Source organism: Burkholderia sp. ABCPW 111, assembly GCF_000773065.1.
In the GTDB taxonomy this organism is placed as follows: Bacteria; Pseudomonadota; Gammaproteobacteria; order Burkholderiales; family Burkholderiaceae; genus Burkholderia; species Burkholderia savannae.
The window spans coordinates 1-55,473 of the sequence record NZ_JPWT01000121.1; the positions used below are offsets into that span (position 1 = coordinate 1).

Here is a 55,473-nt window from a genome sequence, read left to right on the forward strand (position 1 = left end):
GGTGCGGCGGTGCGGCGGTGCGGCGGTGCGGCGGTGCGGCGGTGCGGCGGTGCGGCGGTGCGGCGGTGCGGCGGTGCGGCGGTGCGGCGGTGCGGGCAAATATGATGCGACGATCCACAGCCGATGCAACGGCCTACAGCCGTTGAACGGCGCGATCGCGAGCCGCGTTCCGAAACGCCGCGCCGTCAGCCGGCTCGCGCGACGCAGCTTCGCCCCGCGAACGCTCGATGCATCAAACGAAAACGCCCCATCCGGGGCGTTTTTTCGTCATCGCCGCGTGCGGCGACGCGTCACTGCGGAACCGTGTCGACGAACGTCTGGCGCTGCGCGAGCTTCGCGAAATGCTTGTCGAGATTCGAATGGCGCTCGCGCCAGTTGATCTCCGGCATCCGGAATTCGAGGTAGCCGAGCGCGCAGCCGAGCGCGATGTCGGCGAGCGTGTAGTGATTGCCGACGCACCACGTCTTGCCGGCGAGGCCCTGCGACATCGCGACGAGGCCGTCGTCGATCTTGCGCTGCTGGCGCGCGATCCACGCGTCGCTGCGCTGATGCGGCTCGCGCTGCACGTGCTCGATGCGGATCGCGACCGCCGCGTCGAGCACGCCGTCGCCGAGCGCCTCCCAGCACCGCACCTCGACGCGCTCGCGTCCGGACGGCGGAATCAGCTTGCCGACGGGCGAAAGCGTGTCGACGTATTCGCAGATCACGCGCGAATCGAACACGGCGGCGCCGTCTTCCATCACGAGGCACGGCACCTTGCCGAGCGGGTTCGACGCATGGATGTCGGTGTCCGGCGCCCAGACGTTTTCGAGCTCCAGCTTGTAGTCGATCTTCTTTTCAGCGAGCACGATTCGCGCCTTGCGGACGAACGGGCTGCTGAGCGAACCGATTAATTTCATCATCTGTCTTCTGTCGGGAATACCGCCCGAGAGTATACGTTGTCGCCGATCATAACCGGCCGTTGCGTCTGCGTTGATAATCGGCCGTCCGGCCTGTGGATGGTTTGCAACAATGACGCCCGCCGCGCGGGCCGGCAAGGCGGCGGCCGGCCTTGCTTCGGCCGCGGCCGCGCGGGCCGGGTCGCGGATTCGCGCCGACGTCCCGCGCCGACACGCCGGCCGCGCGCGACGCTCGACGGGCAGCGCGGCTTCGCGTCGCGCGCGGCGCGCTTTGTGTGTGCTTTCGCGTGCGCTGTTGCGCGCGCGGTTTCATGCGCGCACGGGCGCGGCGGGGCGAGCCGCCCCGCGGCGTCCGCACGGCCGCCTCGCCCCCGTCGCGCGCGCGACCCGCGCGACGGCGCTACAATCGCGTGATGAATCAGCCGACCGAACCCGCCATCGCCCTCGACGTCCACCGCCAGCGCCGCGACCGCGTGCTGGCCAAGCTGCGCGCGCAAGGCGGCGGCGTCGCCATCGTGCCGACCGCGCCGGAAGTGCCCCGCAATCGCGACAGCGATTATCCGTACCGGCACGACAGCTACTTCCACTACCTGACGGGCTTCTCCGAGCCCGACGCGCTGCTCGTCCTCGACGCGTCGGCGGCAGGCGACGCGCCCCGCGCGATCCTCTTCTGCCGCGCGAAGAATCCCGAGCGCGAGATCTGGGAAGGGTTCCATTTCGGCCCCGAAGCCGCGCGCGACGCGTTCGGCTTCGACGCCGCGTTCCCGTACGACGCGCTCGACGCCGAGATGCCGCGCCTTCTCGCCGATGCGCACGCGCTCCACTACCGCTTCGGCGCGTCGGCCGAATTCGACGGCCGCCTGAACGGCTGGCTCGACGCGGTGCGCGCGCGCGCCCGCGCTGGCGTCGCCGCGCCCGGCGCCGCATTCGATCTCGAGCCGCTCCTCGACGACATGCGCCTCGTGAAAGATCCGCACGAGCAGGCGATCATGCGCCGCGCGGCCGAGATTTCCGCGCTCGCGCACCGCCGCGCGATGGCCGCGTGCCGTCCCGGGGTGCGCGAATACGAACTCGAGGCCGAGCTGCTCTACACGTTTCGCCGCCACGGCGCGCAATCGCCCGCCTACGGCTCGATCGTCGCGACGGGCGCGAACGCGTGCGTGCTCCACTATCCGGCCGGCAACACGATCGTCAAGGACGGCGACCTGATCCTGATCGACGCCGCCTGCGAGCTCGACGGCTACGCATCCGACATCACCCGCACGTTCCCGGCGAACGGCCGCTTCTCGGGCCCGCAGCGTGCGCTCTACGACATCGTGCTCGCCGCGCAGGAAGCGGCGATCGCGGCGACGCGCGCGGGCACGTCGTTCGACGCGCCGCACGACGCCGCGGTGCGCGTGCTCGCGCAGGGCATGCTCGACACCGGGCTCGTGCCGAAGGCGCGCTTCGCGAGCGTCGACGACGTGATCGCCGAGCGTGCGTACACGCGCTTCTACATGCACCGCACGGGCCATTGGCTCGGGATGGACGTGCACGACTGCGGCGACTACCGCGAGCGCGGCGCGCCGCGCGACGACGACGGCGCGCTGCCGTCGCGCGTGCTGCACGCGGGCATGGCGCTCACGATCGAGCCGGGCCTCTACGTGCGCCCGGCCGACGACGTGCCGCAGGCGTTCTGGGACATCGGCATCCGGATCGAGGACGACGCGTTCGTCACGCCGACGGGGTGCGAGCTGATCACGCGCGACGTGCCGGTGGCCGCCGACGAGATCGAGGCGCTGATGCGCGACGCGCAGACGCAAAGCGCCCGCCCGCAGCCATGACCCGCCCGCGCGCTTTCCTATCGAGACCCACGATTCAAGAACGATGACGACCGCCGCCCCCTCGCCCGCTTTCGACTTCGATATCGCGATCGTCGGCGCCGGGCCGGTCGGGCTTGCGCTCGCCGGCTGGCTCGCGCGGCGCAGCGCAACCCGCGCGCTGTCGGTCGCGCTCGTCGACGCGCGCGATCCCGACGCGAGCGCGAACGATCCGCGCGCGATCGCCGTGTCGCAAGGCAGCCGGATGCTGCTCGATACGCTCGGCTGGCCGGGCGACGCGACGCCGATCGAGCACATCCACGTCTCGCAGCGCGGCCATTTCGGCCGCACGCTGATCGATCGCGACGAGCACGATCTCGCCGCGCTCGGCTACGTCGTGCGCTACGGCTCGATCGTGCAGGCGCTCGCGCGCGCGGTGCGCGGCACGCCCGCGCACTGGTTCACGTCGACATCCGCGCATTCGCCGGCGCAGGACGCCGACGGCGTGACCGTCACGCTCGACACGCCGCAAGGCGCGCGCGCGCTGCGCGCGCGCGTGCTCGTGAACGCGGAAGGCGGCCTCTTCGACGACGGCAAGCGCAAGCTGACCGAGAGCGCGAAAAATCGCGACTATGGACAGACGGCGCTCGTCGGCACCGTCACGGTGTCGGCGCCGCGGCCGCGCGTCGCCTGGGAGCGCTTCACCGGCGAAGGCCCGCTCGCGCTGCTGCCGCTCGGCGGCCCGCAACAGGCGGATTACGCGCTCGTCTGGTGCTGCGCGCCCGACGTCGCGCGGCGGCGCAGCGAATTGCCCGACGACGCGTTCCTGCAGGAACTCGGCGCGACGTTCGGCACGCGGATGGGACACTTCACGCGGATCGCCGGACGCGCGGCGTTCCCGCTCGGGCTCGCCGCGGCCGATACGCTCGTCGACGGCCGGGTCGCGATCGTCGGCAACGCCGCGCAGACGCTGCACCCGGTCGCGGGCCAAGGGCTGAACCTCGGGCTGCGCGACGCGCACACGCTCGCCGAGACACTGTCCGAGCACGGCGCGACGCCGCTCGCGCTCGCGACGTTCAACGCGCGCCGCGCGCTCGACAGACGCTTCACGATCGGCGCGACCGATACGCTCGCCCGCCTGTTCACCATCGAGTCGCGCCCGCTCGCGGTGCTGCGCGGCGCGGCGCTCACCGCGCTCGAATTCGTGCCGCCGCTCAAGACGGCGATCGCGCGGCAGATGATGTTCGGACAGCGGCGCTGACGCGCACGGGCGCGGCCGTCGGCACGCGACCGTCGGTCATCGCCGGCGCGCGGCGTTCGGTCGCCGAAGGCTGAATGTCGGCAGCCGGCGGCCCGGCCGATTGAATCGAAATCGAAAAGCAGGCCGCGCGCCGTTGCGGCCATGTTCGCTCGAGTCATCTCGAGCGATGCCCGCGAGCCGCGCGTCGTGCGATCCGGGAAACGGTTTCTTCGCCGAGCGATTCGGTCAAGCCGCGACCGGCGTTTTTCCGACGCAATCGCGCGACGGGGCCGGCATCGAGCCTCTCATGCCGCACGCACGCTTTCCGCGTCGACGCCCATCCCGGCCGCCTCTCGCCGCGCCGCCGCCTTGCGCATCGAGACGCACGAGAAACGCGAGCGCGCGAGCGCCGTCACCGAAGCCGACGCCAACCGGCTTCGCGAGCTCGCGGCCCATTTCCCGCCGCATCGCAGCTACACCGCTTCGCAGGCGCGCACGATGCGTCATCCCACCTTCACGCAAGATTCATCGACGATTTAACGATTGCCGACAGTTGCCTAATTCGGCGGCACCGGCGGTTACGGTAAAATGCGCGTTTTCCCTTTTCCCGACGCCCCGCCCGCGCCCCGCGCGGGCGCTCCCATTGCGATGCCCGTCCTAGGCTCTCACGTTCTGCGCAACAACCTGTTCGTCGCCCCGATGGCGGGCGTCACGGACCGGCCGTTCCGCCAGCTGTGCAAGCGGCTCGGCGCGGGCTACGCCGTGTCCGAGATGGTCGCGTCGAACGCGCAGCTCTGGAAGAGCGAGAAGACGATGCGCCGCGCGAACCACGCGGGCGAAGTCGAGCCGATCGCGGTGCAGATCGCGGGCGCCGATCCGGCGATGATGGCCGAGGCCGCGCGTCACAACGTCGCGAACGGCGCGCAGATCATCGACATCAACATGGGCTGCCCGGCGAAGAAGGTCTGCAACGTCGCCGCCGGCTCGGCGCTCCTGCAGAACGAGCCGCTCGTGCAGCGGATCGTCGAGGCCGTCGTCGGCGCGGTCGGCGCGGGGCCCGACGCCGTGCCCGTCACGCTGAAGATCCGCACCGGCTGGGACCGCGAGCACAAGAACGCCATCACGATCGCGAAGCTCGCCGAGGCGGCCGGCATCTCGATGCTGACCGTGCACGGCAGAACCCGCGCCGACCTGTACCGCGGCGACGCCGAATACGACACGATCGCGGCCGTGAAGGCCGCCGTACGCATTCCGGTCGTCGCGAACGGCGACATTACGTCGCCGCAAAAAGCGAAGGCGGTGCTCGACGCGACGGGCGCCGACGCGCTGATGATCGGCCGCGCCGCGCAAGGAAGGCCATGGCTCTTCCGCGAAATCGATCATTTCCTGCAAAGCGGCGAGCTCCTGCCGCCGCCGCGCATCGACGAAATCCGCCAGGTGATGAACGAGCACCTCGAGGATCACTACACGTTTTACGGCGAATTCACGGGAGTCCGTACTGCACGCAAGCACATCGGCTGGTACACTCGCGGCCTTTCCGGCGCCAACGGGTTCCGGCACCGGATGAACACGCTCGAAACCACCCGCGAGCAGCTTGCCGCCGTCAACGAATTCTTCGACGCGCAACAGGCGCTGTCCGACCGCCTCGTCTATGTCGACGACGAAGACGGCGGCTGCGGCGAGCCGGGCGATTCTAACCAGTTAGCAGCATGAGCAAGCACAACATCGAACAATGCGTCCGCGACAGCCTGGATGGCTACTTCCGGGATCTCGACGGCTCCAATCCGCACGACGTCTATGAAATGGTGATGTCGTGCGTCGAAAAGCCTATGCTCGAAGTCGTGCTCGAACAGGCGGGCGGCAACCAGTCGCTCGCCGCGGAGTACCTCGGCATCAATCGCAACACGCTGCGCAAGAAGCTGCAGCAGCACGGCCTGCTGTAGGCGGCCGAACCGTCCCCGTTTTCCTGGCTATTGGTGGTTCCATCATGATCAAGCAAGCGCTCATTTCCGTTTCCGACAAGACCGGCATCGTCGACTTCGCGAAAGCGCTGTCCGAGCTCGGCGTCAAGCTGCTGTCGACGGGCGGCACCGCGAAACTGCTCGCCGAAGCGGGCCTGCCCGTCACCGAAGTGGCCGACTACACCGGCTTCCCGGAAATGCTCGATGGGCGCGTGAAGACGCTGCACCCGAAGGTGCACGGCGGCATCCTCGCCCGCCGCGACCTGCCCGAGCACATGCAGGCGCTCGAGCAGCACGGCATTCCGACGATCGACCTGCTCGTCGTGAACCTGTATCCGTTCGTCGCGACGATCGCGAAGGACGACTGCACGCTCGCCGACGCGATCGAGAACATCGACATCGGCGGCCCGACGATGCTGCGCTCCGCGGCGAAGAACCACCGCGACGTGACGGTCGTAGTCGACCCGGCCGACTACGCGGTCGTGCTCGACGAAATGAAGGCGAACGGCAACACGGTCGGCTACCCGACCAACTTCCGCCTCGCGACGAAGGTGTTCGCGCATACCGCGCAATACGACGGCGCGATCACGAACTACCTGACGAGCCTGACCGACGAGCTGAAGCATGCGTCGCGCAACGCGTACCCGGCGACGCTGAACCTCGCGTTCGACAAGGTGCAGGACCTGCGCTACGGCGAGAATCCGCACCAGAGCGCGGCGTTCTACCGCGACGTCGCGACGCCGGCCGGCGCGCTCGCGAACTACCGCCAGCTGCAGGGCAAGGAACTGTCGTACAACAACATCGCCGATTCGGACGCCGCGTGGGAATGCGTGAAGACGTTCAACGCGCCGGCGTGCGTGATCATCAAGCACGCGAACCCGTGCGGCGTCGCGGTCGGCAACGATTCGGCCGACGCGTACGCGAAGGCGTTCCAGACCGATCCGACGTCGGCGTTCGGCGGCATCATCGCGTTCAACCGGGAAGTCGACGAAGCCGCCGCGCAGGCGGTGGCGAAGCAGTTCGTCGAAGTGCTGATCGCGCCGTCGTTCTCGGATGCGGCCAAGCAGGTGTTCGCGGCGAAGCAGAACGTGCGTCTCCTCGAGATCGCGCTGGGCGACGGCCATAACGCGTTCGACCTGAAGCGCGTCGGCGGCGGCCTGCTCGTGCAGTCGCTCGATTCGAAGAACGTGCAGCCGCGCGAGCTGCGCGTCGTCACGAAGCGCCATCCGACGCCGAAGGAAATGGACGACCTCCTCTTCGCATGGCGCGTCGCGAAGTACGTGAAATCGAACGCGATCGTGTTCTGCGGCAACGGGATGACGCTCGGCGTCGGCGCGGGCCAGATGAGCCGCGTCGATTCGGCGCGCATCGCGAGCATCAAGGCGCAGAACGCGGGCCTCTCGCTGGCCGGCTCGGCGGTTGCGTCGGATGCGTTCTTCCCGTTCCGCGACGGCCTCGACGTCGTCGTCGCGGCGGGCGCGACCTGCGTGATCCAGCCGGGCGGCTCGGTGCGCGACGACGAGGTGATCGCCGCCGCCGACGAGCACAACATCGCGATGGTGGTGACGGGCGTGCGCCACTTCCGCCACTGATTCATACGACGCAGCGTTTCCGGCGAAACCCGGCGGTGGATCACCGCCGGGTTTTTTATCGGTCGCGCGGAACCGATGCGTGGCGAGTGACGGGTCGGGACGGCGGCTCTTTGGCATGGCGGTCGTTGGCGGCGGCGGCTCGCTGTGGCCGTACGCGGCGGGCATCGTTGGCGGCGGCGGCTCGCTGCAGTCAGCGTAGGGCGGCAGCGGCTCGCTGCAGTCGTACGCTGCGGCCGTCGTTGGGTGGCGACGGCTCGCTGCGCGGCCGTTCCTTGCGGCGGTTTCCGTTGCAATGGCGCAGTGGTTCGTCGCGGCGCTTCTTCGAAGCGGCAAGCTCGGCGGCCCGGCCATTTGAAGCGATCGCTCGCGCGAAGCCGAATTCCGTCGGAAGCAACGCCGTGTTCGGCGCTCGGTATCTCGGTATCTCGGTATCTCGGCATCTCGGCATCTCGGCATCTCGGCATCTCGGCATCTCGGCATCTCGGCATCTCGGCATCTCGGCATCTCGGCATCTCGACATCTCGACATCTCGACATCTCGACAGAGCGACAGCGCGACATCTCGGCATCGATTCAACCGACGGCTTCGCGCCGCTCGCACCCCGTTCCGGCGCTTGCCTCCCGACCGCACGCAACGAGCGTCCGGCGCCGGCCGCCGCGATCGCGCAGCGCTCGCATAATCCACGTTCGCCGCCCCGCTCGCGCGGCGCTGCGCCGTCCGCTTTCGCCGGGCTCCGGCGTCATTCGTGTAGTATCGGTCGCACATAGCTTTTCCGTTTCTCCATGCGAATCCTCGGCATCGACCCCGGCTTGCGCGTCACCGGCTTCGGCGTGATCGACGTCAGCGGCCATCGGCTCGCGTACGTCGCGAGCGGCGTGATCAAGACGCCCACCGCCGACCTGCCCACGCGGCTCGGCACGATCTACGACGGCGTCTCGACGCTGATCCGCGAGCACACGCCCGATCAGGCGTCGATCGAAAAAGTGTTCGTCAACGTCAATCCGCAATCGACGCTGCTCCTCGGCCAGGCGCGCGGCGCCGCCATTTGCGGGCTCGTGTCGGGCGGCCTGCCCGTCGCCGAGTACACCGCGCTGCAGCTCAAGCAGGCGGTGGTCGGCTACGGACGCGCGACGAAGGAGCAGATGCAGGAAATGGTCGCGCGCCTGCTGAGCCTGTCCGGACTGCCCGGCACCGACGCGGCCGACGCGCTCGGGATGGCGATCTGTCACGCGCACGGCGGCAACACGCTCAACACGCTCGGCGGCATCGCGCCCGCGCTCGCGAAGAAGGGGCTGCGCGTTCGGCGCGGGCGGCTCATCGGATAAGGCGGCCGGCTCGACGTGTGCCGCCCGCGCGGGTGGAAACCGTGTTTGCCCGGATCGATCCCGATCAACGAGACGGCTTTCGCGACGGCGCCCCAATGAAGAATCCCCGCCCGGCATCGTCCGCCAAGCCGGGATCGGGCTGACCATCCCATGGCGCCCGGCGACGCCAAGCGGATGCCGCCCGCTCCACCGCCCGCATCGGGCTTCGCGCGCGTTCGCGCCGCTGCCGCTCGCGCCCCGCGGTGCGCTACACTCGCGCTTTCCGTTCCGTCCCGCACTCGCCATGATCGGTCGCATCGCCGGCACCCTGCTTGAAAAGAACCCTCCGCACATCCTCGTCGACTGCAACGGCGTCGGCTATGAAGTCGACGTGCCGATGAGCACGTTCTACAACCTGCCGCACACGGGCGAGAAGGTCGTGCTGCTGACCCAGTTGATCGTCCGCGAGGACGCGCACCTGCTGTACGGCTTCCTCACGCCGCAGGAGCGCTCGACGTTCCGGGAACTGCTCAAGATCACGGGCGTCGGCGCGCGGATGGCGCTCGCCGTGCTGTCCGGGATGAGCGTCGCGGAGCTGTCGCAAGCGGTCACGCTGCAAGACGCCGCGCGCCTGACGCGCGTGCCGGGCATCGGCAAGAAGACAGCCGAGCGCCTGCTCCTCGAGCTCAAGGGCAAGCTCGGCGCAGATCTCGGCCCGCTCGCCGGCGCGGCCTCGCCTTCCGACCACGCGACCGACATCCTCAACGCACTTCTCGCGCTCGGCTATTCGGAAAAGGAAGCGCTCGCCGCGATCAAGAACGTGCCGGCCGGCACCGGCGTGTCCGAAGGCATCAAGCTGTCGCTCAAGGCGCTGTCGAAGGCGTAGCGGCTCGAACGGCGCGTCGTCGAAGACAGCTTCGCATGCCGTGCGCCGCCAGGCGACTCGGCCGTTCGGCCAGGTTGGCCGGAGCACGCCGCGCGGTACAATGGCCGCATGATCGAAACCGACAAACTCGCCGCCGAGCGGATCATTGCCGCCACGCCCGCGTCTTCGCACGAAGAGGCGTTCGAACGCGCGCTGCGCCCGCGCCAGCTCGACGAATACGTCGGCCAGGAAAAGGTGCGCGGCCAGCTCGAAATCTTCATCGAGGCCGCGAAGCGTCGCGCCGAAGCGCTCGACCACGTGCTGCTGTTCGGACCGCCCGGCCTCGGCAAGACGACGCTCGCGCACATCATTGCGCGCGAAATGGGCGTGAATCTGCGCCAGACGTCCGGCCCCGTGCTCGAGCGGGCGGGCGACCTCGCCGCGCTCCTCACGAACCTCGAAGCGAACGACGTTCTCTTCATCGACGAGATCCATCGCCTGTCGCCCGTCGTCGAGGAAATCCTGTATCCGGCGCTCGAGGATTACCAGATCGACATCATGATCGGCGAAGGGCCCGCCGCGCGCAGCGTGAAGCTCGACCTGCAGCCGTTCACGCTCGTCGGCGCGACCACCCGCGCCGGGATGCTGACGAACCCGCTGCGCGACCGTTTCGGCATCGTCGCGCGGCTCGAATTCTATGACGCCGAGCAACTGTCGCGGATCGTGCGGCGCTCGGCGTCGCTGCTGAACGCGCAGATCGATCCGAACGGCGCGCTCGAGATCGCGAAGCGCTCGCGCGGCACGCCGCGGATCGCAAACCGGCTGCTGCGCCGCGTGCGCGACTACGCGGAAGTGAAGGCGGACGGCAACATCACCGCGTCCGTCGCGGACGCCGCGCTCGCGATGCTCGACGTCGATCCGGTCGGCTTCGACCTGATGGACCGCAAGTTGCTCGAAGCGATCCTGCACAAGTTCGACGGCGGACCGGTCGGCGTCGACAACCTCGCCGCCGCGATCGGCGAGGAGCGCGACACGATCGAGGACGTGCTCGAGCCGTACTTGATCCAGCAGGGCTTCCTGCAGCGCACGCCGCGCGGCCGCGTCGCGACGCTCCTTACCTACCGGCACTTCGGGCTCGCCGCGCCGGACGCCGCGAGCCCCGTGCGCAACCTCTGGGGCACGCCGGACGCCGAGGGCTGACGCCCCCCGTCCCGACGAGTCGACCGATGTCCGCCCCGCTTCGCGACCGCCCCGCCCGCTCCCCGATCGGACATCCGCTCGTCGAGCGCGTGCGCGCCCGCGTCGCGGGCGGCGTCACGCATCTGACGTCCGGCAGCGGCCCGTCGCTCGACTACTCGTCGCCGCCGGGCGACCCGGGCCTCTTCGGCCCCGACGCGGTGTGCTGGAAGGTGCATGCCGATTTCACGTCGATGATGACGGGCGGAATCTCCGCGCTGCTGCTGCAGGCGCTGCACCCGCTCGCGCTCGCGGGCGTGTGGGACCATTCGACGTTCCGCACCGACATCCTCGGCCGCCTGCGCCGCACCGCGACGTTCATCTCCGGCACGACGTACGGCAGCCGCGCCGATGCGCTGAAGCTGATCGAACGCGTGAAGGCGATACACGAGACCGTCGTCGGCACGGGGCTCGATGGCCGCCCGTATCGCGCGAGCGATCCCGCACTGCTCACGTGGGTGCACGTCGCCGAGGTGTCGAGCTTTCTCGCCGCGCACCTGCGCTACGTGAATCCGCTGTTGCCGGGCGCCGATCAGGACCGCTACTACGCGGAAACCGCGCGCATCGCCGAGCTGCTGGGCGCGACGAACGTCCCGAAAACGCGCGCCGACGTCGCCGCGTACTTCGCCGCGACGCGCCCCGAGCTCGAAGCGAGCGAGCGCACGCACGAGGTGGTACGGACCCTGATGAACGTGCCGGTGCCGAGGCCGGCGATGCGCCCCGCCGCCGCGCTCCTCTTCAACGCCGGCGTCGATCTGTTGCCGACGTGGGCGCAACGGATGCTCGGCCTGTCGTCGCTCGCGCCGGTGCGCCGCGCGCTCGTTCGGCCCGGCGTGCGGATCGTCGCGCCGGTGATCCGCTGGGCGCTCGTCAACAGCGTATCGAAGCGCGCACGCCGGCGGGTGTCCGCCCGGCCGGAGCAGCCGGGCCCCAACGGCACGTAGCCCAACCCGTCGCGTTCATTTCAAATACCTGTCACATCCATTCGCGATGCTGACGGGGCCACACGCGCATCAATCGCGCGTCGCCATCCCCGCCAAACCCACCATCGACACCAGCCAACGATGCCGCGTCCGCTCTTCCGTCTCGTCGCCGCCACCGCCTTTCCGCTCGTCGCCGCGCTCGCCGCCTGCGGCGGCGACGGCACGGCGCCCGCCCCACCGATTGCCGCCGTCGATGCGGGCGCCGCCGGCTCCACGCGCGGCCACGCGACGCAGCCTGGGCCGAGCGCGGGCAGCCCGTCGCCGAAGGCGCCCGCCTCCGCGCCGGGCAAATGGAAAGGCGCGCGCACGGGCGACATGCTCGACGTCGCGCTCGGCGAACTGCATCCGACGCAAGGCGCGCTCGGCTACGACCAGATCTATTACAAGCTCGGCCGCTACGAACGGCAGCCCGACAAGAAGTTCGACGACTTCTGCGCGGACGAAGGGCTCGGCGGCCTCGCGTCGAACGGCTACGCGACGCAGTCGACGTTGCGCGACGCCGCGAGCTACGCTTGCGCGACGAGCGCCGACGCGCGCGGGCGCGCCGTGCTCAATCCCGTCGTCATCGGGCCGAACGGCGACATGCTGTACGTGACCGACGGCCACCACGGCCTGTCGACCTATTACGAGACGCCCGACGGCGGCGCGTCGCTGCACGTACACGTCGTCGTCAAGGACAACCTGAGCGACTACTCGGGCGCGGCGTTCTGGCAGCAGATGCAAAGCCGCGGCTACACGCGCCTGAAGGACGGAAACGGCCGGCCGATCGCGGCGGACCATCTGCCCGCCGGCCTCGGCCTGAAGCTCGGCATGCAGGACGACCGCTACCGGTCGCTCGTCTATTTCACGCGCGACATCGGCTATGCGAAGCCCGCGCAGGCGACCGACTATCTCGAGTTCTACTGGGCCGACTGGCTGCGCCAGCAGCCGGAAGCGTTCTCACTCGCGGGCTACGACCTCGCGCGCGCGGGCGCGACCGATCCCGACCCGGCGACGGCGGACACGGGCTACCTGAATGCGGTGTGGAATGCGTCGGCGCGGATGGTCGCGTCGATCGATCCGGTGATCGACGGCAAGACGGGCGCGGACCTCGGCCGCGCCGATCAGATCAACGGCGGAAAGAAATACGGCAAGGGGGAATTCGACAAGCTGCGCCAGCCGATCACGGCCGACAAACCCGGCAAGATCGCGTACGCGCTCGATTACAAGTCGCGCCGCGGGCTGCGCTGAAGCGCGGCGGCGGCTAAGGCCATGCGCCGCGACGATCCGGAGCGCCTCGCGGCCGCGCCCACGTTCAGGCTCGCGCGCGCGAACCTCGCGACCGCTCGCCCGTCACAGCACCTTTCGATAGCCGTCGTCGTCGCTCGCGTCGCTCAGGTGATCGACGTCGGCCCAGCGCACGATACGCGCGCGGCCGTCGTCATAATCGACGACGTTCACGCTCGTGTTCAACAGCGCGTGCTTGCGCGGCGCGTCGAGCGGCAGATCGTTCGCGAAGCGGTATACGCAGTCGAGCACGCCGCCATGCGCGACGCACGCGATGCGCCCGCCCGGATGCGCGGCGACGATCCGCTCGACCTCGTGCAGCACGCGATGATAGAACGCGCGGTGCGATTCGCCGCCTTCCGGCTCGAAGCCGGGATCGCGTGTCTGCCACTGCGCGAACGCGTCGGGAAAACGCGCCTCGATCTCGACGCTGTCGTGCCCCTGGAACACGCCGTACGCGCGCTCGCGCAGCCCTTCGCGCAGCGCGAGCGGCAGGCCGAGCGCATCGGCGGCCGGCTGCGCGGTCTGCCGCGCGCGCGACAGGTCGCTCGAATAGACGGCATCGATACGCGCGCCGGCGCGTGCGTCGCGCGCGAGCCGGTCGGCCAGCTGCCGCGCCTGCGCGAGCCCCGTGTCGGCAAGCGGAATGTCGATGTGGCCTTGAATCCGCTTGATGCGGTTCCAGGCCGTCTCGCCATGGCGGATGAAGAGAATCTGCGTCGTGGCCATCGGTGCGGTCTCGAATCGAAGCGTCAAGGGCGTGTCACGGGCGCGTCTGCAACCAGAACGTCACGGGACCGTCGTTGACGAGCGACACCTGCATGTCGGCGCCGAACTCGCCCGCCGCGACGATCGGATGACGCTCGCGCGCCGCGCGCACGAAGTAGTCGAACAGGCGCTCGCCCTCGTCGGGCGGCGCGGCGGGCGTGAAGCTCGGGCGCAGGCCGCTGTTCGTGTCGGCCGCGAGCGTGAACTGCGACACGAGCAGCAGGCCGCCCGCGCGCCCCGCGCCGTCGATGTTCGACACGGGCAGGTTCATCTTGCCCGCCGCATCGCTGAACACGCGGTAGCCGAGCACCTTCGCGAGCAGCCTGTTCGCGACCGCCTCGGTGTCGCCGCGCTCCGCGCAGACGAGCGCGAGAAGACCGGCGCCGATCTCGCCCGTCACGCGGCCGCCGACGCGCACGTCGGCGCGCTTCACGCGCTGGATCAACGCGATCATGCGCGCGCCTGCGTCACGCGCGCGGCGCGAACGGCGCGAACGATGCACGCGGCGCGCGCCGCCGAGCGGCGAACCGCGCGCTCATGCGGTGAGCGTCACGCGCGCGAAGCGGCGCTTGCCGACTTGCACGACGAATTCGCCCGCGTCGAGCTTCAGCGCCTTGTCGGACACCGTCGCGCCGTCGATCTTCACGCCGCCCTGCTCGATGTTGCGCAGCGCCTCGCTCGTCGACGGCACGAGCCCCGCCAGCTTCAGCAACTGGCCGATCGCGAGCGGCGCGCCCGCGAGCGTCACCGTGGGAATATCGTCCGGCACGCCGCCCTTCGCGCGGTGGTTGAAGTCCTCGAGCGCGCGCTCGGCGTCCGCGCGCGAATGGAAGCGCTCGACGATCTCCTGCGCGAGCATCACCTTGAAGTCGCGCGGATTGCGGCCGCCCTCGGCCTCGCGGCGGAACTGCGCGATCTCGTCGAGGCCGCGGAACGACAGCAGCTCGAAGTAGCGCCACATCAGAACGTCCGAGATGCTCATCAGCTTGCCGAACATGTCGCTCGGCTTCTCGCTGATGCCGACGTAGTTGCCCTTCGACTTCGACATCTTCTCGACGCCGTCGAGGCCTTCGAGAAGCGGCATCGTCAGGATGCACTGCTGCTCCTGCCCGTACTGCTTCTGCAACTCGCGGCCCACGAGCAGGTTGAACTTCTGGTCGGTGCCGCCGAGCTCGAGATCGGCGTTCAGCGCGACCGAGTCGTAGCCTTGCATCAGCGGATACAGGAATTCGTGGATCGAGATCGGAATGCCGCCCTGGAAGCGCTTCGTGAAGTCCTCGCGCTCGAGCATCCGCGCAACCGTGTAGCGCGACGCGAGCTTGATCATCCCGTCCGCGCCGAGCGGCATCGACCATTCGCTGTTGTAGCGGATCTCGGTCTTCTCGCGGTCGAGCACGAGCGCGGCCTGCTCGAAGTAGGTCTTCGCGTTTGCTTCGATCTGCTCACGCGTAAGCGGCGGGCGCGTCGCGTTGCGGCCCGACGGATCGCCGATCAGCGACGTGAAGTCGCCGATCAGGAAAATCACCGTATGGCCGAGATCCTGCAGCTGGCGCATCTTGTTCAGCACGACCGTGTGGCCGATGTGGATGTCGGGCGCGGTCGGATCGAGGCCCAGCTTGATGCGCAGCGGCTTGCCCGTCGCCGCGCTTTTCGCGAGCTTCTGCGCGAACTCTTCCTCGATCAGCAGCTCGTCGACGCCGCGCTTCGTGACGGCGAGCGCGTGGCGAACCTCATCGGTGATCGGGAAGGCGGGCTTGGAAGTGGGATCGGTGCTCATCGGTGCAAGAGGAAGAAATGTCGCAAAAAGAGCGATTTTCCCATAAGTTGCGCGCGGACCGCTTAACGGCGCGCTCGCATGCGCGGATAATCGGCGACGACGGCGCGCGGCGAGCCTTCCGCGCGCCCCCCATCTCGATTCCGGAGCGATGAACGTGGCGTCCAACCGCATGCAACCCGGCCATCCCGCGGATGGCGTGTATTTCGGCCTGATGTCGGGGACGAGCATGGACGGCGTCGACGGCGTCGCCGTCCGCTTCGAGGCGGGCAAGCCGCTCGCCGTGCTGTCCGAGGCGTTCGTCGGCTTCGCCGACACGCTGCGCGACGCGCTCTTCGCGCTGCAGCAGCCGGGCGGCGACGAGATCGAGCGCGAGGCGCTCGCCGCGAACGCGCTCGCCGCGCGCTACGCGGTGTGCTGCCACGAGCTGCTGCGCGCGGCGGGCCTCGCGCCCGAGAACGTGCGCGCGCTCGGCGTGCACGGCCAGACGGTGCGCCACCGGCCCGAGCGCGGCTACACGCGGCAGATCAACAATGCCGCGCTGCTCGCGGAGCTCACGCGCATCGACGTGATCGCGGACTTCCGCAGCCGCGACGTCGCCGCGGGCGGCCAGGGCGCGCCGCTCGTGCCGGCGTTCCACGCGACGGTGTTCGGCTCGCCGGACGAGACGCGCGTCGTCTGCAACTTGGGCGGCATCAGCAACATCACGATCCTGCCCGCGGCGCACGACGCGCGTGACGCGCGCAACGATCCGGTGCGCGGCCTCGACTGCGGCCCGGCGAACGCGCTGATCGACGCATGGGCCGAACGCCACCTGAAACAGCCGTTCGACGACGGCGGTCGTTTCGCGGCGCGCGGCACGGTGCACGAGGCGCTCCTCGCCGCGCTCCTCGACGAGCCGTATTTCCGGCAGGGCGCGCCCAAAAGCACGGGGCGCGATCTCTTCAACGCCGATTGGCTCGACGCGAAGCTCGCCGGCTTTCCGGGCCTCGCGCCCGAAGACGTGCAGGCGACGCTCACGATGCTGACGGCGGCCACCGTCGCCGACGAAATCGCACGGCATGCGAGCGACTGCCGGGCCGTCTACGTATGCGGCGGCGGCGCGCGCAACCCGGTGTTGCTCGACACGATCGCGGCCGCGCTCGCGGCGCGCGGGCTCGACGTGCCGATCGACACGACGGCCGCGCTCGGCGTGCCGCCGCAGCAGGTCGAATCGCTCGCGTTCGCGTGGCTTGCGTACCGCTTCAACGCGCGCGCGCCGGGCAACGTGTCGGCCGTCACGGGCGCGGCGGGCGAACGCGTGCTGGGCGCGCTGTACCCGCGCTGAGCGGGCCGGCTTCGCCAAAGCCGCCCCGCACCGCTTCGCGCCGAGCGACCGCGCGCACGCCGCGGCCGCGGCGCCGGCCCGCGCCGGCTGCCGCGCGCGTCAGCGAACCGAGCTCGCGTCCTGCCCGAACAACACGCTGCGCGAGTTCTGATCGACGGTCGGCGCAACGTTGATCTCCTTCGCCCGCTCGTACGCGCGCACGGTGGCGGGCCGTTCGGCGACCCGCGCGAACCACGCGGCGAGGAACGGGAAATCCGCGAGGCGCTGCCGCTGCCGCTCGTGCGGCACGATCCACGGGTAGCACGCCATGTCGGCGATCGAATATTCGCCCGCGATGTAGTCGCGCCCGTCCGACAGATGCTTGTTCAGCACGCCGTACAGCCGCGACGTTTCCTTCACATAGCGGTCGATCGCATACGGCAGCGGCTCGGGCGCGTACTGCACGAAGTGATGGTTCTGCCCCGCCATCGGGCCGAGCCCGCCCATTTGCCAGAACAGCCACTGCAGCGTTTCGTTGCGCCCGCGCAGGTCGGCCGGAATGAAGCGTCCGATCTTGTCCGCGAGATACAGCAGGATCGCGCCGGACTCGAAGATCGACAGCGGCGCGCCGCCGTCGGCGGGCGCGTGATCGACGAGGGCCGGAATCCGGTTGTTGGGCGCGATGCGCAGGAAATCCGGCTCGAACTGCTCGCCGCGGCCGATGTTGACCGGCACGATCCGGTACGGCAAGCCGGCCTCCTCGACGAACATCGTGATCTTGTGGCCGTTCGGCGTGGTCCAGTAGTAGAGATCGAGCATCGCGTCAGGCCTCCGCGCCGGTTGCGGACGCAAGCCGCGCGTTCTGCGGAAACAGCACGCGGCGCGCGTCGTCGTCGAAATCGGTCTTGAACGCGTGGCGCGCCTTCAGCGCCTCCGCGCGTTGCGCGGCGGGACGCGCGTTGATCTCGTCGAACAGGCGCTTCACGTTCGGCAACTGCTCCCATGCGCCGTCGCCGAGCACGAACGGGATCGCACGCGCCCAGCCCCACACCGCCATGTCGGCGATCGTGTAGCCGTCGCCGACCATGTAGCGGCGGGTGGCAAGGCGTTCGTCGACGATGCGCCAGTGGCGCCAGGCCTCGAAGTCGTAGCGGTTCGCCGCATACGCTTTCGGCTCCGGCGCGAAGTGCCTGAAATGCACCGCCTGGCCGCAGTACGGGCCGATCCCCGTCGCGACGAACATCAGCCACGACAGCAGCTCGCCGCGCGCGGCGGGCGTGTCGTCCGGCAGGAACTGGCCGGTCTTCTCCGCGAGATACAGCAGGATCGCGTTGCTGTCGAACACGGTCACATCGCCGTCGACTAGCGCGGGCGTCTTCGCGTTCGGATTGATCGCCTTGAACGCGTCACCGTGCTGCTCGCCTTTGCGCGTATCGACGGGCACGAGTTCATAAGGCACGCCGGCCTCCTCGAGGAACAACGCGACCTTGGCCGGGTTCGGCGACGGGTGATAGAAGAATCGGATCATCGAATGAGTCCTCCTGGTCATGCGGGACAGTGAGCTGAGTTGCCAATGTATCGCATGCACTGAGACAATATGCGCCGACAAGTCCCAATTGCTTGACCAATCGTCCCATGAACGATCGCCTGAAAGGTCTTCTCGCCCGCTTCGAGCTGCACGCCCGCGTGTTCCACTTCGGCACGCTGCCCGGCACGTCGACATTCGATATCTGCGAGGACGGCTTCCACATGCACCTGCTGCGCTCGGGCGCCGTCTGCGTGACAGGCGGTGCGCTCGGCCTGCACGCGGTGCCCGAGCCGAGCGCGCTGTTCATCCGGCGGCCCGGCAGGTACCGGATCGAAGCGCGCGGCGGCATGCCCGCCGAGGTCTTGTCCGCTGCGATCGAATTCGGGCTCGGCGACGAAAATCCGCTGCTGCGCGGCCTGCCCGATCTGCTCGCGATCCCGCTTGCGTCGATGTCGTCGCTCGACGCCGTCCAGCATGCGCTGTTCGCCGAGGCAAGGGCGCCCGCGTGCGGTCACGATACGGTGATCAACCGGCTGACCGAAGTGCTCGTCGTGCAATTGCTGCGCTTCGTGATGCGCAACCGGCTGGTGGCGAGCGGCTCGCTCGCCGGGCTGTCCGACGCCCGGCTTGCCAAGGCGCTGAACGCGCTGCATGCGGACCCGGCGTTGCCGTGGACGCTCGAACGGATGGCCGCCGCGGCCGGCATGTCGCGCTCGCGCTTCGCCGCGCATTTCGCGGACACGGTCGGCGTGCCGCCCGGCGAATATCTACTCCAGTGGCGAGTGGGGCTCGCGAAGACGCTGCTGCGGCGCGGCTACGCGGTCAAGGAAATCGCGCCGGAAGTCGGCTACGGCAGCGCGAGCGCGCTCACGCGCGCATTCGCGCAATGCACGGGACACGCGCCGACCGATTGGCTCGCGCATGCGAGCGACGCAGTGCGCACGGCCGACGCAGCAGCGCCGGAAATCGGCGCGCGCGCGGCGTGAGCCGATGTAGCAGGCGCGTGCGCGATGATGCGCTCCCGCTTCGCCGCTCCGGTCGGCGACGGCGGGCCAAAAAAAACGGGGCATTCAGCCCCGTTTTTCGTCGGACGCGGATGCGCTCAGACCGAGAACGACGAGCCGCAACCGCAGGTCGTAGTCGCGTTCGGGTTCTTGATGACGAATTGCGCGCCGTTCAGATCGTCCTTGTAGTCGATCTCGGCGCCGACGAGATACTGATAGCTCATTGCGTCGACGAGCAGCACGACCCCGTTCTTGTTGAGCACGGTGTCGTCCTCGTTGACGTCCTCGTCGAACGTGAAGCCGTACTGGAAGCCGGAGCAGCCGCCGCCTTGCACGAACACGCGCAGCTTGAGCTCGGGGTTGCCCTCTTCGTCGATCAGTTGCTTGACCTTATCGGCCGCCGCGTCGGTGAAGACGAACGGAGCCGGCATCTCGGTAGTTGCCGCGGATTCGGTAACAGCGTTCATGCGAACTCTCCAAAAAACCATTGCCTGCTATTGTAGGACTGATCCGCAGATCGTGCTGGCGCAGGCGAAATCAAGTGGCGCGCCGGCGTTTTTCGCGCATTCGTTGCGCCGACGCAAGCCGGCCGCACATAAAAAAACCGCCAGTGCGAAAACTGGCGGTTTTTCTTGCAGCGATGCCGCCCGAAGGCGGCGTGCGGCACGAGCGATTAACGCTTCGAGAACTGCTTGGCGCGGCGTGCCTTGTGCAGACCGACCTTCTTACGCTCGACTTCACGGGCGTCGCGCGTGACGAAGCCCGCGCTCGACAGCGCCGGCTTCAGCGTCGCGTCGTAGTCGATCAGCGCGCGGGTGATGCCGTGGCGCACTGCGCCCGCCTGACCCGTTTCGCCGCCGCCCGTCACGTTCACCTTGATGTCGAACGTCTGGCCGTGGTTCGTGAGTTCCAGCGGCTGACGCACGATCATCAGCGACGTTTCGCGCGAGAAGTAGTCGGAGATGGGCTTGCCGTTGACGACGATGTCGCCCTTGCCAGCCTTGATGAAGACACGAGCGACTGCGCTCTTGCGGCGGCCCGTACCGTAGTTCCAGTTACCGATCATGTGGGCTCCCCTTAGATCTCGAGCGCTTTCGGCTGTTGAGCCGAATGCGGATGCGTGGCTTCAGCGTAGACCTTCAGCTTCTTGATCATCGCGTAGCCGAGCGGGCCCTTCGGCAGCATGCCCTTGACCGCCTTCTCGAGCGCGCGGCCCGGGAAGCGTTCCTGCATCTTGCCGAACGTCGTTTCATAGATGCCGCCCGGGTAGCCCGAGTGACGGTAGTACTTCTTGTCCAGCGTCTTGTTGCCCGTGACCTTCAACTTGCTCGCGTTGATGACGATGATGAAATCACCGGTGTCGACGTGCGGGGTGAACTCAGGCTTGTGCTTGCCGCGAAGACGGCGTGCCACTTCGCTGGCGACACGGCCGAGAACCTTATCCGTCGCGTCAATCACGTACCATTCGCGCGTCACCTCATGGGCTTTTGCGGAAAACGTCTTCATGATCGATCCAAAATTGATTGCTGATGCCCAAGCGTTCTTTCCTGCTTGTCTGCTCTTGGCAGGCGCTTCGTGGCGCGATGCAGGCTCTCCCTGTTCTTTTTCCGTGGGCAATGAATGCGGAAAAGCCCTGAATTATAAAGGAAATCGATTCAGGAGGTCAAAGAAATCCGACTTCCTCCGGCTTGCGCCGACGACGAAGCGCGCTTCGCAGGCGTGAAATCCCCGCCGAAGGGCCAGCGAAGCTTGCATCGGACGAAAAAAAGCCCGAACCGCTGGTTCGGGCTTAATCCACCAAAGGAGGAGGGTGGAGGAGACATGCTGAGGTTGTCGCAGCGCGACAACCAATGCCTCACATTATACGAACCGGAAGCCGTCAGCACAAGAAAAACCGCATAGAGAAATTCAATCCCATAATACGGAAAACGACCCGTCTTCGGGCACTGCAAATTTTCCCTTTTAAATCAACTTCATATGCAAATTCATGTGAACAAATGCCCTTTACGGCTAGAGTAAAACCCCTAATGATCGGAGGGCGTTCGGTGCAGCCCCGAGCGGGCGCGAAGCGCCGTCGGGCGCCGCCTCCGCCCGTCTTGCGGCGCATCAGCCGACCGTTGCCGGCAGGGCTACAATGCCGAATTACAACCGAATCAAGCAACGCTGGAGCTCGCGCATGGAATGCAAAGTTAGCTGGATGGGGCAGGATGGCATGGCGTTCGCCGCCCAAACGGGCAGCGGCCACCTCGTCACGATGGACGGCGCGCCCGAAGGCGGCGGGCACAATCTCGCGCCGCGCCCGATGGAGATGGTGCTCGTCGGCACGGGCGGCTGCACGGCCTATGACGTCGTGCTGATCCTCAAGAAGAGCCGCCAGGAAGTCACGGGCTGCTCGGTGACGCTGCAGGCGGAGCGCGCGAGCGAGGACCCGAAGGTGTTCACGAAGATCCACTTCCACTTCACGGTGACGGGCCGCAACCTGAATCCCGCGACCGTCGAGCGTGCGATCAACCTGTCGCACGACAAGTACTGCTCCGCATCGATCATGATCGCGAAGACGGCCGAACTGTCGCATTCGTTCGAGATCGTCGCCGCGTAACGCGCTTCGCCCGTGGCGCGAGCGCGTGGCCGCGCGGCTCGCGAAAAGGAAAAAGGCCGGCGCCGCATCACGCGGCGCCGGCCTTTCGTCATCGTGCGGCAAAGCGGGCCGATAAGCCGGATTCTGTGCAGGCCGCGCATCCGAAGACGCGCGGCCCGTGGCAGCCATTCCTCTAGGCGCGCCATTGCTGACGCGCTCAAGCTTCCTACCCGCAGACGAGACGGGGGCACCGTCCTGCATCCGAAGATGCGCGCCTGCCTACTTGGAATTGCTCCGGGTGGAGGTTACCGTGCCGGTCTGCGTCGCCGCAGCCGCGGTGCGCTCTTACCGCACCGTTTCACCCTTGCCTGATCCCGGCTTGCGCCGGGCCATCGGCGGTTTGCTTTCTGTTGCCCTGTTCCGCGTGTCGCCACGGATGGCCGTTAGCCATCACCCTGCCCTGTCGGAGTCCGGACTTTCCTCGCCCTTCGCGGCGAACCGCGAAAGCCGCGACTGCCTGGCCTGCTTTGCGAGCGGGATTCTAGCACCGCGGCGCGGCGCTCGCTTGGGGCGGGTTGAGTCGATGCATCGCCGATTCGGTGGTCGATCGCGCGTTGCGTGCGGATTCGCGCTAGGTTGGGACTCGTGCGCCGTTGCTTGGCGCTTGGTGCTTGGCGCTTGATTAGCGCCGGCCGACATCCGGCTCGCGCGCCCGTTCGTGCCCCTCCTGAGCTCCAGGTCCGGCTTTAGTCGGATTCTGATTTCAGCTGCGGCGCTCGCGACGAAGTTCAGGGTTGGGCGCTGTCGCTGAATGCGCGGGCACTTGGCACTTGGCACTTGGCACTTGGCACTTGGCACCTGGCACCTGGCACCTGGCACCTGGCACCTGGCACCTGGCAACTGGCGGCTGGCGGCTGGCGGCTGGCGGCTGGCGGCTGGCGGTTGGCGGTTGGCGGTTGGCGGTTGGCGGTTGGCGGTTGGCGGTTGGCAAATGATCGGCCCCCTCCGACACCACGACCGTTCAGCGCCTCCTCGCCCCCGCGGCCTCAGCCCGCGCGTGCGCGCCGGCCGCTGCGAAACACTCGCGGATCGTCGTAGAACGACGGCGTCTCGTTCGCCGCCCACCAGCCGGGCACGCCGAGCACCGGCAGAGGCGCGAACCCGCGGCTCGTCGGTTCGGTCGCGGCAAGCGCCGCCGCGACATGCTCGTCGAGCCACGCGCGGCGCTTTTCGTCCGCCCATTCGAAATACGCGGCCGGCACGTCGACGATCCACGCGTGCGCGGTGCAGCCCTTGTACGGCTCGACGAGCTTTTCGAGCAGCGCATGACCGACGATCCGCGCCTCGCAGCGCGCGCCCCACGCGGCGCGCGACGCGCACATCAAGGTCGGCCAGTCGAAACCGCGCAGCGCGGCCGCAAGCGCCGAATCCGAGGTCGCAAAGAGCGCCGCGTTCTCATCGAACAGCGTGAGCGCGTCGCGCACGGCGCCGCGCACGGGGCCGACGCCCGTTGCGTCGATCGCGCCGGCCTGGCGCGCGTTGAGCGCCGCCTTGATGCGCGGATACGCGAACCAGACGAGCGCATTGAAGAAATCATGCAGGTTGTGGCGGGTCGGGACGGCGCCCGTTAAGGCGATGTGGGTCTCGTACGCGGTTCCCGCCGGCAGCGCCGCCTGCTCGATGAAACGAAGCGGCAGGCCGCGGCCCGTCGCGCGTCGTTCGGCTCGGGCATCGTCGTTCAGCATGCTCAGCCACGCGCGCTCGCCCTGCCGCGCCGCCTGCGCCCATCGCCTGCCGCGTGCGGCGAACGGCGCGAGCCACGGCTCGGACCAATCGATTCGGTCGAAGCAGAACCCGTCGTCGGCAGAATGCGGCCCACGTCGATCGTTCGCCGCACAGGACGCACGAGACGCACGCGATTCGCGTGGATTGCCCGCGACCGCAGGGTGATCCCGGTGATCCTGGCGATCCGCGTGATCAGAGTGATCCTGGCGCGCCGGCTCACCTGCGTTGCGCGAATCGGCCGGGCCGCGCGTCGCGTCCGCCCGGTCGGCGAGACCCGTCGCTCCCGTGCGCCGCGGATCGGCCGAGCCATGCGCGCCTTCTGGCCGCTGCGCGCCGTTCATGCCGTCCTGAGCGTCGTGATCGCCCATGCCGTGCGGCCCGTTCATCGCATCGAAACCGATGCCGTCACGCGCGGCGGCCGCGCCGGCCGCCGCGCTCCGGGCTTCAGACGAGCCGCCAGCCGATCGGCTCCCCACCGCGCAGCGGCACGACGGGGCTCCCGCCCGCGTCGATCTCCAGCGGCAGTTCCCACGTCTCGCGGTGCAGCGTCACCGTGTCGGCGCTGCGCGGCAGGCCGTAGAAATCCGCGCCGAAGAAGCTCGCGAAACCTTCGAGCTTGTCGAGCGCGCCCGCCTGATCGAACGCCTCCGCGTACAGCTCGAGCGCGTGCAGCGCCGTGTAGCAGCCCGCGCAACCGCACGCGGCCTCCTTCGCGCCCTTCGCGTGCGGCGCGCTGTCGGTGCCGAGGAAGAAGCGCGGGTTGCCCGACGTCGCCGCCGCGACGAGCGCGACCCGGTGCGTCTCGCGCTTCAGCACCGGCAGGCAGTAGTAATGCGGGCGGATGCCGCCCACGAACATCGCGTTGCGGTTGTACAGAAGATGGTGCGCGGTGATCGTCGCGCCGATCTGGCCGGGCGCCGCGTCGACATCGCGCACGTAATCGGCCGCGTCCTTCGTCGTGATGTGCTCGAACACCACCTTGAGCCCCGGCAGCGCGCGGCGCAGCGGCTCCATCACGCGCTCGATGAACGCCTTCTCGCGATCGAACAGGTCGATCGACGGCTCCGTCACCTCGCCGTGCACGAGGAGCGGCATCCCGACTTCCTGCATCGTCTCGAGCGTCTTCGCGCATTTGCCGAGCAGATCCGTCACGCCTGCGTCGGAGTTCGTCGTCGCGCCCGCCGGATACAGCTTCACGCCGTGCACGAAGCCGCTTTCGCGCGCACGGCGGATTTCGTCCGCAGGCGTGTTGTCGGTCAGGTACAGCGTCATCAGCGGCTCGAACGTCATGCCGGCCGGCAGTGCGGCCAGGATGCGCTCGCGGTACGCCTGCGCCTGCGCGGTCGTCGTGACGGGCGGCTTCAGGTTCGGCATGATGATCGCGCGGCCGAACTGGCGGGCGGTGTGCGGCAGAACGGCCGCGAGCATCGCGCCGTCGCGCACGTGCAGGTGCCAATCGTCGGGGCGTGCGAGGGTCAGCGAGGCGGGGGCAGAAGCATTCATGGTGTCGTGGGAATGGCGCGCGGCGACGGGCGAAGCGCTGCGCGCCGGCCGCGCGCGACGCCGACTGACGGCAAACCGCAACACGGAACCGCTCGGGCGCGGTTTTCGCCTTTTGCCGCTTGGGGCTCGGTGATATGCTTGAAGCCGACATTGTACCGGTTCTGTCCGGTGTACTCCCCGCCAGCCTCAGCCGCACCCGCGATATGTGCCAACTCTTCGGAATGAACTGCGCCGAACCGACGGACGTGACGTTCTCGTTTACCGGCTTCGCGGCCCGCGGCGGGCTCACCGATCACCATGCAGACGGCTGGGGCATCGCGTTCTTCGAGGACAAGGCCTGCCGCCTCTTCATCGACCAGCAATCGTCCGCGACGTCGCCCATCGCCGAGATGGTCAAGCGCTATCCGATCAAGTCGAAGAACACGATCGCGCACATTCGCAAGGCGACGCAGGGGCACATCCTGCTCGAGAACTGCCATCCGTTCATGCGCGAGCTGTGGGGCCGCCACTGGATCTTCGCGCACAACGGCGATCTGCACGACTATTCGCCCGACCTCGAAGGCGGCGTCTTTCAGCCGGTCGGCACGACCGACAGCGAGAAAGCGTTCTGCAAGCTGATGCAGGGCCTGCGCGATGCGTTCCCGGGCGCGCAGCCGCCGCTGCCCGAACTGTTCGAGCAGGTGGGCGAGCTCACGCGCGACATCACGCGGCACGGCGTCTTCAACTTCCTGATGTCGAACGGGCAGGCGCTGTTCGCGCACTGCTCGACGCGGCTGCACTACCTCGTGCGGCGCTGGCCGTTCTCTACCGCGCACCTGATCGACGAGGACATCTCGATCGATTTCGCGAAATACACGACGCCGGAGGATCGCGTCGCGGTGATCGCGACGCAGCCGCTTACCGACGACGAAGTGTGGACCGCGCTCGAACCGGGCGAGCTCGTGATGTTCCAGTGCGGCGACGTCGCGGCGACGATGCGCATTCCGGTGCCGCAAGCCGTGCTCGAGAAGCTCACGAATCCGGAGCTCGATGCGTCCGCGTCGGCGCCGCGCCGGGCGGCCGCGCTCGCGTCGGCCGACGTGGCCGGCGTGGCCGGCGATCTCGGCGACGATCCGGTCGATTTCTGATTTTTCCCGGTTGCGCGCCGCTCGACCGGATGCTTCGATGCAGGCGCGTCGCGCCGCTGAAGCGTCCGAACCGCGGCGCGCGGCGCCGCCCGGCGACACGCACGCCGGCACCGCTTCCACCGAACTCCGCTCAAGACCGATCCCGGCCTTCGGCCCGACGCGAGCGGCCGACAAAAAAGGCCGACCGACGTTCGCCGGACGGCCTTCTGCGCATCGAAAGCGACGCCGCGCGCTCGCGCGGCGCAGCCCTCGCGATCAATGCAGGATCTTCGCGAGAAAATCCTTCGCGCGATCCGATTTCGGATTCGCGAAGAAATCCTCCTTGCGGTCGTCCTCGACGATCAAGCCCTTGTCCATGAAGATCACGCGATGGGCGACCTTCTTCGCGAAGCCCATCTCGTGCGTGACGACCATCATCGTCATCCCTTCCTTCGCGAGCTCGACCATCACGTCGAGCACCTCGTTGATCATCTCGGGATCGAGCGCGGAGGTCGGCTCGTCGAACAGCATCGCGATCGGGTCCATCGACAGCGCGCGCGCGATCGCGACGCGCTGCTGCTGGCCGCCCGACAGTTGCCCCGGATACTTGTGCGCGTGCGCCTTGAGGCCCACGCGATCGAGCAGCTTGAGCCCCTTCTCGGCCGCTTCGTCCTTGCCGCGGCCGAGCACCTTGATCTGCGCGAGCGTCAGGTTCTCGGTGATCGACAGGTGCGGAAACAGCTCGAAGTGCTGAAACACCATCCCGACCTTCGAGCGCAGCTTCGACAAGTTGGTCTTCTTGTCGCCGACCGACTGGCCGTTGACCAGGATCTCGCCCTGCTGGAACGGCTCGAGACCGTTCACGGTCTTGATGAGCGTCGACTTGCCTGAGCCCGACGGCCCGCACACGACCACCACCTCGCCTTTCTTCACTTCCGTCGTGCAATCCGTCAGCACCTGAAACTGGCCGTACCACTTCGACACGTTCTTAATGGAAATCATCTTGTGACCTTTTTCTGGAGACCTTTGACCAACGCGGATGCAACCGAGCACACGACGAAATAGCACGCGCCCGCGAACAGGATCATCTCGACGCTCGTGCCGTCGCGATCGCCGATGTTCGCGGCCGTGCGGAAGAAATCGGCAAGGCTGATCACGTAGACGAGCGACGTGTCCTGGAACAGCACGATCGCCTGCGTGAGCAGAAGCGGCACCATCGCGCGAAACGCCTGCGGCAAGATCACGAGGCGCATCGCGTGCGCGTAGTTCATGCCGAGCGCGAACGCGGCGTTCACCTGCCCGCGCGGCACCGCCTGGATGCCCGCCCGGATGATCTCCGAATAATACGCGGCTTCGAACAGCGAGAACGCGACCATCGCCGACGCGAGCCGGATGTCGATCGTCGGCGACAGGCCGAGCACGCCCTGCAGCACCTGCGGCACGATCAGGAAGAACCACAGCAGCACCATCACGAGCGGAATCGAGCGGAACACGGTGACGTAGCCCTGCGCGAACCACGCGAGCGGCTTCACGCCGGACAGGCGCATCAGCGCGAGCAGCGTGCCCCAGACGATCCCGACCACGATCGCGAGCAGCGTGATCTCGAACGTGACGATCGCGCCCGTCCAGAGCGCCGGCAGCGCGCCGGGAATACTACTCCAGTCGAACTGATGCATCACTTGCCTCCGATGTAGCCGGGCAGCCGGGACTTGCTCTCGACCCAGCGCATGAACGCCATCACGATCAGGTTGATGATCACGTAGGCGAGCGTCACCGCGATGAACGATTCGTAGGTCTGCGCCGTGTAATCGACGAGCTGGCGCGCCTGCGCGGACAGATCGAGCAGGCCGATCGTCGACGCGACGGCCGAGTTCTTGAAGATGTTCAGGAATTCGGACGTGAGCGGCGGCACGATGATTCGGTACGCGACGGGCAGGAGCACGTAGCGGTACGTCTGCCATTGCGTGAAGCCCATCGCGAGGCCGGCCGCGCGCTGGCCCTTCGGCAGCGCGTTGATGCCGGAGCGCACCTGCTCGCAGACGCGCGCGCCCGTGAAGAGGCCGAGGCAGACGATCGACGCGGTGAAGAATTGCGTGCCGGGCGGCAGCTGCTTGATCCAGGTGCCGATCGACGCGGGCAGCAATTCGGGCACGACGAGGTACCAGACGAAGAACTGCACGATGAGCGGAATGTTGCGGAAGATCGATACGTAGACCGTGCCGATCGCCGACAGCCACTTGTTCGGCGCGGTGCGAAGCACACCGAACAGCGACCCGACGACGAGCGCGATCACCCACGCGACGAGCGACACCTTGACCGTCACCCAGAATCCCGACATCAGCCAGCCGAGATAGGTCGTCGGTTCTCCCGTCGAAACGGGGCTCAGGAAGATGCCCCAGTTCCAGTGGTAGGACATAGCCAGACTCCAACAAAAAGAAACGGAAGAAGCCGTGCCTCTTCCGTTTCGTCAGCGCTTGTTAGCTCGAACGCCCGCCCGCTCAGTCGAGCGCCTTGTCGTTCGGATTCGCGTAGAGCTTCTTCATCTCGTCGGAGATCGGGAAGTTCAGATTCAAGCCCTTCGGCGGAATCGGATTCTCGAACCACTTCGAGTAGATCTTCGCGGCCTCGCCCGACTTCTCGACCTGCGCGATCGCGTCGTCGACCACCTTCTTGAACGCCGGATCGTCCTTGCGCATCATGCAGCCGTACGCTTCCTGCGACTGCGGCTTGCCGACGATCACCCACTCGCCCGGCTGCTTCGCCTTCGCGCGCTCGCCCGCGAGCAGCGCGTCGTCCATCATGAACGCGACCGCGCGGCCCGTCTCGAGCGTCTGGAACGACTCGCCGTGATCCTTCGCGCTGATGATGCTCATCCCCATCTGGCTCTTGTTGTTCATCTCGCGCAGCAGACGCTCGGACGTCGTGCCCGCCGTCGTCACGACGGTCTTGCCCTTCAGGTCGGCGAAGTCCTTCACGCCCGAATCCTTCTTCGTCATGAGGCGCGTGCCGATCACGAAGATCGTGTCCGAGAACGCCGCCTGTTTCTGGCGATCGAGATTGTTCGTGGTCGAGCCGCACTCGATGTCCACCGTGCCGTTCTGCACGAGCGGGATGCGGTTCTGCGACGTCACCGGAATGTTCTTCACCTGCAGGTTCGGCAGATTCAGCTTCTTCTTGACCGCGTCGACCACCTTCATCTGGAAGTCCCGCGAATACCCCACCACTTGTTGATTCTGGTCGTAGTACGAGAACGGAATCGACGATTCGCGGTGCCCCAGCGCAATCACGCCCGTATCCTTGATTTTTTTCAGCGTGCCCGTTTCCTGGGCGATGGCGCCGCCGGCAAAAGTGCTCAGCGCCGCAACCATCAGCATTGCTTTCGGGAATTTCATCGTTGTCATCTCCTTGGCGAAAACCCGCGCCAGTTTATCAAAGTAATTTTTATGAAAGTAATGGTTGTTAACCACACTTTTGACCGGGCGGCGTGCGCGTTCCGGAGCGCGTCCGGCGTGCGCATGCGCACGCGGGCGGCACCGAAACCGGTGCCGCCCGCGAATGCATCACGGCGCAGCTCATCGAACCTCGCCGCAGATCGATCGAAACCCGTCGATCAGGGGTACAGGCCGCGCATTTCGCGCGCCATCAGGATACGCTTGCACGCGACGATGAACGCCGCCGTGCGCACCGACACCTTGTGCTCTTCCGCGACCCCCCACACGCCGGCGAACGCTTCGCGCATCACGCGCTCCAGGCGGTGGTTGATCTCGTCTTCCGTCCAGAAGAAGCTCGAGAAGTCCTGCACCCACTCGAAGTACGACACGGTCACGCCGCCCGCGTTCGCGATCACGTCGGGGATCACGAGCACGCCGTTCGCGCTCAGGATGTCGTCCGCGGCCGTCGTCGTCGGGCCGTTCGCGCCTTCGACGACGATCTTCGTGCGGATCTTCGACGAGTTCTTCTCGGTGATCTGGTTTTCCAGCGCGGCCGGGATCAGGATCTCGGTTTCGACGGTCCAGAACTCGTCGTTCGGCATCGGCTCGGCGCCCTCGAAGCCGGCGACGCCGCCCGTGCGGCCGACGTGATCGAGCAGCTTGACGGTGTCGACGCCCGCCGGCTGGTAGATCGTGCCCGTGTGATCCTGCACCACGATCACCTTCGCGCCCGCTTCCTGGAACAGCTTCGCGGCGATCCCGCCGACGTTGCCGAAGCCCTGAACCGCGATGCGCGCGCCCTTGATCTCGAGCCCCCGCTTCTTCGCGGCCTCGCAGCCGACGACGAACACGCCGCGGCCCGTCGCTTCCTTGCGGCCGAGCGAGCCGCCGAGCGAGATCGGCTTGCCGGTCACGACGCCCGTCGCCGTCTGGCCCTGGTTCATCGAGTACGTGTCCATCATCCACGCCATGATCTGCTCGTTCGTGTTGACGTCCGGAGCGGGAATGTCGGTATTCGGGCCGATGATGATGCCGATTTCGCTGGTGTAGCGGCGCGTCACGCGCTCGAGCTCGCCGCGCGAGAGCTTGCGCGGGTCCACGCGGATGCCGCCCTTCGCGCCGCCGTACGGCACGTTCACGGCCGCGTTCTTCACCGACATCCACGCGGACAGCGCCATCACTTCCGACAGCGTCACGTCCTGGTGGTAACGCACGCCGCCCTTGCCCGGGCCGCGCGACACGTTGTGCTGCACGCGATAGCCCTCGAAGTGCGCGACGGTGCCGTTGTCGAGCTCGATCGGCACGTCGACGATCAGGATGCGCTTCGGGCGCTTCAGCGTCTCGATCCAGCGCGACAGCGAGCCGAGGTACGGCGCGACGCGGTCGACTTGCTGCAGATAGTTGCCCCAGGGGCCGAGATCGTCCGCGTGCAGGTACGACGGAATGGACTGCGTGACGGACGGGGACTGCGGTTGCGAAGACATGGAATCTCCAACGGTCGAAGAATGCGCACATTGTCGAAAAACCGAATTTCGAAATCCAATGCCGTTTGCTTATTCGATTATGCGTTTCGTGCATGATCGGGCTTTTGCGCGAAAAACCGCGCATTCGCCGTTCGAACGGCTGCAATCCCGATGCGATTCGCCGCGGCAGCTTTCGTGCGCGGCCGGCGCGCGCTCGCATGGGCGGGCGCGGCGCTCCCGCCGCGCGGGCGGTGCGGCAACGGCGTGCGATTGCCGCGTCGCGCCGGAGATGCCGCGCCCGGCCGCCGCGTCAGGCCGCCGCGCCGAGCTCCTCGCGCACCACGTCCCAGAGCGCGCGCACGAGTTTCTGCCGCGGCTCGTCGCCCTGCACCGCGAGCTTGTCCCGATAAAGGCGGATCTCCATCGTCAGCGTGAACGGCTCCGCGCCGCCCTTCGCCGCGCGGCCGAGCTTCACGAGGCGGCCGCTCGCGACCGCGTCCTCGACCGCGCTGTGCGGCAGGAACGCGACGCCGTGCCCGGCGAGCGCCATCGCCTTGAGGGCCTCGGCCATGTCGGTCTCGTAGACCTTGTCGAGAAAGAGCGGCGAGCGCGCGTTCGCGATGATCACCTCGGTCATCCGGCCGAGGTACGCGTTCGGCGTGTACGACAGGTACGGCACGGGCGCATCGGCCGTGCCGGGCAGCGCGTAGCGCGCGCGCCCGCCGCGGCCGGGCGCCGAGAACGGGCTGATCGGCTCGACGCCGAGCGTCAGCATGTCGTAGCGGGCCGGATCGAGCGCGACGGGGTGGCTCGGGTGGTGGTAGCCCATCACGAGATCGCAGCCGCCCTCGACGAGCGACAGCACCGCGTCGTGCACGTTCAGCGCGCGCAGCCGTGTGTGGACCGGCCCCATCTTCGCCTCGATGCGCTGCAGCCAGCGCGGAAAGTACGTGAGCGACAGCGTGTGCGGCACCGCGAACTCGATCGTCGGCACGGGCGCGCCGACGTGGCCGCGCAGCAGCGTACGCGCCTCGTGCGCCTGCGACAGCATCGCGAGCGCCTGTTCATAGAACACCTGGCCCGCCTGCGTGAGGCGGGTCGGATAGACCGAACGATCGATCAGTTCGGTGGCGAGCCACGCCTCGAGCGCCTGGATTCGGCGCGAAAACGCGGGTTGCGACACGTGCCGCAGCTCGGCCGAGCGGCTGAAGCTGCGCGTTTCCGCGAGCGACACGAAGTCTTCGAGCCATTTGAGTTCCATGCGTGCCTTTGCTGCGCAAAGCGAATGCGAGGGAAGAAGCACGCATTTTAGCGGCCGGAGGCGTCGGCCGCGCCGGCGCACCGGCCGACGGCGCTCGCGGATGCATGTCCGCCTCGGCTTTCGCTGCGGCAAGCAGCCCGGCGCCTGCCCGGGCGCGTCTCCACGTGCTTGATTCTTCACACTTTCCGCGCCGCACCAACGCCGCGCGCACGCACAGGCGCGGTGCCGCGCGCCGCGGCGAGCGCCTGCCGCCGGTGCGCGCGGGCGTCGCGCCGTCGCGCGTCGGCACCCGAGCGCCGGCAACGCCGTTTTTCCCGCCGGCCTTGTGCGGCGTTCGTTCGCGCCGTTTGGAACAAAACATGCACTTCATTGGCATGAAGCTTGCGGAACTGCGCGTCGGCCTGTCCCGCGCACCGCGCAGCGGCCCGTCGCCCCTTTTCCACCATCCGCCGTCGTCCGGCATACGCGAGGCTTTACCGATGGATACTCTGCGCACCTCCCTCCGAAGCGGCAACTGGCGCTCGCTTCTGGCGTGCTTCCTCTACTTCGATACGGGCTTCACCGTCTGGGTGCTGTACGGCCCGCTCGCGCCCTTCATCAGCAAGGACATCGCGATGACGGCCGCGCAGCAGGGCTTTCTCGTCGCTGTGCCGGTGCTCGCGGCGGCCATCCTGCGCGTGACGCTCGGCAACCTCTACCAGTCCGCCAACGGCCGGCGCATCGCGCTGATGGGCGTGCTGCTGTCCGCGCTGCCCGCCGTCGTGCTGCCGTTCGTGCCCGGCACGCCGTCGTACACGCTGCTCCTCGTGCTCGGCGTGTTCCTCGGGATCGGCGGCGCGAGCTTCGCGGTCGCGCTGCCGATGGCGGGCAGCAGCTATCCGCCGAAAGTGCAGGGCCTCGTGCTCGGCCTCGCCGCCGCGGGCAACATCGGCGCGGTGCTCGACGGCTTCATGTTCCCGCACATCGCCGCCGCGCTCGGCTGGAAGTTCTCGACGGCGGCCGCGCTGCCGCTCCTCGCGATCGCCGGCTTCGCGCTCTTCGCGTGGGCCGACGACCGCGGCGAGAAATCGGGCAGCGCGAAGCGCGCGTTCGGCGCGTTCGTGTTCACGCTCGTCGGCCTCGTCGCGCTCGTGCTCGCCGTGCACGCGGGCGTGTTCGGCGCGGGCAAGACGGGCGTGCTGCTTCTCCCCGTGATGGGCGCGCTCCTCGCGATCGCCGTGCTGCCCGGCCGCTATCGCTCGGTGCTCGCCGAGCGCGACACGTGGGTAATCATGCTGATCTACAGCATCACGTTCGGCGGCTTCGTCGGGATGTCGTCGTACGTGACGCTGCTCCTCACGACGCTCTACCAGATGCCGAAGATCGAAGCGGGCCTCTTCATGTCGCTGCTCGCGTTCCTCGGCGCGATCGTGCGCCCGTTCGGCGGCCACCTCGCCGACCGCATCACCGGCGTGCGCGCGCTGATGGTCATCCTCGCCGTGATCGCCGCCGCCGACTTCGCGTTCGCGGCCGTGATGCCGCCGCTCGCGGGCGGGATCGCGCTTCTCGTGTGCCTGTACGTCGCGTTCGGCCTCGGCAACGGCTCGACGTTCCAGCTCGTCCCGCACCGCTGGAAGGGCAAGACGGGCCTGTTGTCCGGCATCGTCGGCGCGGCGGGCGGCATCGGCGGCTTCTATCTGCCCGTCGTGATGGGCATCGCGAAGGAAAGCACGGGCAGCTACCAGCTCGGCTTCGCGACGTTCGGCGCGCTCTCGACCTGCGCGTTCGTCGCGCTCGCGATGCTGCGCGCGCAGTGGCTGCGCTGGGCCGCGCCGGAGCTCGCCGCGGCCGAGCCGGCGGCGGCCTCCGGCGCGATGCCGATCGGCGGCGCCGCCCGCGTCGGCGACTGAGCATTTTCGACGACGGCGCGCGGCGGCCGGGCGGCCGCGCGCCGATGGTAAAATTCGCGGTTCTCCCCCTTCACGTTTGAACCGCGGCCGCAAGCCTCGCCCGATCATGTCCGACACCCGTCCCGATACCCTTTTCGCCCTCACCGCGCTCTCGCCCATCGACGGCCGCTACGCCAGCAAGACCGAAGCGCTGCGCGACTGGCTCTCCGAGGCCGCCTTCATGCGCCACCGCGTCACCGTCGAGGTGCACTGGCTGATCGCGCTGTCGCGCGCCGGCTTCGCCGAAGTGCCGCGCTTCTCGGAGGCGGCCGAGCAGTTCCTGCTGCAGCTCGTCGAGCGCTTTACCGCGCACGACGCCGCGCGCATCAAGGAAATCGAGCGCGTGACGAACCACGACGTGAAAGCCGTCGAGTACTGGCTGAAGGAATCGGTCAAAGGCCAGGCCGAGCTCGAGCGCGCGAGCGAGTTCATCCACTTCGCGTGCACGTCGGAGGACATCAACAACACGTCGCACGGGATGATGCTCGCCGGCGCGCGCCGGCACGTGATCGTGCCCGCGCTGCGCACGGTCCACGGCCGCCTCGTCGCGCTCGCGCACGCGCACGCCGAGCAGCCGATGCTGTCGCGCACGCACGGCCAGCCGGCCAGCCCGACGACGCTCGGCAAGGAGCTCGCGAACGTCGCCGCGCGTCTTGCGCGCGCGATCGAGCGCATCGAGAAGGTCGAGATCCTCGGCAAGATGAACGGCGCGGTCGGCAACTTCAACGCGCATCTTTCCGCGTATCCGGAGTTCGACTGGGAAGCGTTCTCGCGCGACGTGATCGAGAACCGCCTGAAGCTCACGTTCAATCCGTACACCATCCAGATCGAGCCGCACGACTACATGGCCGAGCTGTTCGACGCGGTCTCGCGCGCGAACACCATCCTGCTCGACCTCGACCGCGACGTGTGGGGCTACATCTCGGTCGGCTACTTCAAGCAGAAGACGAAGGCCGGTGAAATCGGCTCGTCGACGATGCCGCACAAGGTCAACCCGATCGACTTCGAGAACTCGGAAGGCAACCTCGGCCTCGCGAACGCGACGCTGCGCCACCTCGCCGACAAGCTGCCGGTGTCGCGCTGGCAGCGCGACCTGACCGATTCGACGGTGCTGCGCAACATGGGCGTCGCGCTCGGCTATTCGCTGCTCGCGTATGATTCGCTGATCCGCGGCCTCGACAAGCTCGAAGTGAACCCGCAGCGCCTGAACGAAGACCTCGACAACTGCTGGGAAGTGCTCGCCGAGCCGGTGCAGACGGTGATGCGCCGCTACGGCATCGAGAATCCGTACGAGCAGCTGAAGGAGCTCACGCGCGGCAAGGGCATCACGCGCGACGCGCTGCAGCAGTTCGTCGGCACGCTCGCGATTCCCGAGGACGCGAAGGCGCGCCTGCTCGCGATGACGCCCGCGTCGTACATCGGCAAGGCGGTCGAGCTGGCGCAGCGCATCGCGTAACGCGCGTCGTCGACGCAATGCAAAAGGCGCCCCGCGGGGCGCCTTTTCTTTTCGCCGCCGAGCCTCGGCGACGCACGGCGGCGGCCGCGACGCGGCCGCGCGCGGTCATTGCTGCTGTTGCTGCTGTTGCTGCCGCGCGCCGCCGAGTTGGCTCATCACGCGATCGACGATTTCGTCGGGCGTCAATTCGATGCTGACTTCGATCGCTTCGTCCGGGCCCGGCTCCTCGAGCGTCTCGAGCTGGCTTCGCAGCAGCGACGGATCGAAGAAGTGCCCGGTGCGCGTCTTCAGGCGCTCGCGCAGCATGTCGAACGAGCCCTTCAGATAGACGAAGCGCACGTCGCGATCGTTGCCGCGCAGGATATCGCGGTACGCGCGCTTGAGCGACGAGCACGTGAACACGGCCGTCTCGCCCGCGCGCTGCTTCGCCTCGATGGCGTCGCGGATCGACTGGAGCCACGGCCAGCGGTCCTCGTCGGTGAGCGGAATCCCGCGGTGCATCTTGTCCTTGTTGGCGGCGCTGTGAAACGCGTCGCCGTCGGTATAGCTGCACGACAGGCGTTCGGCGAGCATCTCGCCGATCCGCGACTTGCCCGCGCCCGACACGCCCATTGCGATCAGAATCATGACTACCCCTTGTTACAGAACCGCGCTCAGCAACAGCGTGAACGTGAGACCGAGCAGCGAGATGATCGTTTCGAGCAGCGTCCAGGTCTTGAACGTCTGGCCCACGGTCATCCCGAAATATTCCTTGATCAGCCAGAAGCCGCCGTCGTTCACGTGCGAGAAGATCAGCGATCCCGACCCCGTCGCGAGCACGAGCAGCTCCGGCTTGACCACGACGCCCGACGCCGACGCGATCGGCGCGACGATGCCGCAGGCCGTCGTCATCGCGACGGTGGCCGAGCCCGTCGCGAGACGGATCAGCGCCGCGACGAACCAGCCGAGCAACAGCGGCGAGAGGCTTGCGTGCGTCGCGGTCGCGACGATCTGCTGCGAGATGCCGCTGTCGCGCAGGATACCGCCAAAGCCGCCGCCCGCGCCGACGATCAGCGTGATGCCCGCGATCGGCGCGAGGCATTCGCCGCAGAACTTCTGGATCTGGTCACGGTTGAAGCCTTGCAGCTTGCCGAACGTGAAGAAGCTGACGAGCACGGCGATCAGGAGCGCGACGTCCGAATTGCCGGCGAAGCGCAGCAGGCTGTTCGGCAGCGACTTCGGCGCGAAGACGAGATCGGCCCAGCTGCCGACGAGCATCAGCACGACGGGCAGCAGGATCGTGAACAGCGTGATGCCGAAACCCGGCAGCTCGCGCTGCTGGCCCGCCGCGTGCGTCTCGACGAATTGCGCGGCGAGCGGATTGTTTTCCGGCAGCTTCACGAACTTCGAGATCGTGAGCGCGAACAGCGGGCCGGCGACGATCGCGGTCGGCACGCCGACGATGAGGCCGTAGGCGATCGTCTTGCCGATGTCGGCGCCGTACTGCTGAACGGCCAGGAGCGCCGCCGGGTGCGGCGGAATCAGGCCGTGCACGACCGACAGGCCCGCGACCATCGGCAGGCCGACGACGAGCAGCGACTTGCCGGTGCGCTTCGCGACGTTGAACGCGATCGGGATCAGCAGCACGAAGCCGACTTCGAAGAACACCGGCAAGCCGACGATGATCGCGACGAACATCATCGCCCAGTGAATGTTCTTCTCGCCGAACCAGTCGATCAGCGTGGTCGCGATCCGCTCGGCGCCGCCCGATTCGGCCATCATCTTGCCGAGCATCGTGCCGAGACCGACGACGATCGCGATGTGGCCGAGCGTGCCGCCCGTGCCCGCCTCGAACGATTTCACGATCTTGTCCATCGGCATGCCGACCACGAGGCCGAGACCGAGCGACACGATGATGAGCACGAGGAACGGATACACCTTGTAGCGCGCGATCATCAGGATCAGCACCGCAATCGCGATCACGGTGTAAATCAGCAGCATGCTGCCTTGGACAGCCCCCATGTAGCACTCCTCCTTGGGATGTATCGGGCCGGGCGCGGCGAGCCGCGCCCGACTATGCAGGTCTCCGAAACGAGGCGGCTGACCGCCCGTCGGGACGCTGAATTTTACTTTTGTTTAACGGGCCGCGATAGAACCGGTTCCATAGGCAAAAACCCTCGTAAAAACAACCAGATCGATTGTTTCGTTCGAAGGTTTCCGCTGGCATGCGCTCGGCGGCGTTCAGCGCGCGAGGCGGCTCGCCGCCTGCGCGAGGCGCGTGACCTCGGCCCAATCCTGCGCGGCGAGCGCCGCCTTCGGCGTGAGCCACGAGCCGCCGACGCACACGACGTTCGGCAGCTTCAGGAAGTTCGGCGCGGTCTCGGCGGTGATGCCGCCCGTCGGGCAGAACTTGAGCGCCGGGAACGGGCCGTGGAACGCCTGCAGCATCGGCACGCCGCCCGCCTGCTGCGCCGGGAAGAACTTCACGATCTCGTAGCCGAGCTCGAGCGCGACGATGATATCGGTCGGCGTCATCACGCCGGGCAGAAGCGGCAGGCCGGCGTCGACGGCCGCCTGGTGCATCTCCTTCGTGAGGCCGGGCGATACGCCGAACTTCGCGCCCGCCTGCTTCGCGAGCGCGCACTGCTCGGGCTTCGTGATCGTGCCGACGCCGACGACGATGTCGTCGGCGAGCTCGCTCGCGCGCTTGATCGCTTCGAGCCCGGCCGCGGTGCGCAGCGTGATCTCGAGCACCTTCACGCCGCCCGCGTGCAACGCGCGCGACACTTGCTCGCCCTGTTCCACCGAATCGAATGCAAGCACCGGAATCACCGGGCCCAGCTTCACGATCTCGCCAATCGTCTTCATCAATGCAGCTCCTTTTCGCTTATGCGGTGACGTGGGCCGCTTCGCCCACCAACGCGCCGAACACCGACGCGCCCTGCTCCGCCGGCGCGGCCGCCGCGCGGAACACGCCGAACAACTCACGGCCGAAGCCGACTTCGTTTTCCGCCTGATGCGCGGGCCGCGCGACCGCGCGCGCCGCCCATTGCGCATCGTCGATCTCGACGTCGAGCACGCCGGCTTGCGCGTCGATCACGATCGTATCGCCCGTTTGCACCTTGCCGAGCGGGCCGCTCAAGAGCGCCTCGGGCGACACGTGGATCACGGCCGGCACCTTGCCCGACGCGCCGGACATCCGGCCGTCCGTCACGAGCGCGACGCGGTAGCCCTCGTCCTGCAGCACGCCGAGCAGCGGCGTAAGGCGATGCAGCTCCGGCATCCCGTTCGCGCGCGCGCCCTGGAACCGCACGACCGCGACGAAATCGCGCTTCAACTCGCCCGCGTCGAACGCGGCCTGCACCGCTTCCTGCGAATCGAACACGATCGCGCTCGCCTTCACCTTGCGGTGCTCGGGCGCGACCGCCGAAATCTTGATCACGCCGCGCCCGAGCCTGCCCTGCATCAGGCGCAGCCCGCCGTCCGGCTGGAACGGCGCGGCGATCGGCCGCAGCACCTTGTCGTCGCCGCTCGCGTCGACGCCCGGCACCCACGTCAGCTTGCCGTCGATCAGGCGCGGCTCGTTCGTGTAGTGCGCAAGGCCCTTGCCCGCGACGGTCGTCACGTCGTCGTGCAGCAAGCCGCCTTCGAGCAGGTTGCGCACGAGGAACGCGATGCCGCCCGCCGCGTGGAAGTGATTCACGTCTGCCTTGCCGTTCGGGTAGATCTTCGCGAGAAGCGGCACCGCGGCCGACAGCGCGTCGAAGTCGTCCCAGTCGATCAGGATGCCCGCCGCGCGCGCGATCGCCACGAGGTGCAGCGTGTGGTTCGTCGAGCCGCCCGTCGCGAGCAGCGCGACGATGCCGTTGACGATCGCCTTCTCGTCGATCACGTGGCCGATCGGCGTGTAGTTGCCGCGCTCGGCCGTGAGCTCGAGCACGCGGCGCGCGGCCTCGGCCGTCAGCGCGTCGCGCAGCGGCGTGTGCGGATGGACGAACGCCGCGCTCGGCAGATGCAGCCCCATCACTTCCATCAGCATCTGGTTGCTGTTCGCGGTGCCGTAGAACGTGCAGGTGCCGTGGCCGTGGTACGCGGCCGATTCGGCCTCGAGCAGCGCGTCGCGGCCCACCTGGCCCGTCGCGAACTGCTGGCGGATCTTCGCCTTGTCGTCGTTCGACAAGCCGCTCGTCATCGGGCCGGCCGGCACGAAGATCGTCGGCAGATGGCCGAACTGCAGCGCGCCGATCAAGAGGCCCGGCACGATCTTGTCGCAGATGCCGAGGCAAAGGGCCGCATCGAACATGTTGTGCGTGAGCGCGACGGCCGTGCTCATCGCGATCGCTTCGCGCGAGAACAGCGACAGCTCCATCCCCGGATTGCCCTGCGTCACGCCGTCGCACATCGCCGGCACGCCGCCCGCGAACTGCGCGACGCCGCCGCGCTCGCGCGCGGCCGCCTTGATGATGTCGGGAAAGCTCTTGTACGGCGCATGCGCGGACAGCATCTCGTTGTACGCCGACACGATGCCGATGTTCGGCTCGCGGATCGCCTTGATCGCGAACTTGTCGCTGCCTTCGAGGCCCGCGAAGCCGTGCGCGAGATTCGCGCACGACAGCGCGCCGCGCGCCGGGAAGCGGCCCTGCGCGGCGTCGATGCGGGCGAGATAGGCTTGGCGGGTCGGTCGGCTGCGCGCGATCACGCGCTCGGTGACGGACGCAAGAGTGGGGTGCAGCGTGGCCATGCTGGGCGCTCCTCACATGAGCCGGGCGAGGCCGGCAAGCTGGAATCGTGGGGACGTCCGACGAGTCGAACGAACGGCGCGAGTTTAGTAGAAAAACTACAAGCTCGCAATCTCGCAGCGCAGCAAAGCCGGCGATAACGCTACGCCATGGCTGATGAATACAGCATATATACCTAGCGTTAACCCTGATTCGCAATGACCTCCATCAGGATAATCGCTAGAAAATTCTTGTAGATTTTCTACAAAACTACCGCGATACTCACATCCATCCCCCAACCTCTCCTGCGTCAATTCGCATCATGCTTCCCCGTATCGAGAAGATCCGCGCCCAGCTTCGCCCGTCCGAGCGCAAGCTCGCCGACTTCGTGCTCGCCGCGCCGCGCGAGGTGCTCGATCTGTCGATGATCGAGCTCGCCGCCCGCGCGGGCGCGAGCCAGCCGACGATCGCGCGCTTCTGCCAGGCGCTCGGCTGCAGCGGCTTTCGCGAGTTCAAGATCCGGCTCGCGCAGAGCGTCGCGCCGGGCGTCGCGTCGGTGTATCGCGACGTCGAACCCGACGAGCGCGCACCCGGCATCATCGGCAAGGTGTTCGACCGCACGATCGGCGCGCTGATCGAGGTGCGCAACAGCCTGTCGGCGACGAGCGTCGCCGACGCGATCGAGCTGCTGACGCGCGCGTCGCGCATCGAGTTCTACGGCGCGGGCGGCTCGGGCATCGCCGCGCAGGACATCCAGCACAAGTTCTTCCGGCTCGGCGTGCCGAGCGTCGCGTACTCGGACCCGCATACGTTCTCGATGTCGGCGGCGCTCCTCGGCGCGAACGACGTCGTCGTCGCGATCTCGAACACCGGGCGCACGCGCGACATCGTCGACGCCGCGCGCGCGGCGCGCGCGTGCGGCGCGAAGGTGATCTCGATCACGCACAGCCACTCGCCGCTCGCGCAGTTGTCGACGGTGAGCCTCGCGTCGAACGTCGCCGAGGAAACCGATGTGTTCTCGCCGATGACGTCGCGGATGTCGCATCTCGCGATCGGCGACATCCTCGCAGTCGGCGTCGCGCTGCGGCGCGGGCCCGAACTCGTCGACCGGCTCGGCCGCGCGAAGGAAGCGATCACGCGGCGGCGGATCGGCGTCGACGCGAAGGGGGCGAAGGAGGCGGCGAAGGAGGCGGCGAAGGACGGGGCGAGAGACACGTCGGGCGGCGTATCGGGCGGCACGTTGGGAAACATGCCGGGAGACGCATCGCAAGAGGAATCGAAGGACGCGCCGAAGGATGCGTCGCGCAAAGCACGCATCGCGCGCGACGTCGAGGACGTGAAGGATTAGGGCCTGCTCACGCCAATCACGGGCTGGCGAACGCGCCTTGCCGGCCGTCCCGCAAGGGGACAAGCGACACGCGACACCGCGCTGCGGCCGGCAAGGCACGTTCCTCTGATATCACGAATCTCTTGCGGGGCCGGCCGCCAGCCCGTGATCGGCGTGAACGGAACGCCGGGCGGCCGCGCGCGAAAGTTCGCCACGCTCGCGCCCCGATTCGGACGCCGAACTTCGAGTCTCGGGCGTCGCGCTGCGAGCCGGGGCTTCGGTTTCGAGCGCGAGCGCGGACATACGAACAGAAGGCATTGAGCGCCCGCTTCGCACGACGAACACCACGACTTCCGCGCCCGTCCCCATCGCACGCCGCCATACAAAAAACCCCGGCCGCCAGGGCCGGGGCTTTCTCGCCGGCGTCTGCGCCGGCATCGACGCGGCGACGGCGGCCACACCGAGCGCCGCCTGCGCTCAAAACGGCTTGATCACCGCGAGCGCGACGGCCGCGAGCATCCCGAGCACCGGCAGCTCGTTGAACACGCGATACCACTTGTCCGAGCGGCGATTCTCGCCGCGCTCGAACGCCTTCAGCAGATGCCCGCAATACGCGTGATAGATGACGAGCAGCAGCACGACCGCGAGCTTCGCGTGTACCCAGCCCTGCCCCTGCCCGATGCCGATCACGAGCCACAGCCACAGGCCGCACGCGAGCGCCGGCGCCGCGATGATCGTCATGAAACGGAACAGCTTGCGCGCCATCGCGAGCAGCCGCCGGACGGCGGCGGGATCGGTCTCCATCGCGAGGTTCACGTAAATGCGCGGCAGATAGAAAAGCCCCGCGAACCACGACGCGATCAGCACGATATGGAAGGTCTTCACCCAGAGCATGGTCATTGATCAGTCGCCTTTCGTCACTGACGCCCTTCGCCGTGCCCGAGCACCACGTACTTCAGCGACGTGAGCCCTTCGAGCCCGACCGGGCCGCGTGCGTGCAGCTTGTCGTTCGAGATGCCGATCTCCGCGCCGAGGCCGAACTCGAAGCCGTCGGCGAAGCGCGTCGACGCGTTCACCATCACGCTCGCCGAATCGACTTCGCGCAGGAAGCGCATCGCGCGGTCGTGGTCTTCGGTGACGATCGCGTCGGTGTGATGCGAGCCGTACTCGTTGATGTGCCCGATCGCGGCGTCCATCCCGTCGACGATCTTGACCGCGAGCACGGGCGCGAGATATTCGGTGCGCCAGTCTTCGTCGGTCGCGTCGACGAGCGGGCCCACGCCCGCCGCCTCGAGCACCGCGCGCGTGTCCGCGTCGACGCGCAGCTCGACGCCCTTCTCGCGATACAGGCGGCCGAGCGGCGGCAGCACCGCCGGCGCGATTCCGCGCGCGACGAGCAGCGTCTCCATCGTGTTGCAGGTGCCGTAGCGGTGCGTCTTCGCGTTGTCGCAGACGGTGAGCGCCTTCGTCAGGTTCGCGCGATCGTCGACGTACACGTGGCAGATGCCGTCGAGGTGTTTGATCATCGGCACGCGCGCCTCGTTGATCAGCCGCTCGATCAGGCTCTTGCCGCCGCGCGGCACGATCACGTCCACGTATTCGGTCATCGTGATCAGCTTGCCGACCGCCGCGCGATCGGCGGTCTCGACGACCTGCACCGCATCCTGCGGCAGCCCCGCCGCCTCGAGCCCTTCGCCGATCAGCTTCGCGAGCGCGGTGTTCGACTCGAGCGCTTCGGAGCCGCCGCGCAGGATCGTCGCGTTGCCGGACTTCAGGCACAGCGCGGCCGCGTCGACCGTCACGTTCGGCCGCGATTCGTAGATGATCCCGATCACGCCGAGCGGCACGCGCATCTGGCCGACCTGGATGCCGCTCGGGCGGTACTTGAGGTTGCCGATCTCGCCGATCGGGTCCGGCAGCGCCGCGACCTGGCGCAGCCCCTCGATCATCGTCTTCAGCGCCTTGTCGGACAGCGTCAGGCGATCGATGAACGCCGCGTCGTGACCCTTGTCCCTCGCGCGCGCGACGTCGCGCGCGTTGGCCGCCTTCAGTGCGTCGGCGTCGCGCTCGATCGCTCGCGCGACCGCCTCGAGCGCGGCGTTCTTCGCGGCGGTGGACGCGCGCGCGACGTCGCGCGCAGCACGCCGCGCGCGGCGGCCGACATCCGTCATGTACTGATCGATATCCATCGTGAGACTCGCAATGCAAGCCGCGTCGAGCGGCGAAAAAAACGATTGTCGGAAAGCGGATGCGCGGGGCGCTGCCGCGGCGGTCACGCGGCGGCGAACCGCCCCATGCCGAGCCGCCCCACGCCGATTGTAAGCGCCGGCGCGAAAGCGCGCTCAGGCTGGCCGGCGTGGCGCGTCGCCGCCTGGCCCGGACGCGCGCGCGACCGTCATCGCGAGCTGGAACAGGCCGTCCCATGGGTCGGGCGGCGGCTCGCCGCGCGCCGGGCCGCGCGACACGGCGGCGAGCCCCTTGACCTGCCGGTCGAGCCGCGCGGCGAACGCGAGCGCGTGCTCGAGCCCGGCTTCGGACACGCGCGCGAGCGCGGGCCCGACGAGCCGCTCGCGCGGCCCCCACACGCGGTTCTCGCGCACGAGCACGGCGAGCGGCTTGCCGGCCGCGACGCCGCGCTTGATCCGAAGCAGCGTGCGCAACTCCTCGACGACCGCCCACAGCACGAGCACGAGCGCCTCGCCCTCGCCCTTCAGGCCGTCGATCATCCGCGCAAGCCGCGCGGCGTCGCCCGCGAGCATCGCTTCGTTGAGCTTGAACACATCGTAGCGCGCGACGTTCAGCACCGCGTCGTGGATCTGCTCGAACGTCAGCGCGCCGGCCGGATACAGCAGGCCGAGCTTCTGGATCTCCTGATGCGCGGCGAGCAGATTGCCCTCGACGCGCTCGGCGACGAACGCGAGCGCGCGCCGCCCGTCCTCGCCCGGCGCGACCCGCTGGCCCTGCAGCGCGAGCCGCTGGCCGATCCAGTTCGGCAATTGCGCGCGCTCGACCGGATCGATCTTCAGCGCGACGCCCGCGTTCACGAGCGCCGTGAACCACGCGGACTTCTGCGTCGCGGCGTCGAGCCGCGGCAGCGTGACGAGCATCAGCACGTCAGGGTTGCCCGCGCCGGCGAGCGTCTTCAGCGCGTCGGCGCCGTCCTTGCCGGGCTTGCCGGACGGAATCCGCAGCTCGACGAGCTGCCGCTCGCCGAACAGCGACATCGCCTGGCTCGCGCCGATCAGCGTGCTCCAGTCGAAGCCGCGCTCGACGGTATGCACCGAGCGCTCGGTGAAGCCCCCGGCGCGCGCGGCCGCGCGGATCTTGTCGCATGCTTCCTGCGCGAGCAGCGGCTCGTCGCCGTAGACGACGTACAGCCCGGCGAGCGCCTTCGCGAGATGCGGCTCCAGTGCGTCAAGTCGCAGTTGCATCGGTTCCTGCGTCGATCGTTGAACGGGAAATGGAAAACGCGGCGATCACAGCGGCGGCGGCGGCAGCGGCGCGCGCGGCGTGACGCCCGGCACGCCCTGGCCCGGCTCCGGATGCAGCGTGCGCACGATCGCGAGCCGGCGCATCAGCTGATCGATCGCGTCGTTCTGCATGTCCGCGAACAGGATCTCGGACTCCTGCGCCTTCGCGTTCGTGTACTGCGCGCTATACGTCATCGCGCGATTGAGCGCGATCACGCTCGGCGGAATCAGCGCGGCGCCGTCCTTGGCCAAAAGCGTGTAGTTCAGCGAATAGTTGAGCTGGTACTCCTGGACCGTGCCGTACTTGTCGAGCGTCAGCGTGCCCTGACCGCGCGATTCGGACAGGCTCAGCACCGCGTCCGCCTCGCCCGGCGTCTTGACGATCTTCGTGTCGCTGCCCGCCTCGACGAGGCGCGTGAGCCGCGCCGCCGCCGCGGGCGGCGCGCCGGCGATGTACAGATGCTTGAACGCGTAGTCCTGCTGCCCGCGCAGCTTGAAACCGCACGCGGACAGCAGCACCGCGCTGCCCACGAACATCAAAAACGATCTGCGGATCACCTTCGCTCCTTGGCTGTTGCGTGCCTGCGCCGCCGTGCGCCGTCAAACGACGACATTCACGAGACGACCCGGCACGACAATGATCTTCTTCGCCTGCTTGCCTTCGGCGAATTTCGCGAACATCTCGTCGGCGAGCGCCGCCGCTTCGATCGCCTCGCGGCTCGCGTCCTTCGCGACCTTCAGCGCGCCGCGCACCTTGCCGTTCACCTGCAGCACGAGCTCGATCTCGGCCTGCTCGAGCGCGGCCTCGTCGACCTTCGGCCACGGCGCGTCGAGCAGCGGCGCGAACTCGTCCGTGTAGCCGAGCGCCTTCCACAGCTCGAACGTGACGTGCGGCACGACCGGGTACAGTACGCGCAGCAGCACGCCGTAGGTTTCGCGCAGCACGGCGGGCGTCGCGCCCTTCGCGCCTTCGAGCGCGTTCAGCATCTTCATCGCGGCCGATACGACCGTGTTGTACTGCAGGCGCTGATAGTCGAAATCGGCCTGCTTCAGCACGCCGTGGATTTCGCGGCGCAGGGTCTTGTCGGCTTCGCCGAGTTGCGCGGCGTCGAACGTCGCGCGCGCGGCGAGCGCGTCGCGGTTCGCATGGCCGAACGCCCACACGCGGCGCAGGAAGCGGCTCGCGCCCTCGACGCCCGCGCCCGACCACTCGAGCTGCTGCTCGGGCGGCGCCGCGAACATCGTGAAGAGGCGCGCGGTGTCGGCGCCGTAATGATCGATCAGCATCTGCGGATCGACGCCGTTGTTCTTCGACTTCGACATCTTCTCGATGCCGCCCAGCTCGACCGGCTCGCCGTCCGACTTCAGCACCGCGCCGACGGGGCGGCCCTTGTCGTCGAACGACACGGTGACGTCGGCCGGGTTGTACCACGTCTTCTTGCCCGATGCGTCCTCGCGGTAGAACGTCTCGTTGAGCACCATCCCCTGCGTGAGCAGGTTCTTCGCCGGCTCGCCGAATTTCACGAGGCCGAGATCGCGCATCACCTTCGCCCAGAAGCGCGAGTACAGTAGGTGCAGGATCGCGTGCTCGATGCCGCCGATGTACTGATCCATCGGCATCCAGTAGTCGGTGCGCGCGTCGACCATCGTCTCGGCGTCCGGCGCCGCGTAGCGCGAGAAGTACCACGCGGAATCGACGAAAGTGTCCATCGTGTCCGTTTCGCGCTTCGCGGCCGCGCCGCACTTCGGGCACGTGCAGTTCAGGAACGCCTCGGACTTCGCGAGCGGGTTGCCCGTGCCGTCCGGCACGAGATTTTCCGGCAGCACGACGGGCAGATCCTGCTCCGGCACCGGCACGTCGCCGCACGACGGGCAGTGGATGATCGGAATCGGCGTGCCCCAGTAGCGCTGGCGCGAAATGCCCCAGTCGCGCAGGCGATACGTGACCTGCTTGTCGCCGAAGCCGCCCGCCTTCAGGTCGGCCGCGACCGCGTCGACGGCCGCGCCGTAAGCGAGGCCGTCGTACTTGCCGCTATCGATGCAAACCGCGGCTTCCTTGTCGCCATACCACTCCTGCCACGCGTCGAGCGAGTATGTTTGCCCCGCGACCGCAATCACCTGCTTGATCGGCAGGCCGTATTTCTTCGCGAACGCGAAATCGCGCTCGTCGTGGCCCGGCACGCCCATCACCGCGCCTTCGCCGTAGCTCATCAGCACGTAGTTGCCGATCCACACCTCGACGGGCTCGCCCGACAGCGGATGCGACACCGAAAAGCCCGTCGCGACGCCCTTCTTCTCCATCGTCGCGATGTCGGCCTCGGCGACGCCGCCGCGCTTGCATTCGTCGATGAACGCCTGCAGCTCGGGCTTGTCCTGCGCAAGATGCGCGGCGAGCGGATGCTCGGCCGCGATCGCGCAGAACGTGACGCCCATGATCGTGTCGGCGCGCGTCGTGAACACGCGCAGCAGCTTCTTCTCGCCGTCGAGCTCGTACGGGAAGCCGAAGTTCACGCCGAAGCTCTTGCCGATCCAGTTCTGCTGCATGATCTTCACGCGCTCGGGCCAGCCGAGGCCGTCGAGATCGTGCAGCAGTTCATCGGCGTACTGCGTGATCCGCATGTAGTACATCGGGATCTCGCGCTTCTCGACGAGCGCGCCCGAGCGCCAGCCGCGCCCGTCGATCACCTGCTCGTTCGCGAGCACGGTCTGGTCGACCGGGTCCCAGTTCACGGTGCCCGTTTTCTTGTACGCGACGCCCTTCTCGAGCATCTTCAGGAACAGCCACTGATTCCACTTGTAGTAGTCGGGCTTGCAGGTCGTGACCTCGCGCGACCAGTCGATCGCGAGGCCCATCGACTGCATCTGCTTCTTCATGTAAGCGATGTTGTCGTACGTCCACTGCGCGGGCGGCACGCCGTTGGCCATCGCGGCGTTCTCGGCCGGCATCCCGAACGCGTCCCAGCCCATCGGCATCAGCGTGTTGTAGCCGTTCATCCGCAGATAGCGGTACATCACGTCGTTGATCGTGTAGTTACGCACGTGACCCATGTGCAGCTTGCCGGACGGGTAAGGCAACATCGACACGCAGTAGAACTTCTTGCGGTCCGTGTCTTCCTTCGAGCGGTAGACATCGGCTGCGCGCCAGTCGCTCTGGGCGGCGGCTTCGACGTCGGCGGGTACGTATCTTTCGTGCATGGTGTGGTTCGGGCTGGGCTTTGAGCGGCGCGCGACGCATTGAGCCGAGCGCACGCGCGCTCGAGTGGATCGAAAGTCGCGCTTCCCCGGCGGCCGGGGGCGGCGCGGGGAAAACGTCGATTATACCGTCCGCGCCGGCCGGCAAGGCCGTTGGCGCGGCCGCGGGCGGCGATCAGCGTGGCGCGGACGTCGCGGGTGGTGCGGGTGGTGCGGGTGGCGGGTGACACGGGTGGCGCGAGCGGTGCAGCCGGTACGGGCGGACAGCGTGGGCGGACGGCTACGGCCGCGGCGGCGGCAGCGACGGCGCAAGCCGCGCGTCGCGCTGCGGCGACGGCCGCGCCGGCGGATTCCCGCGCGCATCGGGCTTCCCGGACGCGTCGGTGACGAAGCCGATCCGCGCGACGCCCGCCTGCTGCGCGGCGCCCATCACCCGCGCGATCGTGTCGTAGTGGGTGTCGCGCGCGGCCCGCAGGTGCAGTTCCGGGTCCTTGCCGCCTGCCGCCGCGTCGCGCAGCCGCGCGGCGAGCGCGTCGAACGCCACGGGCGCATCGTTCCAGTACAGCTTGCCCGCCGCGTCGATCGACACCGTGATCGTCTCGGGCGTCTCGCGCGCGGGCGCCGCCGCGACTTTCGGCAAATCGAGCCGGATCGCATGCGTGAGGAGCGGCGCGGTGATGATGAAGATGACGAGCAGCACGAGCATCACGTCGATGAGCGGCGTCATGTTGATGTCCGCCATCGGCTGCGACGTGTGCTGATGATCGAGTCCGCCGAACGCCATGCCGCCCTCCTCGCTGGATTGCCGGACCGACGCGCCGCTACGCGGCGGTGGCCGGATCGGCCGCCGGGGCCGCGGCCGTCTCGCCGCAGACGAACACGTGCAGATCGCGCGCGAAGCCGTCAAGCTCCTCGACGAGCTGGCGCACGAGCCGCCCGAGAATGTTGTACGCGAGCACCGCCGGAATCGCGACGACGAGGCCGAACGCCGTCATGATGAGCGCCTCGCCGACCGGGCCGGCGACGTTCTCGATCTGCGCCTGCCCGCTCGCCGCGATGCTGCCGAGCGCGTGATAGATCCCCCAGACGGTGCCGAGCAGGCCGACGAACGGCGCGGTGCTGCCGATCGACGCGAGCAGCACCTGGCCGAACTCGAGCCGCCGCTGCGACTTGCGCAGCGCATGGCGCAGCGCGCGCAGCACGCGCTCGCCGCGCTCGACGCGCGCCGACAGCGCGCGCGGCTCGACGCGCGACGCGGCGTCGGCGTCGCGCGCGGCCTCGGCGAGCGGCGCGAACACGCGCTCCTTGTCGGTCGCGCGCAGCGCGGCAATGCCGTCGTCGAGCGTCGCGGCCCGCCAGAACGCCGCGAGCGCGGCCGGGCCCTGGCGCTTCGCGCGCACGAGCACCCACGCCTTCACGATCAGGAAGCACCAGCTCGCGATCGACATCGCGAGCAGCACGTACGCAACCGCGTGCGTGACGGTGTCGCCGCTCTCGAGGTAATGGAGGATGCCGGTCGGGGTCGCCATCGATGCCCGCGGGGCGGTGCTCAGCGCAGGCCGAGCACGTCCTGCATGTCGAAGAAGCCGGTCTTGTGGCCGGCGAGGAAGCGCGCCGCGCGCAGCGAGCCCTGCGCGTACGACACGCGGCTCGCCGACTTGTGCGTGATCTCGATGCGCTCGCCGATGCCGGCGAAGAGCACCGTGTGATCGCCGACGATGTCGCCGCCGCGGATCGCCGAGAAGCCGATCGTCGACGGATCGCGCTCGCCCGTCACGCCGTGGCGGCCGTAGACCGCGCAATCGTCGAGCGAGCGGCCGAGCGCGGCCGCGATCGTCTCGCCCATCATCAGCGCGGTGCCGGACGGCGCGTCGACCTTGTGCCGGTGGTGCGCCTCGATGATCTCGATGTCGTAGCCCTGCGCGAACTGCTTCGCCGCGAATTCGAGCAGCTTCATCGTGACGTTCACGCCGACGCTCATGTTCGCCGAGAACACGAGCGCGATCTTCTCGCCCGCCGCGCGCAGCTGCGCCTTCTGCGGCTCGCTGAAGCCCGTCGTGCCGATCACGAGCTTCACGTCGTGGCGCTGCGCCGCGTCCAGGTGGACAAGCGTGCCTTCGGGGCGGGTGAAGTCGATCAGGTAGTCGGCCTCGGCGCACACGCGCTCGATATCGTCGGTGAGCGCGACTCCGGTCTCCTTGCCGAGGAACGCGCCCGCGTCCTGGCCGAGCTGCGGCGAGCCCGCGCGGTCGAGCGCACCGACGAGCGTCGCGTCGGGTGCGTCGAGCACCGCTTCGATCAGCATCCGGCCCATCCGGCCGGACGCACCAGCAATCGCAATCTTCATGGACGACATGCGCTACCTGCTACGAATGAAAGACGGGCGGCGCGCGCCGCCCCGGGTTTGGTTCGGACGCCGGATCAACCGCCCGTTCCCTGCGCGCCGGATGCGGGCGCGGGCGCCGTGAGCGGCTGGTTCGGCAGGCTGTCGGCGCCCTGCGGGCCGACCGGCTGGTTCGCGCCGCCCCCCGCGGGCGGCGGAGGCGGGCGATGGAACTGGAACTGCGGCTGGATCGCGGGCGCGGCGCCGGGCGGCAGGCCGCCGGGGGTCGGCGCGTTCGGCGCCGCCTGCGCGGACGGCGAGAAGCGCGCCGCCGCGCTGCTCTGGCCCGACACCTGCGCGGTCGCGCGGTTCGCCGCGCGCGCCGCCTGCGCGTTCGCGTCGTTCTGGTCCGCCGCCTGCGCGGCTTCGGGCGCCGCCGCGGCGGCGACTTCCGACGCGGCGGCGGCGCGCGCGGCCGCGGCCGCCTTGCTCGCCTTCTTGCCGCGGCGGTCGCCGTCGATGTCGGCGAGCAGATCAAGCTCGGACGGCAGGTTGTCGGCGCCCGTCCAGCTCGCCACGCGGTCGCCCGAGAAGTTCACCACGAGATCGCGCTGCTGAACGACCGACGTCGAGCCGCGCTTGAAGTAGAAAATGTAGTCCCAGCGATCCGCATGGAACATGTCGGTCAGAAGCGGCGTGCCGAGAAGCGCGCGCACCTGGTCCCGCGACATGCCGACCTGCAGCTGCGAGGCCTTTTCCTGCGACACGAAGTTGCCCTGGACGACGGTGATCCGATACGGCGTGATGCTCTGAGCGATCCGCTGAGTCACGCTGTCGTACGACGAACAGGCGGCCAGTCCGGCCACGGCGACAGCTGCGATGACGGTGCTCCGCATGCGGCTCCTCTGAAGTTGCAAAAGAGATCTTGGAATCATTTCCCTCACCGTGCTGGCCCTTGTCCGAGGCCGCGCGAGAATGTCACAGATGACTGAAAAGGCGAAAAGCCGGTACTATTGAAGCCCTGCATTGTACTCTAGGGACGCCTAGCCATGACCAATCCGACCGATCTCAAAAACATCGGGCTCAAGGCCACCCTACCGCGCCTCAAGATTCTCGAAATTTTCCAGCAAAGCCCGGTTCGCCACCTGACGGCTGAAGACGTCTATCGCAACCTGCTGCACGAGGAGCTCGACATCGGCCTCGCGACGGTCTACCGCGTGCTCACCCAGTTCGAGCAGGCGGGCCTTCTGTCGCGCAGCAACTTCGAATCCGGCAAGGCCGTGTTCGAGCTGAACGAAGGCTCGCACCACGACCACCTCGTGTGCCTCGATTGCGGCCGCGTCGAAGAGTTCTTCGACGCCGAGATCGAAACCCGCCAGCAGTCGATCGCGAAGGAACGCGGCTTCAAGCTGCAGGAGCATTCGCTCGCGATGTACGGCACGTGCACGACGGAAAACTGCCCGTATCGCAAGCACTGAGACAAGCACCGAGCGCCCCCCGAACGCTCGCGTCGCGGCATCCTCGCCGCGCATGCTGAAAGGCCCGGCCGGCGCAAGCCTGACCGGGCCTTTTTGCGTCCGGCGCGACGTGCGCGTCAGGCGGCGCTCGCGTGCGCGCCGTCCGTGACGAGCCGCCAGCGCGCGTCGAGCGTGATCTCGTCGCAGTTCGGCTGCGCGCCGCCCCGGTCGACCACGACGAAATCGCTGACCGCGTCGAGCGCGAGGAGCGGATGGTGCCAGACGCCCCTCGCGTAATTGACGCCCTGCCAGCCTTGCGCGAGGAATGCGCGCATCCGGGTCGGATCGAATTCGCCCGCCGGCGCGACGACGATCGCGTAGCGCGCGACCGCCGCGAGCGGCACGAACGCCTGGCTGCCGAGCGGATGGCGCTCCATCATGTCGATCTCGACCGGCCACCCGCGCGGCTGCGCGCGAAACAGGCTCACGAGCGGCCGGCCGCCCGCCTCCGCGACGTCGATCGACGCGAGATCGTGAAAGCGCTCGGTCGTCCCGCCGTTGATCAGGAAGCGGCGCGCGCCCGCCAGCTCGATCACGTCGCCGAACGGCGCGAACGCTTCGCGCGTCAGGCGCTCGAGGCGCAGGGTATTGAGCGTCTCCATGCGCGTCCTCCCGTTATGCGAGCTCGCCCCAGAGGCGCAGCCGCGACACGCCGCCGTCCGGATGGATGTTCAGGCGCACGTGCGTGACGGGGCCGAGCGCGGCGAGCTCCGCCTCGAACGTATGCACGCTGTCCATCCTGAGCGGCTGCTCGCCGAGCAGCGTCGGCCAGAACATCGCCTGCGTGACGAGCGACGCATCGGTGCCGCCCGCGACGTGCGCCGCCTGCAGCGAGCAGCGATCCGGGTAATTGCCCTTGAAGTGCGCGGTATCGACTTCGACCCTGCGAATCACGCCCGGCCGCGCGAGCGCGACGATCGCCCAGTCGTTGCCGGGCTCGCGGCGGCGGCGGGTCTCCCAGCCGTCGCCCATGTTCGCGCCGCGCCCGGGCATCAGCATCCGCGACGCCGGCCCGAAGTGCTCGTTGTTCGCGGCGACGAGATACGCGCCGTTCTCGATCGCGGCGAGATCGACGAGCTCGCCGCGCGCCGCGCGGCTCCAGTCGCGCTGCGGCTGGCCGTACACGCGCAGCCGCGCGAGCCCGCCGTCCGGATACAGGTTCACGCGCAGGTGCGTCCAGGCCCGCGGATCGCTCACCTCGACGTAGTGATGCTGGTTGCCCGCGAGCGTCGTCGCGGGCACGAGCGCCTGCCAGTCGGCGTCGTCGGGCGGCGTTTGCGCGTCCGACGCGCACGCGTCGATCGACGCCGCGGGCGGGAAGTTGCCGGTGAAGTGGCTCGTGTCGAGATCGACGCCGTGCACGACGCCCGGCCGCGCGAGGCGCACCACGCAGAAATCGTGGCCCGTCGTGCGCTTGCGGCGCGTCTCCCAGCCGTCCATCCACTTGCCGTGGTCGTCGTACTTGCCGGGAATGAACACGGCGGGCTCCGGATCGAGCATCCGCTCCTTCGGCGCGAAGAATTCGTCGCTCGCGAAGAGCGCCTTCGCGCCGAGGCGCGGATCGGCGAGATTCATGTAGCGGCGCGTGAACGCGGGCGCGTTCGGATCGAGAATCGGGGCGGCCATGTCGTCTCCTATTGTTGGGTGTGCATCCGAAAAACCGAAAACCGGAAGCTGAAAAACGAAGCGCCGGCGCGAACCGCCGCGCCGGCGCGCGATGCCGGGCGGCGCGGCGTCAGAGCGCGTGCGCGCCGCCGTCCGCGATCGCGCCGTTCGGGCTTTCGTCGCCTGCCGGCACGTAGCGCAGTTCCTCGTTCAGCACACGCTTCGCGCGGGCGCGGTCGATGTCGTTCTCCCACACGGCGACGACGATCGTCGCGACGCAGTTGCCGAGCAGATTCGTGAGCGCGCGGGCGATGCCGACGAACCAGTCGACGGGCAGGATCAGCACGAGGCCGAGCACCGGCAGCGCGGGGATCGCGGACAGCGTCGCGGCGAGGATCACGATCGCCGAGCCCGGAATGCCGTGCGCGCCCTTCGACGTGACGAGCGACACGAGCAGCACGACGATCAGGTCGTGCGCCGACAGCGGCGTGTTGGTCGCCTGCGCGATGAAGAGCACGGCGAGCGTCAGGTAGATCGAGAAGCCGTCGAGGTTGAACGAGTAGCCGGTCGGGATCACGAGGCCGACCGTCGAATCCTTCACGCCGAGCCATTCGAGCTTGCGCATCACCTGCGGCAGCACGGCGTCCGACGACGCGGTGCCGAGCACGATCAGCAGTTCCTCGCGCAGGTAGCGGATCAGCTTGAACACCGAGAAGCCCGCGAGCTTCATCACCGCGCCGAGCACGATCACGACGAACGCGGCGCAGCTCACGTAGAACACGATCACGAGAAGGCCGAGCTGCTTGAGCGACGCGACGCCGTACTTGCCGGTCGTGAACGCGATCGCGCCGAGCACGCCGAGCGGCGCGAGCTTGATGATGAAGCCCATCACGCGGAAGAACACCTGCGCGAATTCGTCGATCAGCGAGTTCACGCGCTTCGCCTTCTCGCCGAGCAGCGACAGCGCGGAGCCGAACAGCACCGAGAACACGAGGATCTGCAGGATGTCGCCCTTCGCGAACGCGTCGAACGCGGTTTCGGGGATGATCTTCAGCAGATAGCCCGCCGTGTCCTTCAGGCTCTGCGCGTTCTTCGCGTAATCGGCGAGCGACGCGGCGTCGAGCGCGTGCAGATCGACGTTCATCCCGACGCCCGGCTTCGTCAGATACGCGAGCACGAGGCCGATGCCGAGCGCGAGCGTCGTCATCGCCTCGAAGTAGACGACTGCCTTCAGGCCGACGCGGCCGACCTTCTTCAGATCGCCCGCGTTCGCCATGCCGCTCACGACGACGCAGAACACGATCGG

Annotated in this window: 53 protein-coding genes and 1 other RNA gene (1 of these 54 only partly in view); 20 read left to right on the forward strand and 34 right to left on the reverse strand. The window is 68.3% G+C overall.

What is annotated here, in order from left to right:
* Positions 1-290 precede the first annotated feature (290 nt).
* A complete protein-coding gene (locus X946_RS26645) occupies positions 291-902 on the reverse strand; it encodes a glutathione S-transferase family protein (RefSeq protein WP_038754142.1) in 612 nt (203 codons plus the stop codon).
* A gap of 410 nt (positions 903-1,312) precedes the next feature.
* On the opposite strand from X946_RS26645, the gene X946_RS26650 reads away from it, so the two are divergent.
* The 11 genes from X946_RS26650 to X946_RS26695 all read left to right on the forward strand — a co-directional run bounded on the left by X946_RS26650 (position 1,313) and on the right by X946_RS26695 (position 13,109).
* The gene (locus X946_RS26650) at positions 1,313-2,722 is read left to right on the forward strand and encodes an aminopeptidase P N-terminal domain-containing protein (RefSeq protein ID WP_038754145.1); all 1,410 of its coding nucleotides are present in this window, start codon (positions 1,313-1,315) and stop codon (positions 2,720-2,722) included.
* Between the two features lie 43 nt (positions 2,723-2,765).
* Entirely contained in the window at positions 2,766-3,959 is a 1,194-nt protein-coding gene (locus X946_RS26655; protein WP_038754148.1) for a UbiH/UbiF/VisC/COQ6 family ubiquinone biosynthesis hydroxylase, read from the forward strand.
* A gap of 348 nt (positions 3,960-4,307) precedes the next feature.
* Entirely contained in the window at positions 4,308-4,478 is a 171-nt protein-coding gene (locus X946_RS35355; RefSeq protein WP_161788708.1) for a hypothetical protein, read from the forward strand.
* Positions 4,479-4,586: 108 nt separating this feature from the next.
* Entirely contained in the window at positions 4,587-5,651 is a 1,065-nt protein-coding gene (gene dusB / locus X946_RS26660) for a tRNA dihydrouridine synthase DusB (protein ID WP_038754151.1), read from the forward strand.
* On the forward strand, positions 5,648-5,881 hold the full coding sequence (locus X946_RS26665; RefSeq protein WP_004194052.1) for a Fis family transcriptional regulator: 234 nt from the start codon (positions 5,648-5,650) through the stop codon (positions 5,879-5,881). Before dusB ends, X946_RS26665 begins: the two co-directional genes overlap by 4 nt.
* 44 nt (positions 5,882-5,925) lie before the next feature.
* Complete coding sequence (gene purH / locus X946_RS26670; protein ID WP_038754153.1) at positions 5,926-7,491, forward strand: bifunctional phosphoribosylaminoimidazolecarboxamide formyltransferase/IMP cyclohydrolase; 1,566 nt, start codon at positions 5,926-5,928, stop codon at positions 7,489-7,491.
* 782 nt (positions 7,492-8,273) lie between these two features.
* Complete coding sequence (ruvC, locus tag X946_RS26675; RefSeq protein ID WP_038754156.1) at positions 8,274-8,816, forward strand: crossover junction endodeoxyribonuclease RuvC; 543 nt, start codon at positions 8,274-8,276, stop codon at positions 8,814-8,816.
* 283 nt (positions 8,817-9,099) lie between these two features.
* A complete protein-coding gene (gene ruvA, locus X946_RS26680) occupies positions 9,100-9,681 on the forward strand; it encodes a Holliday junction branch migration protein RuvA (protein ID WP_038754159.1) in 582 nt (193 codons plus the stop codon).
* Between the two features lie 108 nt (positions 9,682-9,789).
* A complete protein-coding gene (gene ruvB / locus X946_RS26685) occupies positions 9,790-10,860 on the forward strand; it encodes a Holliday junction branch migration DNA helicase RuvB (protein ID WP_038754162.1) in 1,071 nt (356 codons plus the stop codon).
* A gap of 26 nt (positions 10,861-10,886) precedes the next feature.
* Positions 10,887-11,840, forward strand: coding sequence for an oxygenase MpaB family protein (locus tag X946_RS26690; RefSeq protein ID WP_038754165.1), 954 nt, complete (start codon positions 10,887-10,889; stop codon positions 11,838-11,840).
* Positions 11,841-11,960: 120 nt separating this feature from the next.
* Positions 11,961-13,109, forward strand: a complete 1,149-nt coding sequence (locus X946_RS26695) for a ParB/Srx family N-terminal domain-containing protein (RefSeq protein ID WP_038754168.1) — start codon at positions 11,961-11,963, stop codon at positions 13,107-13,109.
* A gap of 102 nt (positions 13,110-13,211) precedes the next feature.
* Here X946_RS26695 and X946_RS26700 read toward each other — a convergent pair whose 3' ends face one another.
* The 3 genes from X946_RS26700 to tyrS form a co-directional block, all read right to left on the reverse strand.
* Entirely contained in the window at positions 13,212-13,874 is a 663-nt protein-coding gene (locus X946_RS26700) for a histidine phosphatase family protein (protein WP_038754171.1), read from the reverse strand.
* Positions 13,875-13,908: 34 nt separating this feature from the next.
* Positions 13,909-14,367, reverse strand: a complete 459-nt coding sequence (gene dtd / locus X946_RS26705) for a D-aminoacyl-tRNA deacylase (RefSeq protein WP_038754516.1) — start codon at positions 14,365-14,367, stop codon at positions 13,909-13,911.
* A gap of 81 nt (positions 14,368-14,448) precedes the next feature.
* The gene (tyrS, locus tag X946_RS26710) at positions 14,449-15,690 is read right to left on the reverse strand and encodes a tyrosine--tRNA ligase (RefSeq protein ID WP_038754173.1); all 1,242 of its coding nucleotides are present in this window, start codon (positions 15,688-15,690) and stop codon (positions 14,449-14,451) included.
* Between the two features lie 169 nt (positions 15,691-15,859).
* On the opposite strand from tyrS, the gene X946_RS26715 reads away from it, so the two are divergent.
* Positions 15,860-17,014 carry an anhydro-N-acetylmuramic acid kinase gene (locus tag X946_RS26715; protein WP_081990062.1) on the forward strand — a complete coding sequence of 385 codons (1,155 nt, stop codon included), beginning with the start codon at positions 15,860-15,862 and terminating at the stop codon, positions 17,012-17,014.
* A gap of 99 nt (positions 17,015-17,113) precedes the next feature.
* Here X946_RS26715 and X946_RS26720 read toward each other — a convergent pair whose 3' ends face one another.
* Complete coding sequence (locus tag X946_RS26720; protein ID WP_038754176.1) at positions 17,114-17,812, reverse strand: glutathione S-transferase N-terminal domain-containing protein; 699 nt, start codon at positions 17,810-17,812, stop codon at positions 17,114-17,116.
* Positions 17,813-17,816: 4 nt separating this feature from the next.
* A complete protein-coding gene (locus X946_RS26725) occupies positions 17,817-18,521 on the reverse strand; it encodes a glutathione S-transferase family protein (RefSeq protein ID WP_038754179.1) in 705 nt (234 codons plus the stop codon).
* Positions 18,522-18,628: 107 nt separating this feature from the next.
* On the opposite strand from X946_RS26725, the gene X946_RS26730 reads away from it, so the two are divergent.
* Positions 18,629-19,507 (forward strand): helix-turn-helix transcriptional regulator, encoded by an 879-nt coding sequence (locus X946_RS26730; RefSeq protein WP_038754182.1) that lies wholly within the window; start codon positions 18,629-18,631, stop codon positions 19,505-19,507.
* A gap of 116 nt (positions 19,508-19,623) precedes the next feature.
* Here X946_RS26730 and erpA read toward each other — a convergent pair whose 3' ends face one another.
* The 3 genes from erpA to rplM all read right to left on the reverse strand — a co-directional run bounded on the left by erpA (position 19,624) and on the right by rplM (position 21,031).
* Positions 19,624-19,992 (reverse strand): iron-sulfur cluster insertion protein ErpA, encoded by a 369-nt coding sequence (erpA, locus tag X946_RS26735; RefSeq protein WP_010106366.1) that lies wholly within the window; start codon positions 19,990-19,992, stop codon positions 19,624-19,626.
* 206 nt (positions 19,993-20,198) lie between these two features.
* Entirely contained in the window at positions 20,199-20,591 is a 393-nt protein-coding gene (gene rpsI / locus X946_RS26740) for a 30S ribosomal protein S9 (protein ID WP_038754186.1), read from the reverse strand.
* An 11-nt stretch (positions 20,592-20,602) separates the two neighbouring features.
* Positions 20,603-21,031: a 50S ribosomal protein L13 gene (gene rplM, locus X946_RS26745; protein WP_004522094.1), complete on the reverse strand. Its 429-nt coding sequence runs from the start codon at positions 21,029-21,031 to the stop codon at positions 20,603-20,605.
* Between rplM and X946_RS34690 the strand changes: the two genes are divergently transcribed.
* A complete protein-coding gene (locus X946_RS34690) occupies positions 21,030-21,248 on the forward strand; it encodes a hypothetical protein (RefSeq protein ID WP_152611846.1) in 219 nt (72 codons plus the stop codon). The genes rplM and X946_RS34690 overlap by 2 nt on opposite strands.
* 453 nt (positions 21,249-21,701) lie before the next feature.
* Entirely contained in the window at positions 21,702-22,124 is a 423-nt protein-coding gene (locus X946_RS26750) for an OsmC family protein (protein ID WP_038754189.1), read from the forward strand.
* Positions 22,125-22,220: 96 nt separating this feature from the next.
* Here the strand turns inward: X946_RS26750 and rnpB are convergent.
* The 3 genes from rnpB to pyrC form a co-directional block, all read right to left on the reverse strand.
* Positions 22,221-22,632, reverse strand: an RNA gene (gene rnpB / locus X946_RS29650) — RNase P RNA component class A.
* A 517-nt stretch (positions 22,633-23,149) separates the two neighbouring features.
* A complete protein-coding gene (locus tag X946_RS26755) occupies positions 23,150-24,274 on the reverse strand; it encodes a DUF3025 domain-containing protein (RefSeq protein WP_152611847.1) in 1,125 nt (374 codons plus the stop codon).
* A 58-nt stretch (positions 24,275-24,332) separates the two neighbouring features.
* Positions 24,333-25,391: a dihydroorotase gene (gene pyrC / locus X946_RS26760; RefSeq protein WP_038754191.1), complete on the reverse strand. Its 1,059-nt coding sequence runs from the start codon at positions 25,389-25,391 to the stop codon at positions 24,333-24,335.
* A gap of 203 nt (positions 25,392-25,594) precedes the next feature.
* Between pyrC and X946_RS26765 the strand changes: the two genes are divergently transcribed.
* Entirely contained in the window at positions 25,595-26,518 is a 924-nt protein-coding gene (locus tag X946_RS26765; protein WP_038754194.1) for a class II glutamine amidotransferase, read from the forward strand.
* A gap of 255 nt (positions 26,519-26,773) precedes the next feature.
* Here the strand turns inward: X946_RS26765 and X946_RS26770 are convergent, their stop codons facing one another.
* The 6 genes from X946_RS26770 to X946_RS26795 all read right to left on the reverse strand — a co-directional run bounded on the left by X946_RS26770 (position 26,774) and on the right by X946_RS26795 (position 32,652).
* The gene (locus X946_RS26770; RefSeq protein WP_038754197.1) at positions 26,774-27,499 is read right to left on the reverse strand and encodes an amino acid ABC transporter ATP-binding protein; all 726 of its coding nucleotides are present in this window, start codon (positions 27,497-27,499) and stop codon (positions 26,774-26,776) included.
* Positions 27,496-28,173, reverse strand: a complete 678-nt coding sequence (gene gltK / locus X946_RS26775) for a glutamate/aspartate ABC transporter permease GltK (protein WP_038754200.1) — start codon at positions 28,171-28,173, stop codon at positions 27,496-27,498. Before gltK ends, X946_RS26770 begins: the two co-directional genes overlap by 4 nt.
* Positions 28,173-28,913 (reverse strand): amino acid ABC transporter permease, encoded by a 741-nt coding sequence (locus X946_RS26780; protein ID WP_038754203.1) that lies wholly within the window; start codon positions 28,911-28,913, stop codon positions 28,173-28,175. The genes gltK and X946_RS26780 overlap by 1 nt, the downstream gene beginning before the upstream one ends.
* An 82-nt stretch (positions 28,914-28,995) precedes the next feature.
* On the reverse strand, positions 28,996-29,889 hold the full coding sequence (locus X946_RS26785) for a glutamate/aspartate ABC transporter substrate-binding protein (RefSeq protein ID WP_038754206.1): 894 nt from the start codon (positions 29,887-29,889) through the stop codon (positions 28,996-28,998).
* 218 nt (positions 29,890-30,107) lie between these two features.
* Positions 30,108-31,412 carry a Glu/Leu/Phe/Val family dehydrogenase gene (locus X946_RS26790; RefSeq protein WP_038754209.1) on the reverse strand — a complete coding sequence of 435 codons (1,305 nt, stop codon included), beginning with the start codon at positions 31,410-31,412 and terminating at the stop codon, positions 30,108-30,110.
* A gap of 289 nt (positions 31,413-31,701) precedes the next feature.
* Positions 31,702-32,652, reverse strand: coding sequence for a LysR substrate-binding domain-containing protein (locus tag X946_RS26795; RefSeq protein WP_038754212.1), 951 nt, complete (start codon positions 32,650-32,652; stop codon positions 31,702-31,704).
* A 479-nt stretch (positions 32,653-33,131) separates the two neighbouring features.
* Between X946_RS26795 and X946_RS26800 the strand changes: the two genes are divergently transcribed.
* Positions 33,132-34,541: an MFS transporter gene (locus X946_RS26800; RefSeq protein WP_038754215.1), complete on the forward strand. Its 1,410-nt coding sequence runs from the start codon at positions 33,132-33,134 to the stop codon at positions 34,539-34,541.
* Between the two features lie 106 nt (positions 34,542-34,647).
* Positions 34,648-36,036, forward strand: coding sequence for an adenylosuccinate lyase (gene purB, locus X946_RS26805; RefSeq protein WP_038754525.1), 1,389 nt, complete (start codon positions 34,648-34,650; stop codon positions 36,034-36,036).
* A 105-nt stretch (positions 36,037-36,141) separates the two neighbouring features.
* Here the strand turns inward: purB and X946_RS26810 are convergent, their stop codons facing one another.
* From X946_RS26810 to edd, 4 genes are all read right to left on the reverse strand, one after another.
* A complete protein-coding gene (locus X946_RS26810; RefSeq protein ID WP_038754218.1) occupies positions 36,142-36,663 on the reverse strand; it encodes a gluconokinase in 522 nt (173 codons plus the stop codon).
* 12 nt (positions 36,664-36,675) lie between these two features.
* Positions 36,676-38,037, reverse strand: a complete 1,362-nt coding sequence (locus X946_RS26815) for a GntT/GntP/DsdX family permease (protein ID WP_038754221.1) — start codon at positions 38,035-38,037, stop codon at positions 36,676-36,678.
* 219 nt (positions 38,038-38,256) lie between these two features.
* The gene (gene eda / locus X946_RS26820; protein WP_038754224.1) at positions 38,257-38,883 is read right to left on the reverse strand and encodes a bifunctional 4-hydroxy-2-oxoglutarate aldolase/2-dehydro-3-deoxy-phosphogluconate aldolase; all 627 of its coding nucleotides are present in this window, start codon (positions 38,881-38,883) and stop codon (positions 38,257-38,259) included.
* Positions 38,884-38,902: 19 nt separating this feature from the next.
* The gene (edd, locus tag X946_RS26825; RefSeq protein WP_038754227.1) at positions 38,903-40,756 is read right to left on the reverse strand and encodes a phosphogluconate dehydratase; all 1,854 of its coding nucleotides are present in this window, start codon (positions 40,754-40,756) and stop codon (positions 38,903-38,905) included.
* A gap of 299 nt (positions 40,757-41,055) precedes the next feature.
* On the opposite strand from edd, the gene X946_RS26830 reads away from it, so the two are divergent.
* Positions 41,056-42,081 (forward strand): MurR/RpiR family transcriptional regulator, encoded by a 1,026-nt coding sequence (locus X946_RS26830; RefSeq protein ID WP_038754230.1) that lies wholly within the window; start codon positions 41,056-41,058, stop codon positions 42,079-42,081.
* Positions 42,082-42,537: 456 nt separating this feature from the next.
* On the opposite strand, the gene X946_RS26835 is transcribed toward X946_RS26830, so the two are convergent.
* From X946_RS26835 to X946_RS26875, 9 genes are all read right to left on the reverse strand, one after another.
* Positions 42,538-42,960, reverse strand: a complete 423-nt coding sequence (locus X946_RS26835) for a CopD family protein (RefSeq protein ID WP_081990064.1) — start codon at positions 42,958-42,960, stop codon at positions 42,538-42,540.
* A 17-nt stretch (positions 42,961-42,977) separates the two neighbouring features.
* On the reverse strand, positions 42,978-44,249 hold the full coding sequence (locus X946_RS26840) for a glutamate-5-semialdehyde dehydrogenase (protein ID WP_038754236.1): 1,272 nt from the start codon (positions 44,247-44,249) through the stop codon (positions 42,978-42,980).
* Positions 44,250-44,402: 153 nt separating this feature from the next.
* Entirely contained in the window at positions 44,403-45,491 is a 1,089-nt protein-coding gene (holA, locus tag X946_RS26845; RefSeq protein WP_038754239.1) for a DNA polymerase III subunit delta, read from the reverse strand.
* A gap of 45 nt (positions 45,492-45,536) precedes the next feature.
* Positions 45,537-46,088: an LPS-assembly lipoprotein LptE gene (locus X946_RS26850; RefSeq protein WP_038754242.1), complete on the reverse strand. Its 552-nt coding sequence runs from the start codon at positions 46,086-46,088 to the stop codon at positions 45,537-45,539.
* Positions 46,089-46,130: 42 nt separating this feature from the next.
* Complete coding sequence (gene leuS / locus X946_RS26855) at positions 46,131-48,725, reverse strand: leucine--tRNA ligase (protein ID WP_038754245.1); 2,595 nt, start codon at positions 48,723-48,725, stop codon at positions 46,131-46,133.
* 277 nt (positions 48,726-49,002) lie between these two features.
* Entirely contained in the window at positions 49,003-49,506 is a 504-nt protein-coding gene (locus tag X946_RS26860) for an ExbD/TolR family protein (RefSeq protein WP_038754248.1), read from the reverse strand.
* A gap of 37 nt (positions 49,507-49,543) precedes the next feature.
* On the reverse strand, positions 49,544-50,251 hold the full coding sequence (locus tag X946_RS26865; protein WP_038754250.1) for a MotA/TolQ/ExbB proton channel family protein: 708 nt from the start codon (positions 50,249-50,251) through the stop codon (positions 49,544-49,546).
* Between the two features lie 20 nt (positions 50,252-50,271).
* Positions 50,272-51,069 carry a 4-hydroxy-tetrahydrodipicolinate reductase gene (gene dapB, locus X946_RS26870; protein ID WP_038754252.1) on the reverse strand — a complete coding sequence of 266 codons (798 nt, stop codon included), beginning with the start codon at positions 51,067-51,069 and terminating at the stop codon, positions 50,272-50,274.
* 74 nt (positions 51,070-51,143) lie between these two features.
* Positions 51,144-51,941 (reverse strand): outer membrane protein assembly factor BamE, encoded by a 798-nt coding sequence (locus X946_RS26875; RefSeq protein WP_038754255.1) that lies wholly within the window; start codon positions 51,939-51,941, stop codon positions 51,144-51,146.
* A 153-nt stretch (positions 51,942-52,094) separates the two neighbouring features.
* Between X946_RS26875 and fur the strand changes: the two genes are divergently transcribed.
* Positions 52,095-52,523 carry a ferric iron uptake transcriptional regulator gene (gene fur, locus X946_RS26880; RefSeq protein WP_004194273.1) on the forward strand — a complete coding sequence of 143 codons (429 nt, stop codon included), beginning with the start codon at positions 52,095-52,097 and terminating at the stop codon, positions 52,521-52,523.
* Positions 52,524-52,639: 116 nt separating this feature from the next.
* On the opposite strand, the gene X946_RS26885 is transcribed toward fur, so the two are convergent.
* The 3 genes from X946_RS26885 to X946_RS26895 all read right to left on the reverse strand — a co-directional run.
* Complete coding sequence (locus X946_RS26885) at positions 52,640-53,164, reverse strand: ureidoglycolate lyase (protein WP_038754258.1); 525 nt, start codon at positions 53,162-53,164, stop codon at positions 52,640-52,642.
* Positions 53,165-53,177: 13 nt separating this feature from the next.
* The gene (gene alc, locus X946_RS26890) at positions 53,178-54,188 is read right to left on the reverse strand and encodes an allantoicase (protein ID WP_038754260.1); all 1,011 of its coding nucleotides are present in this window, start codon (positions 54,186-54,188) and stop codon (positions 53,178-53,180) included.
* Between the two features lie 109 nt (positions 54,189-54,297).
* On the reverse strand, positions 54,298-55,473 hold the 3' portion of the coding sequence (locus X946_RS26895) for a C4-dicarboxylate transporter DctA (RefSeq protein ID WP_038754263.1). It continues 147 nt past the right edge of the window; 1,176 of the gene's 1,323 nt are visible here — the last part of the coding sequence; its start codon lies beyond the right edge, outside the window — the gene reads right to left on this strand; the stop codon is at positions 54,298-54,300.

Bases quoted from the DNA above. Each gene is read 5' to 3' on its own strand.
- leuS (WP_038754245.1), bottom strand. From the start codon at position 48,725: ATGCACGAAAGATACGTACCCGCCGACGTCGAAGCCGCCGCCCAGAGC.
- X946_RS26730 (WP_038754182.1), top strand. From the start codon at position 18,629: ATGAACGATCGCCTGAAAGGTCTTCTCGCCCGCTTCGAGCTGCACGCC.
- X946_RS26650 (WP_038754145.1), top strand. From the start codon at position 1,313: ATGAATCAGCCGACCGAACCCGCCATCGCCCTCGACGTCCACCGCCAG.
- X946_RS26810 (WP_038754218.1), bottom strand. From the start codon at position 36,663: ATGATTCTGATCGCAATGGGCGTGTCGGGCGCGGGCAAGTCGCGGATC.
- X946_RS26720 (WP_038754176.1), bottom strand. From the start codon at position 17,812: ATGCTCGATCTCTACTACTGGACCACGCCGAACGGCCACAAGATCACG.
- gltK (WP_038754200.1), bottom strand. From the start codon at position 28,173: ATGCATCAGTTCGACTGGAGTAGTATTCCCGGCGCGCTGCCGGCGCTC.
- alc (WP_038754260.1), bottom strand. From the start codon at position 54,188: ATGGCCGCCCCGATTCTCGATCCGAACGCGCCCGCGTTCACGCGCCGC.
- X946_RS26725 (WP_038754179.1), bottom strand. From the start codon at position 18,521: ATGATCCGATTCTTCTATCACCCGTCGCCGAACCCGGCCAAGGTCGCG.
- purH (WP_038754153.1), top strand. From the start codon at position 5,926: ATGATCAAGCAAGCGCTCATTTCCGTTTCCGACAAGACCGGCATCGTC.
- erpA (WP_010106366.1), bottom strand. From the start codon at position 19,992: ATGAACGCTGTTACCGAATCCGCGGCAACTACCGAGATGCCGGCTCCG.
- X946_RS26875 (WP_038754255.1), bottom strand. From the start codon at position 51,941: ATGCGGAGCACCGTCATCGCAGCTGTCGCCGTGGCCGGACTGGCCGCC.
- X946_RS26865 (WP_038754250.1), bottom strand. From the start codon at position 50,251: ATGGCGACCCCGACCGGCATCCTCCATTACCTCGAGAGCGGCGACACC.
- ruvA (WP_038754159.1), top strand. From the start codon at position 9,100: ATGATCGGTCGCATCGCCGGCACCCTGCTTGAAAAGAACCCTCCGCAC.
- X946_RS34690 (WP_152611846.1), top strand. From the start codon at position 21,030: ATGATCGATCCAAAATTGATTGCTGATGCCCAAGCGTTCTTTCCTGCT.
- X946_RS26785 (WP_038754206.1), bottom strand. From the start codon at position 29,889: ATGAAATTCCCGAAAGCAATGCTGATGGTTGCGGCGCTGAGCACTTTT.
- X946_RS26860 (WP_038754248.1), bottom strand. From the start codon at position 49,506: ATGGCGTTCGGCGGACTCGATCATCAGCACACGTCGCAGCCGATGGCG.
- purB (WP_038754525.1), top strand. From the start codon at position 34,648: ATGTCCGACACCCGTCCCGATACCCTTTTCGCCCTCACCGCGCTCTCG.
- eda (WP_038754224.1), bottom strand. From the start codon at position 38,883: ATGAAGACGATTGGCGAGATCGTGAAGCTGGGCCCGGTGATTCCGGTG.
- rpsI (WP_038754186.1), bottom strand. From the start codon at position 20,591: ATGATCGGTAACTGGAACTACGGTACGGGCCGCCGCAAGAGCGCAGTC.
- X946_RS26695 (WP_038754168.1), top strand. From the start codon at position 11,961: ATGCCGCGTCCGCTCTTCCGTCTCGTCGCCGCCACCGCCTTTCCGCTC.
- X946_RS26885 (WP_038754258.1), bottom strand. From the start codon at position 53,164: ATGGAGACGCTCAATACCCTGCGCCTCGAGCGCCTGACGCGCGAAGCG.
- X946_RS26795 (WP_038754212.1), bottom strand. From the start codon at position 32,652: ATGGAACTCAAATGGCTCGAAGACTTCGTGTCGCTCGCGGAAACGCGC.
- X946_RS26770 (WP_038754197.1), bottom strand. From the start codon at position 27,499: ATGATTTCCATTAAGAACGTGTCGAAGTGGTACGGCCAGTTTCAGGTG.
- X946_RS26840 (WP_038754236.1), bottom strand. From the start codon at position 44,249: ATGGATATCGATCAGTACATGACGGATGTCGGCCGCCGCGCGCGGCGT.
- X946_RS26665 (WP_004194052.1), top strand. From the start codon at position 5,648: ATGAGCAAGCACAACATCGAACAATGCGTCCGCGACAGCCTGGATGGC.
- X946_RS26800 (WP_038754215.1), top strand. From the start codon at position 33,132: ATGGATACTCTGCGCACCTCCCTCCGAAGCGGCAACTGGCGCTCGCTT.
- edd (WP_038754227.1), bottom strand. From the start codon at position 40,756: ATGGCCACGCTGCACCCCACTCTTGCGTCCGTCACCGAGCGCGTGATC.
- X946_RS26755 (WP_152611847.1), bottom strand. From the start codon at position 24,274: ATGAACGGGCCGCACGGCATGGGCGATCACGACGCTCAGGACGGCATG.
- tyrS (WP_038754173.1), bottom strand. From the start codon at position 15,690: ATGAGCACCGATCCCACTTCCAAGCCCGCCTTCCCGATCACCGATGAG.
- X946_RS26655 (WP_038754148.1), top strand. From the start codon at position 2,766: ATGACGACCGCCGCCCCCTCGCCCGCTTTCGACTTCGATATCGCGATC.
- dtd (WP_038754516.1), bottom strand. From the start codon at position 14,367: ATGATCGCGTTGATCCAGCGCGTGAAGCGCGCCGACGTGCGCGTCGGC.
- X946_RS26700 (WP_038754171.1), bottom strand. From the start codon at position 13,874: ATGGCCACGACGCAGATTCTCTTCATCCGCCATGGCGAGACGGCCTGG.
- X946_RS26830 (WP_038754230.1), top strand. From the start codon at position 41,056: ATGCTTCCCCGTATCGAGAAGATCCGCGCCCAGCTTCGCCCGTCCGAG.
- X946_RS26815 (WP_038754221.1), bottom strand. From the start codon at position 38,037: ATGGGGGCTGTCCAAGGCAGCATGCTGCTGATTTACACCGTGATCGCG.
- ruvB (WP_038754162.1), top strand. From the start codon at position 9,790: ATGATCGAAACCGACAAACTCGCCGCCGAGCGGATCATTGCCGCCACG.
- dapB (WP_038754252.1), bottom strand. From the start codon at position 51,069: ATGAAGATTGCGATTGCTGGTGCGTCCGGCCGGATGGGCCGGATGCTG.
- X946_RS26790 (WP_038754209.1), bottom strand. From the start codon at position 31,412: ATGTCTTCGCAACCGCAGTCCCCGTCCGTCACGCAGTCCATTCCGTCG.
- X946_RS26715 (WP_081990062.1), top strand. From the start codon at position 15,860: ATGCAACCCGGCCATCCCGCGGATGGCGTGTATTTCGGCCTGATGTCG.
- fur (WP_004194273.1), top strand. From the start codon at position 52,095: ATGACCAATCCGACCGATCTCAAAAACATCGGGCTCAAGGCCACCCTA.
- X946_RS26750 (WP_038754189.1), top strand. From the start codon at position 21,702: ATGGAATGCAAAGTTAGCTGGATGGGGCAGGATGGCATGGCGTTCGCC.
- X946_RS26780 (WP_038754203.1), bottom strand. From the start codon at position 28,913: ATGTCCTACCACTGGAACTGGGGCATCTTCCTGAGCCCCGTTTCGACG.
- X946_RS26835 (WP_081990064.1), bottom strand. From the start codon at position 42,960: ATGACCATGCTCTGGGTGAAGACCTTCCATATCGTGCTGATCGCGTCG.
- dusB (WP_038754151.1), top strand. From the start codon at position 4,587: ATGCCCGTCCTAGGCTCTCACGTTCTGCGCAACAACCTGTTCGTCGCC.
- pyrC (WP_038754191.1), bottom strand. From the start codon at position 25,391: ATGAATGCTTCTGCCCCCGCCTCGCTGACCCTCGCACGCCCCGACGAT.
- ruvC (WP_038754156.1), top strand. From the start codon at position 8,274: ATGCGAATCCTCGGCATCGACCCCGGCTTGCGCGTCACCGGCTTCGGC.
- X946_RS26690 (WP_038754165.1), top strand. From the start codon at position 10,887: ATGTCCGCCCCGCTTCGCGACCGCCCCGCCCGCTCCCCGATCGGACAT.
- holA (WP_038754239.1), bottom strand. From the start codon at position 45,491: ATGCAACTGCGACTTGACGCACTGGAGCCGCATCTCGCGAAGGCGCTC.
- rplM (WP_004522094.1), bottom strand. From the start codon at position 21,031: ATGAAGACGTTTTCCGCAAAAGCCCATGAGGTGACGCGCGAATGGTAC.
- X946_RS26765 (WP_038754194.1), top strand. From the start codon at position 25,595: ATGTGCCAACTCTTCGGAATGAACTGCGCCGAACCGACGGACGTGACG.
- X946_RS26645 (WP_038754142.1), bottom strand. From the start codon at position 902: ATGATGAAATTAATCGGTTCGCTCAGCAGCCCGTTCGTCCGCAAGGCG.